A 42,717-nucleotide genomic window follows, 5' to 3' on the forward strand; every position below is an offset into this window, starting at 1 on the left:
CCAGGGTGCCGGGGGTCGCGCAGGTCCCGCACCGAGAGGTCGGAGGCCTGGCGGCGGATCTCGGCATCGGAAAGTTTCACCGCGCGGGTCTTGCTCATGCTGCAGGCCTCGTCGGTGGGAGCATCAGGTAAGCCCGCAGCTGCTCCATGGCATCGAAGTGCCCGCGGCAGACGATGGCGAGATAACCCTGCAGGTTGAGGCGACCAATGTAGGCGTGCTGACTTGCCGAGACGGGCGCGGGATCGACGGTGGCCTTGAACTCGATGTACAGACCGAAGAAACCACCGCGCGCTATGGGCAGGACTAGGTCCGGCACCCCAGCCTTCACGCCCTGCCCTTTCAGCTTGGCGGCGACAGCCTTGTGCCGGTGGCCGCCGTTAGGAACGTGGTAGATCAGCGCGAACGCATCGGGATGACGCAGCTCGATCTCGCGCATCAGGGCGGCCTGCTCCTGGCCCTCGCGGTCGCCAGGCTTGGCGCGCACCGCTTTGGGCTTGAACAGCTTCAGCTCTGCAGTCTTCACGAAGCCACCTTCCCTTCACGGATCAGAATGTCCTGGGTGCGCATGACTCCCTCAGCGTGGAGCAGGCGGGATTCCTCTCGATCGTCACGGCGACGACTTGAGCCGCGTTCGTCGACGTAGTTGTGACAGGCCGAGCACGCCCAGGCGCCTTGGAAGTCGTTCGGCTTGCAGCCCATGCCGCTGGTACCTGCCAGGCGGTAGTGCGCCAGCACGGTGGTTTCAGGGTTGCCGTTACACACGCCGGGCACACGCACCTGGCAGTCACGGCCGCGGGCGGCCTTGGTCAATTTGGTCTGGCGGATGCTCATGGGCGTGCTCCCGATACTTTCGAACGAAGGTTTGCCAGGGCAGCACGGGCCACCTCTGGGTTGCGCGGCGCGGCCGGCGCGGCGAGCTCCGCCACCGGGACAGCACCCAGTTGCTCGCCTTTCCAGATCTTCCGGCACTGCTCCAGGTAGTGCTTTTCGAACGAGGCCATGCCCAGTTCGCGCGTGAGCAGCGGCAGGCTATGGAAACCGGCGGCGGCCGTGGCGTGGTAGACGGCCGGGTGCATCCACTTGGCATCGGCGCGCACGGCTGGATGGCAGTTGAGCAGGCCTTGGGCATAGGCCTTCTCGACACTGGGCAGACCCAGACCTTCAGGCGCAAAACACCAGCTCACGTACTCGCCGGGGGTGGGCACGAACGCCCGCTTGCTTGCGCTCACGACGCGCATTCCGTGGTCGATCTGCTCCATGCGGTTGATGCCCGCGCGCATGAACTCAGCCAGCCATTCCAGTTTGGAAGCGTTCATAACAGCCTCAGTCGGCCACGACTGGCGCCAGGCGCCACAAGCGCCGCGCAGGCGCAGGAACAGGTCGTCGATCACTCGCTGGGTGGCTGGGTCCACTGCGACGGCCCCGGGCTCGGCAGGTGCTTGGTACGCTGGCTCGGTACGGCGAGTCGCGATGAGTTCGCGGACGCTAGCTGGCTTGTTCACAGGCGAACCCCCTTGGCTGCCCAGTTGGTCGATTCTTCGCCCGTGCTGGCGCTTTCGGTGGCCTGACGCTTGATCCACTTGGCCAGGCGGTGATGCCAACCGCCGTCGGTGTCGCGGATATCAGGTTTGGCGATGTGGAAGCCCATGAACGACCCGAAGTTCTCGTCGGTGAGGGCAGTGGTGATCCCCATGATCTTGAGCTGGGCAACCAGGGCGGCGTGGTTGACGGCCCAGTTAGCGTGCATCGAGAAGCGCAGGCGACCTTCGGCGGAGACATCCAACGCTGCTGCGGCGGCCAGGTCTTGCTCAGCCACCACGTCAGAAATCTCGTGCGGCTGCTGCTGTTCGGTTAATTGATGGTTAAGTGATGTATTGGGTGCAATGGCTGCACCCCGTTCTGTCGTAGGTTGCACCCCGTTCTGTTGCTGGCTGCACCCCGTTCCCTCTTCACGGGGTGCATCTGCTGCACCCCGCTTGAGCATCAAGTCATAGACCACCGGGCGGCGGTCATGGCGGTCGATGTACACGGCGGCCAAGGCCTGGTTGCCACGAACGATGAGGCCTTGGACCTCGAGCAGATCGAGCTTCGAACGCACGGTGCGCTCGGACAGGCCAGTGTCTTCGGTCAGGGTCTTGGCCGATGGGAAAGCACCACGGCCGTCGGCGGCGGCATAGTTGGCCAGGCACAGCAGCACATGGCGCGCGCTCGAGTCTTTGCCGAGGTCGCGGCGGGACAGTGCCCAGGACATTGCTTGAACGCTCACAGCTAGGCTCCAATATTCTTCTCGGCCAAGCACGCGAGGCCTTTCGGGGTGATGAGGGGTTGGTAGGCAGCACGGTCGGCACCGGTCTCAGCGTCAGGCTTGAGCTGGGTGACCTTGTGCACCATGAGGCCGGCGGTGATGCGCGGCTGATAGGCGATCCAGCGAGTTGAGCTGCCGCGATGAAAGATCCAGCGGTTGGCCTGAAGCCAGGAAAACAGCTTCGATGGGGTGATCTGCAGATGCTTGGCCGCGTCGGTGATGCAGATAGCACCGCTGGCCGCAGCCAGGCGCTTGATCGCGGCGACCTTCGGAGCTTGCAACTGGATCACGCCGAGCAGGCGTTCGTTCTCTTCAGCCTTGTCGGCGGCCAGGCGCAAGGCCTCGACGTAGGTCGCAGGTATCGCCTGAGCCTGAGTCTCAAGTTCGCGCCAGCGGCGGATCACCTTCATACGCAGTTCGGCGCTGTAACCGGTCAGCAGGCAGTCGGTATGCTCGCGGTCGAGCAGGTACTCGGTCTGGTTGCGGTTTTGTGCGTCCAGGTAGATACGCTCAAAACTGAGCGCATCTTTTTTCAGATCGGCGAGCATGGTGGCGATGTCGCGCTTGACGTTCTTGTGAAGCTTGCCAGTCAGCTCAGCGATCTCGCGCGATGACATGACATGACGCGTCATGGTTTGGTGATCCTGAGCCAATGACGAATCATCTGGGGTATTGCGGGGGGTGATCCGAGTGTGCATAATCGATCCCACGTTTTGATGTTGAAGAAGCCGCCCTGCCAGGCGGTTTTTTTTGCTTTCGATTTTTATACTGGTTAAATCTACAGCCTTACAAAGTCTCTAGTGGCAACGCGTCATCAGGCCGATAATCCATCCACACCAGGCGGGTATAGATCCGGTCTCAACTCGTGGCGTGAAATGCCTGTGGCCTTCTCGATAGGAAGTACATGGCGCGCGGGAACCCCCCTGATCTTCCAGTAGGAAACAGCCATAGGCGTGACTCCACGTAGCTTCGCGAGAGCCTTTGCGGATCCGGCGGACAGAATTGCCCGTTCAAGCGGGGTGGACGCCATAAACATTTCGCCTCAGCGAGTAAACACATCTCAACGATACGTTTATTTAATAAACATCGCAAGCCGAGTAAACTATTCGTTTATGGAAACTACACATTCAGGCGACCGCCTAAGAGAAATAGCCCGACGTAGAGGCATTCCTGCTAAAGAAATGGCAGAAATGATGTCTATCAGCGCCCAGGCTTTGAATAACTGGTTCAACCGTGGGGTGCCGGGTAGCGCCATCTCGATGGTGACGGCGTTGTTCTGGCTGAATCGTATGTGGCTTGAGCACGGAGTTGGTGAGCCCGACGTTGCAGGTTCGCCTTGGCTCCCCGAAAAATCTGCCCGAAACGCTACGATCGGTGAACATCATATCGGCGAGCCACTCAGCGTCTGGGATGACACCACGCCGCTTGATGAGGATGAGGTGTATGTACCTTTCTTGAAGGAGGTTGAGTTATCAGCTGGCCAAGGAGTCACTGCGGTGCAGCCTGAGGTAACTCAAAAGCTGCGGTTCGGTAAAAGCACTCTACGCCGCCAAAACGTGCAACCAGACGAAGCGGTTTGTGTGACTGTATCAGGCGACAGCATGGAGCCAGTTCTTCCTCATGGGTCGACTGTCGGGATCAATACTGGTTCGACCTCTATCGTAGATGGAAAAATGTACGCTATTGATCATGCTGGGCACCTTAGGGTTAAGACCCTGTATCGTCTGCCAGGCGGTGGGATACGCATCAGGAGCTTCAACCGTGAGGACCATCCTGACGAAGAATACACAGCCGATCAGATGGAGAAGAACGAGATAACCGTTCTAGGCAAGGTCTTCTGGTCCTCAGTTCTCTGGTGACATAGCTCAAATCCCAAACCGGCCTTAGGCCGGTTTTTTTTCGCCCAAAGGAAAGCAAAACACGACCGGTAAACGAATATAAACAAAAGCGTTGACCCAAAAGTAAACATGGTGTTTACTGAGCTGGCTGGAATAAACACCAGCAGCTCTTTAACAATCCGCGCAACACGAACAAAGACGGCACCGCCTCTACGGCGACCGGAGATCAGATAGCCCCGAAAGGCTACCAACGCGAGGCGCACCTCGACGGCTGACTAGAGCAAAAGGCTCGAACCGAGTGAATGACCCGCTATGCGGTGCCAGCAGAAACCAGATTTCACTGGCTGGCCTTGGCGACAGGGCCAGACGGGAAATCGAACGAGTTACCAAGTCTGAGGAATCATCATGGAAACCATCATCAGCGGCGAATGGAAAGGCCACCTCGGACGAGGCCTGGCGCCCAAAGAGCTGCAGTACTGCATGTCCGTCGCGGCTGGTATGACGGCCAAGGAAATCGCCAAAGCGTTCGGCATCTCGCCGGGCACGGTGAAGAAGCGGCTGGACGTGGCCATGTTCAAGTTAGGTGTGCACCGCCGGGCCGCGCTGGTGGCCGAGGCCATGAAGCGTCAGATCATTTCACCGGTGTGCATCCTGCTCGCCGCGCTCATCACCATGCACGCGGTGGCTGATGACCATTCAATGCGCCGCGACCGCCGCGCGCCGGAGCGTCGTACCGCCGAGGTGCGTGTGATGCGCAAGGCCGAGGCCTTCGAATACTGCGCTTGACGGGTGCCGCTGCCATACCAGCGGCGTACTGATGGAGGGTTGGGCCCATGAAGCGATAAACCAGCGCCCGCCCAGGGCAGCACGAACCGCTCTCGTAGGGTGGTACCACTTGAGCGCAAAGCCCGGCATGTCCGGGCTTTTCTTTGGCCGTCGATATGAGCCAGCACCCTGCCCAAGGGTCCTGACCAATGCCTTCAGAAAAGGAGAAAGACATGCACCCACGTATCCAGGAGCGCAACGAAGGCCTTCAGGCCCTGCGCGCTCGCATGAACCTCGCTACCCACCAGATGTACGCCCTGATCGGGCAGGAGGCGCCCGTGCAGAAAATCCGCTACCAGGTGGTCACCAAGGGAGAGAAGGCCTATCACATCGTTGAGCTGGCCACCGGCCGGGTCCGGGGTTTCCGCTTCGCCTACAAGGCCGCGGTGAACTTCGCCCAGGAACTGGAAGCACGCGCCGACGCCAAGGCGGCCATGGCGGGTGTGCAGTGATCGGGCCGCAGCAGGATCCTCGGCAGCTCAGCATCGAGCGACTGTCGAGCCAGATCGACCAGTTCTTCGCGGCCGGCAAGTCGGTTGAGGTAGTGCCCACCGGTGTATCAGGTGAACTCATCGGCGGAAAGTCCATGGCCACCCACCATGCCAAGCTGCGCACCGAGCGCGACAAGGACGCACCGACCCTGCGCTACCTGGCCGAACAGGGTTACAGCGTGAGGGAGGCAGCAGAAGCCATGGGCACCTGCGACAAACGCATCAGGCTGATGGCTCGCGAGAACGGTATCGCGATCGGGCATCGGCTTTGAAAAGAACGATCAACCGCCGCGTGCACCAGCGTCGCCGGCACGCCTGGCTCGCTCTTCCAGCATCAGGCATCAAGAAAGGGGTAACCGATGGCGAAGTCAGCCGCACAGGCTTCGAAGGAATACCGCGAGCGCCAGAAGATGAAGTCCGAGGCGCTGGGCGTGAAGCAGATCAGCATTGACGTGGCGGCCGGTGTAGAGGCTCGTCTGGCTCAGTTGATGGTAGACCACGGCTTCGAGCAGTTCGAAGAGCTGTTCCAGACCCTGGCCCTGAACCTGTCGACCGCGCCAGCTGACCTGGTCGCATCCATGCTCAAACGCCCTGACGCGTCATCGTTTCAGATCAAACCAAAACACGCGCGTCAGCTTCGCGAGTTTGCAGAATCCGGAGGCATAGATGCCCGCCAGTAGAAAGCCCAGTAAACCCCAGCTCGAAACGCTCGAGCACATCCGCCAGTACGTCGAGAAGCATGGTTACTCGCCTACCCTGGCTGACCTTGCCGAACGCGCCAGCGTTCGCCAGAACTGCATTGCCGAGCGCCTGGGCGCCTTGGTCAAGCTCAAGCTGATTACCAAGACGCCAGGAATTGCGCGAAGCATCCGCCCAGTTGAGGCTACTTGACTGCACCAATCAGATAATCAACGGCATTTCCGGCTTCAGCCTTCATTCCGTGGTCCGAAACCCAGGTGTACATAGCATTTCCAATGATACCCGTTCTGGCCTTAGCGGCGATTTCAGTGAGATCCACCCCTGCAGCTTTCGCTTCCGATAGAAGTGCGACAGCAGCTTGCTCAATGGCAGCCGCTTTTTTTTCTGCTTCAGTCATTTCCGAACGTCCTTGATTTCCGGCCACATGCCGTGCGCCATCTATACCCCAAACCAACCCCTATTTGCCACTCACCGAGATATCGGAGGGCGGCGCCTGCAATGGAGATTGCCATGAGCTACGAGCTACACCTTGGCGATTGCCTCGAAGCCATGCGCGCCATGGCCGACAATTCGGTCGATAGCGTGGTGACCGACCCGCCCTACGGTATTCGCTTTATGGGCAAGAGCTGGGACGGCGCCGACATCGAGGAGCGCGCCGCCTACCGGGCCAGCATGCCATCGCACGCCGCTGCATGTGGCGCGACCGGTGGGCACCGTAGTGTGGCGGCCGAGGCAGGTAAGTACGACCTGACCCCGGCGGGCATGCGCGCTTTCCAGGCTTTCACGCTCGAATGGGCCACCGAGTGCCTGCGCGTGCTCAAGCCTGGCGGGCATCTTCTATCGTTCGCCGCGGCCCGCACCTACCACCACATGGCGGTAGGCATCGAAATGGCGGGGTTCGAGATCCGCGATCAGATCATGTGGGTGTTCGGCAGTGGCTTTCCGAAGTCACACAACTTGAAAGGCGAGCACGAAGGGTGGGGCACTGCGCTGAAGCCTGCGCACGAACCAATCTGCATGGCGCGCAAGCCGTTCGCGGTCACCGTCGCGGCCAATGTCGCCCTGCACGGCACGGGGGCGCTGAACATCGAAGCGTGTCGCATCGGCGTGGTCGACGCGGCCTATTATCGGAATTGCTCCGGTGATCGCGGCAGTGCTGGCACTCGATCGATCGAGGGCGCTACCAACATCCGAGCCGGCGGCGGATCTGCTGCATCGGGCCGCTGGCCTGCCAACCTGATCCATGACGGCAGCGACGTGATCGTGGCCATGTTCCCCGCCGAGGCCGGCGCAGCCGCTCCGGTCATGGGTACCGAGCCCACAGCCAACGGCTTCAGCGGACCGGTGAAGTACAGCGGTATGCGCGAGCGTGTGGCCGGTGCCTTCCACAACGACAACGGCAGCGCCGCCCGGTTTTTCTATTGCGCCAAGACCAGCCGCGCCGATCGGCACGAAGGCCTGGACAACCCTGGCTCGCAATTCAAGCAGGGCAATACGCTGCGCAAGGTCGCGCTGACCGACACCAAGGGCAACAATCACCCAACGGTGAAGCCTACCGACCTGATGGCTTACCTGCTCCGCCTGGTGACCCCGGTCGGCGGCATTGCCCTAGATCCGTTCATGGGCAGCGGCAGCACAGGCAAGGCCGCCATGCGAGAAGGCTTCAAGTTCATCGGGTGTGAACAGGACCAGGCGTACATGGCGATCGCTCGCGCCCGCATTGAACACGAGCTTGCAGCCGAGGAGCTGCGCCAGAAGGAACGAACCAAGGCCGAGCAGCAGCTTACCTTGTTCGCGTAACCCCATAACCAACTCACCCATCACAACGAAAGACTCGGACGGTGCGCAACCTATCGACAATCTTAGCTAGAGCTTCATTTTTAGATAGTCAACTGCTTCGCCAAAATATCCGTGAACAAAAGAAAAGTTTTCTTTCCCAACGGATTTCACCCAAGCCATAAATTCAGGCTCATCGGTCCCCCTTCCAAAATAGGTGAGATTGGCTGGTGATTTCATTAATGGTCCCCATATATGAGCATCTTCAGGCACCACTCTCACGCCAATAATATAAATCTCTTTGACACCTAAACATGCCTGCGCGAATAACTCCTGTTGTTGAATAACGAAGTCTGGACAGGTTTTAACCTCTTTACCCTTTGCATACAGTGACATTGCAGGCGCAAAGCTATCGTCCGTTTGACATAGGGCGAGAGATTCGGCTCTAGTTCGTGGCGTAACTGGAGCGCTTAATGCAGTACCACAGTTTACGACTTTGATATTACGAAATGAATGACCAGGAAGATCGTACCAGAAATTAGAAGACCCATGCGGCTTTATCAATCTTATACGCTTATACAGCAAATCTAGATCATAGCAAGGACTATAGCCGCTAGATGTCATTGCCTCTTCCAATAAAAGATCATAATTCAACGAAGCGAAAATTGTTTCTTTTCTGTCAAAGATTTCAAGAATCCTGCAAAAAAGACTATTAGGACTGGGAGAAAACTCGGCGAGATACTGCGCCATTTCCCTCTGAAACTGTTGTATATCGCCACTATTGCTGATAGCAAAATCAGCCATGCCCTGTTCAAAATTTTTGAACAGTTTTTTTGTCTTACGAGGCAACTTCGATGCGATGCCTGGTCTGGATGCAAGTTTTTCGAACAAACCATCGCCTAACGGCGGGGTAGGATAGCCAGCTAGCTCGCTACCATAACTTGCGCCTGCTCCTAGCAATACTAGCTTGTTCATCACCGCTCCTATTGTGAATTATAACAAGGCAATAACTTTGCCGGATGATTCCACGCCGGCCACCATCTATAGCTCACCTAACCCCAATTTGCCACTCGCCGTGATATCGGAGGGCGGCGCCTGCAATGGAGATTGCCATGAGCAAGGACACGAAGATTCTGATCCCGGAGATTCCCGGTGAATGGACAGAGCGCACCCGAAGCGGCATGAAGTGCATCTGGAACGACGGTTGGCACGGCAGGCCGCATCGAAATGGCCTGCCCTATGTCGAACTGACTGCGCCGCAGAAAGGGCTGTATGCCGAGCGCATCGACGGAGCCTGGTACTGGGTATCGGGCTGTGCCAAATGCACCGGCAGCGGCGAGCGATACAGCTACAGCGTGTGCGAAAAGCATGACGTATGCATCCGCTGCAGCACCCACCGCTCACTCTTAACAGAGTCACCGTGGGGTCATCCTGACGGCTTCATCTGCAAGCCATGCCAGGACCGTGAGGATGCTGCAGCCAAAGCCGATGCACTTGCCAAGGTCGCGGAACACGACTACGACGAGTGGGACTATAGAGCCCAGGACGAATGCAAGTGCCCGCACTGCGCAACCGTAATCCACATCGAAACAGAGGACTATGGCGACAAGGACATGAACTGCGACACTTGCGGCGGTGATTTCCAACTTCAGGTCGAATACGCCGTCACCTTCACCACCACTGTTATCGGCGAACGCATCACAGCCTAACCTCCCCCTACCTACACCTATCACGCTGAACGCCTCGGCAGGCGGGCGGCTGTCTGGAGTATCCATGAACCCCTACTACATCACCGGGCCGGCGCAGATCGGCATCAGCGGTGGCCGCACATCCGGGCACATGGTCTACAAGATCCTTGAATCCCACGGCGGCCAGCTGCCGGCAGACGTGCACCTCTGCTTCCAGAACACCGGTAAAGAGCGCGAGGAAACACTGATTTTTATTGAGGAAATGGCGCACCGCTGGGGCGTGCACGTTACCTGGATGGAGTGGTGCCGGGTCTATGGCCAGGACGAGGACGCCCCGTGGTACCGCCTGGTGGACTTCGATACGGCCAGCCGAAACGGTGAGCCTTTCGTGAAGATGCTGGACTACTTCGCACAGTACCGGAAGCAAGAAAAAGGGTTGCCAATGTGGCTACCCAACTTCTCTAACAACGCCTGCACTGCCTACCTGAAGATCAAAGTCGGCGAAAAGCACATGCGATCGCTGGGATACGAGAATTGGGATTGCGTGGTCGGCATCCGCAAGGACGAACCTGGCAGATATCACCGCATGATGGCCGCCAATGCCAAGGGCGGCTCGCGGTGGGAAAGCGTCTGTCCGTCCTATACCGCCGGAATCATCAAAGAAGATGTGGCCGACTTCTGGCAATCGCAAGACTTCGACCTGGGTATCGATTCCGACCTGGGCAACTGCGACCTGTGCTGGAAGAAAGGTGAAGACAAGCTGTTCAAGGCCATCCAGGCGGAGCCAGAGCGCGTGATCTTCTGGTCCGGCCTGGAAGAGAAGTTCAACCAGGTGTTCCGCATGGATCGACCTAGGTACTCCCACTTGGCGTGGTACGCAGAGAACTACAAAGGCCAGATGGATGCATTTGGCTACTCCGAAGATATCGACTGCTTTTGCGGTGACTAGTTGTCAGCATAGCTTTACTGAGGCCTCATGGCATTTGCCAAACCGGTTATCAAAATAGGATAAATCCAGAAAAAAGCTGCTTCTGCGAATACCCAAAATGGAGGCATCAAAGCTTCTTTCTTTTCTAATGCCGCTGACATCTTTGAAGATTCGATATAAACCGTGAATACATTAAAAATCTCTGGAAGTAGAACCATCCACGCTAAAATTAGCATCGTGACTACTATCGCAGGATAGCTTATCCATTTGGCAATTATATGGAACCGGTCGGGATATTTCAAAGCTAGGCCTGGTATTCCTACTAGCCCCCCAAAAAACAACGTTATAAGTCCATTTTCCATACATAGCTCTTTCACGACTGGGAGATTGCGGAAGCTTACCCCATCCTCTCCTTTTCCGCATTGGCAACACGAACATTAGAGTATTTGACTAAACACCCACCGCTCCTGCTCCAAGAAGCGCCAGCAGCGGTATGCACAAGCGAGGAAAAAATGAGCCTACTGGCCGCTCAATGCATCATCGTGTGGCTCTGCCTGCAACTTCCTCTGGGCATGATCCTCGGCCGCTTCATCGCAAGCGCCGACGTCATCGCCAAGTAACCCCTTCCCCCCCCATCTATGCAGCCTGCCGGTGACCGGCGGGCGAGGTATTCCTATGTCAGCAGTTCAACGGTTCCACGAAGCAGCAAACGACGCGCTTGAGCAGATCGCCGCGCGCCTCCCGGCCAAGGCAGAAATCTGCCTGGCAATCTACATGCCCGATCAACATGAATCGGACATCGTCTTGAAAGGCCCTTCCACGTCGCTCGATGAGGTGGTCTCAACCCTACGGCGTCGTGTTCTGAGTATTGACGGCGACAATGCCTACAAGCGCGACCTGTGTGACGCAATTGTCGGAGCCTTGGCCATGGGTGCCCAGAACAAGAACCCGCCGCCCTCGGATCACTGGGGCCAGCGGTTCTGGGATATCGGCCGCGAGGAGCGCGCCAGTAGCGAGCAGTTGCTGAAAGCGCTGACGACGCTCGCTCAGGTAGCAGGCGAATGCGAACAGATCGCCAGCAATTACAGTGGCTGCATTGATGGAATCTTCGAACACGGCGGTGACGATCACGAAGACCCGAGCTGCGCGATCTTTCACCGCCTGTACTACGCCATGTTTGACGCGCGAGCCGCAATCCAGAAAGCCACCAAATAAGCCACGTTCTGCCGCCAAGCGCGGCACGGAGCACCATATGTCCCTGATTTCCGTAGAGCAAGCGGCAACGGTGCTTGGCGTAAGCCGCGCGACCGCGTACCGCATGGCCCGCGACCGCCTGATACCCACTGTGCGCATGCTCAAGCGCGGGGTCAGGATCCACGCCGAGAAACTGCAAGAGATGATTGACGCCGCAGCCGCTGCTAGTATCCCCAGCGCGGGCGGCGTTCAGGAGGAAACTGAATGCCCTACAAACGAGAGGATTCGCCCTTTTGGTGGATCTGCATCACCCAACCAGATGGAAAAAGAACTCGACGCTCTTCTGGCACTGCCGACTACGCGGCGGCGAAAGCCGTAGAGCAGCAAGCCCGGGCGAATGCTTGGAAGGAAAAAGAGTGGGGCGTGAATCCGCCCCGATCGTTCAACGAGGTGATGCTTCCGTATCTGCGCCACGCCAGCCAGCACCAGCGCAGCTACGAAACAACAACTCACAGGGTAAAAGCTTTGCGCGCCCATTTTACAGGCGTGGTGATGAATGACCTATCCGGTCAGCAGGTACGAGAATACACCAGCAAGCGGATGGATGCAGGTATCTCGGCGGCCACGATCAACCGGGAGCTGGCGGCTTTGTCCGCGGCGATCAACTGGTGCAATGTGGAATACGAGTGGGGCCTGCCCAACCCTGTGAAGGGTCGAACAATGCGGGAGCCAGAAGGACGCGTGCGATGGTTGACCAGGGCTGAGGTTGAGGCCCTTTGCCGCGCGGCCAGGATTCAGCGATATGGCTTGGCCCTCGAGTGCTTCATCCGCCTGGCAGTCAATACCGGATGCCGGAAAGAGGAAATGCTGGGGCTGGAGTGGCGCCGGGTCGACCTGGTGAATGGCCTGCTGTACTTGGAAGGCCAGCACACCAAGACGAAAAAGCGTCGGAGCATTCCGCTGAACGAGGGCGCGCTGGCGGCAATCAAGACGCTCATGGCGTTCCGGGCGGAAGTGGCGCCGGCGTCACCCTGGGTCTTCATTCGCGGCAACGGCGAGCGGATGGTGTCGATCAGGACCGGCTTTGCGAAGGCATGTGAAACGGCGGGGATCAAGGACTTCAATATTCACGATCTTCGACACACCTGTGCGGCGCATCTGATCAGTGCCGGCGTTGCGCTGGCGGAAGTCAGGGATCTGCTCGGCCACTCGACGGTCATGATGACCGAACGCTATGCGCATTTGGCGCCAGCGCGAGTGCGCGATGCAGTGAGGGTACTGGATGGTTTGCGTGAACAGGGTTGTTCACGTTTTGGTCACGCTGAAAATCCAGCGCATCAAGGGGGAGCAGTGTTGAAGCTCGTAACCCCTTGATTTAAAAGATGGTGCGGACGAAGAGACTCGAACTCTTACACCTTTCGGCGCTGGAACCTAAATCCAGTGTGTCTACCAATTCCACCACGTCCGCGTGTAGCTTTTAAAGCAAAGGCGCCGGATCGGTAAGAATCGGGCGCCTTTCGGAATATGGGGTGGACGATGGGGATCGAACCCACGACAACAGGAGTCACAATCCTGTGCTCTACCAACTGAGCTACGCCCACCATATTGCGTTTACTGCGTTACTTGTGCCAAAGCTGCCTAATGGCGCACCCGGCAGGACTCGAACCTGCGACCATCCGCTTAGAAGGCGGATGCTCTATCCAGCTGAGCTACGGGCGCTTTTGAGTCTGTAGTCCTTGCAGATTACAAATCCAGAGCTTCAGTCGGTGATGACAAACAAGCCTTGAAACCGCTTGCTATGCCCTACCTTCTTCACCAGTGCTAGGCCCTGCCCGACAAGTGCGACGAATGTTATAGACGAGCCTTGGGGCCGTCAACTCTTTTTTCAAAAAAATTCATTTAATTAAAGGGCTTAGGAGGTTTCGCGAAGCAAGCGCCTTTGCCCTGGGCGTGCGACATGCGAGAATGCGCGCACATTTTCATTCCTTTTCGATGGTTAATCACGCGTCATGACTGCACAACTTATCGACGGCAAGGCGATCGCCGCCAACCTGCGCCAGCAGATCGCTCATCAGGTTGCCGAGCGTCGTCAGCAGGGCCTGCGCACGCCAGGGCTCGCGGTAATTCTGGTGGGCACCGACCCCGCTTCCCAGGTCTATGTATCGCACAAGCGCAAGGACTGCGAAGAAGTCGGATTCGTTTCCCGCGCCTTTGACCTGCCGAGCACGACTTCGCAGCTGGAGTTGGAGACGCTGATCGACACCCTCAATGCCGATACCGATATCGACGGCATCCTGTTGCAGTTGCCGCTGCCCGAGCACCTGGATGCCTCGTTGCTGCTCGAGCGCATCCGCCCGGACAAGGACGTCGATGGTTTCCATCCTTATAACGTCGGTCGCCTGGCCCAGCGCATTCCGTTGCTGCGCCCCTGCACCCCCAAAGGGATCATGGCGCTGCTGGAAAGCACCGGCCAGGATCTGTACGGGATGGACGCGGTGGTGGTGGGTGCTTCCAACATCGTCGGTCGGCCCATGGCCATGGAACTGTTGCTGGCAGGCTGCACGGTGACCGTGACGCACCGTTTCACCAAAGACCTGGCGGGCCACGTAGGCCGCGCCGACCTGGTGGTGGTCGCTGCCGGCAAGCCGGGGTTGGTGAAGGGCGAATGGATCAAGGAAGGTGCGATCGTCATCGACGTGGGCATCAACCGTCAGGCCGATGGCAAGCTGGTGGGCGATGTCGTGTACGAAACCGCCCTGCCTCGCGCCGGCTGGATCACGCCGGTGCCAGGCGGCGTGGGTCCGATGACCCGCGCCTGCCTGCTGGAAAATACCCTCTATGCAGCACAGACCTTGCACAAGTGATCTGAGCCCCTTTCGCGGCCAATGACCGCTCCTACGGAATGAGTTAATTCCCCCGCAGGAGCGGTCCGTGGCCGCGAAGCAGGCACCACGGTTCGTCGAACGCACCGCAGCGCTGCTATTTCCTTGCATCCTCCCACGACTTGACCAGTTCGGCGTAGCCCACGGTCTGGCCCTGGGGTTTTTCGTTGGCCAGTTTGGGTTTGGGCGCGCCGGGTTGGTCGAACCAGTACTGGGCATCGCGCTCGGGGTTCATCTTCGGCCCACACACCGGCTGCACCTTGCTGCGTTCCAGGCGGGTCATGATCGCGTCCTGATCCTTGGCCAGGCCGTCGAGCGCCTGCTGCGGGGTCTTCTCGCCGCTGGCCGCCTCGGAAATGTGGCTCCACCACAGCTGCGCCAGACGTGGATAGTCAGGCACGTTGGTGCCGGTCGGGGTCCACTGCACGCGGGCCGGGCTGCGGTAGAACTCCACCAGACCACCCAGCTTCGGCGCCAGATCGGTCATGGCCTGGGAATTGATGTCCGATTCGCGAATCGGGGTCAGACCGACGATGGTCTTTTTCAACGACACCGTCTTCGACGTCACGAACTGCGCATACAGCCAGGCGGCCAGACGTTGCTTCTCGGGGGTGGACTTGAGGAAGGTCCAGGAACCGGTGTCCTGATAGCCCAGTTTCATCCCCTCCTCCCAGTACGGGCCCTTGGGCGATGGCGCCATGCGCCACTTGGGCGTGCCGTCGTCATTCATCACCGGCAAGCCAGGCTTGGTCATGTCGGCGGTGAACGCGGTGTACCAGAAGATCTGCTGGGCGATGTTGCCTTGGGCCGGTACCGGTCCGGATTCGGAAAAGGTCATGCCCTGGGCTTCAGGTGGTGCGTAGGCGCGCATCCAGTCGACGTACTTCTGGGTGGCATACACGGCGGCCGGGCCGTTGGTGTCGCCGCCACGGGTCACGCTGGAACCCACCGGATGGCAGTCCTCCACGCGAATGCCCCACTCGTCCACCGGCAAGCCGTTGGGAAGGCCCTTGTCGCCACCACCGGCCATGGAGAACCAGGCATCGGTGAAGCGCCAGCCCAGTGAAGGGTCTTTCTTGCCGTAGTCCATGTGCCCGTAGATGCGCTTGCCGTCGATTTCCTTGACGTCTTCGGAGAAGAACTTGGCGATGTCTTCATAGGCGGACCAGTTGACCGGAACCCCCAGCTCATAGCCGTAGATCTGCTTGAACTTGGCCTTCAACTCGGGCCGTTCGAACCAGTCGGCGCGGAACCAGTACAGGTTGGCGAACTGCTGGTCAGGCAGCTGATAGACCTTGCCATCGGGTGCGGTGGTGAAGGAGATACCGATGAAGTCTTTCAAGTCCAGGGTCGGCGAGGTGGCTTTCTTGCCCTCGGGGCTGGCCATCATGTCGGTGATCGATTCGCTCTTGCCGTAGCGAAAATGCGTACCGATCAAGTCCGAATCGTTGACCCAGCCGTCGTAGATGTTCTTGTCCGACTGCATCTGCGTTTGTAGCTTCTCGACCACGTCGCCTTCCTGCAACAGGTCGTGGGTGAGCTTGATCCCGGTGATTTCGCTGAACGCCTTGGCCAGGGTCTTGGCTTCGTATTCGTGGGTGGTCAGCGTTTCCGACACGACGTTGATGCTCATGCCGCGGAAAGGCTTGGCCGCCTCGATGAACCACTGCATCTCCGCCATCTGCTGCTCGGGCGTGAGGGTGGACGGCTTGAATTCGGCGTCGACCCATTTCTTCGCCGCGTCCTCGTAGGCATCCGCCCATGCTGCGGCGCTCAGGCCAGCGCACGCCAGTGCGGTCGCCAGGGCAATGCTATGTCGCAATTTGTTGTTGTTCTTGTACATAGTGACCTCCTGTTTGAAATTTTCGCGCTGCGCAGATCCGCATGGCTCAGCCCCAACGCATTACCGCCAGCAACCACACCAGGGACAGCGTCGAGGCGACCCAGATGTTCCAGTCGGTCACGCCGATCACCAGCAGGTGCAGGTAGGCGCTTCCGAGAAGACCGATGAACAAGCGGTCGCCACGGGTGGTGGCGATCGGCAGAAATCCGCGCCGCTCGGTGCAGGGCACGCGCAGTTCGTAGAACGTCATGCCGGCGAGCAACAGCACAATGGCGCCGAAGAACAGGGCAGTCGGTAGAGTCCAGGCCATCCACTCCATCACAGGCTCCTCATACGCGGCCCAGGGCGAAGCCCTTGGCCACATGGTTGCGAACGAACCAGATCACCAGCATGCCGGGCACGATGGTGAGCACGCCGGCTGCGGCCAGCACGCCCCAGTCGATACCCGAGGCGGAAACCGTACGGGTCATCACCGCCGCGATCGGCTTGGCGTCGACCGAGGTCAGGGTGCGCGCCAGCAGCAGCTCGACCCACGAGAACATGAAGCAGAAGAAGGCCGTCACGCCGATCCCCGAGCCGATCAGGGGCATGAAGATCTTCACGAAGAATTTCGGAAAGCTGTAGCCATCGATGTAGGCGGTTTCATCGATTTCCTTGGGCACGCCGGACATGAAGCCTTCCAGGATCCACACCGCCAGCGGCACGTTGAACAGGCAGTGTGCCAGGGCCACGGCAATGTGGGTGTCGAACAGGCCGATGGAGGAATACAGCTGGAAGAACGGCAGCAGGAACACCGCCGGCGGGGCCATGCGGTTGGTCAGCAACCAGAAGAACAGGTGCTTGTCGCCCAGAAAGCGGTAGCGCGAGAAGGCATACGCGGCCGGCAGCGCAACGCTGAGCGAAATGAGCGTGTTGAGGCTCACGTAGTACAGCGAATTGATGTAGCCGGTGTACCAGCTCGGGTCGGTGAAGATGACCCGGTAGTTGGCCAGGGTGAACTCATGGGGAAACAGCGTCAGCCCGCCGAGGATTTCGCCGTTGCTCTTGAACGACATGTTCAGCAGCCAATAGATGGGCACCAGCAGGAACAGGATGTACAGCAGCAGGGGGATCAGTTTGCGCTTGTTCATGGCCGCCTCAACCTTGCTTGTCGTTGTGGGTCATGGCCGTATAGAACAGCCAGGACACCAGCAGGATGATCAGGAAGTACACCAGCGAGAAGGCCGCGGCCGGGCCCAGGTCGAACTGCCCCACGGCCATCTGGGTCAGGGTCTGGCTGAGGAACGTGGTGGCGTTGCCCGGCCCGCCGCCGGTCAGCACGAAGGGTTCGGTGTAGATCATGAAGCTGTCCATGAAGCGCAGCATCACCGCGATCAACAGCACGCTTTTCATCTTCGGTAGCTGGATGTGACGGAATACCGCCCAGTTCGACGCACGGTCGATGCGCGCGGCCTGGTAGTACACGTCGGGAATGGCGCGCAGGCCCGAATAGCACAGCAGTGCCACCAGCGAGGTCCAGTGCCAGACGTCCATGATCAGCACCGTGACCCAGGCATCCAAGGTATTGGAGGCATAGTTGTAGCTGATCCCCATGGCATTGAGCGTGTAGCCCAGCAGACCGATGTCGGCGCGGCCGAAGATCTGCCAGATGGTGCCCACCACGTTCCACGGAATCAGCAGGGGGATGGCCATGACGATCAGGCACAGCGACGACCAGCGGCCCTTGGCCGGCATGGTCAGGGCGATGGCGATGCCCAAGGGTATTTCGATGAGCAGCACACAGGCCGAATAGATGAACTGGCGCAACAGCGAGTCGTGCAGGCGCGGGTCCTGCAGGACCTGGCGATACCAGTCGGCGCCCACGAAATAGCGGCTGGATTGATCGAAGATGTCCTGCACCGAATAGTTGACCACGGTCATCATCGGGATCACCGCGCTGAAGGCCACCAGCAGGAACACCGGCAGCACCAGCCACCAGGCCTTGTTGTTCTGGACCTTGTTCATGGGTGCACCTCCAGCAAGCGATCATCGGCGTAGACCATCAGCCACTGCGCGGGGAAGCTGATGAATACGGTGCCTTCCGGCACGGCGCGGTCCTCGGGCAGACGTACCTTGAAGGTCTGCCCGCCGAGCGCCAGGGTCAGGATCTTGTAGGTACCCAGGTCTTCCAGGTGCACCCGTTCGCCGTGCAGTGCGGCCTCGAAGCTCTCGTCCCAGACGCGGATGAACTCGGGGCGAATGCCGATCTGCAGGCGTTGCCAGCCGCCCTGGGCGATCCGCGCCTGCAAGGCTTCCGACAACGGCACGTGAATGCCGCCGAAGCCGACGCCACCACGCTCGGGCAGCACGTCGACCAGGTTCATGCCGGGGCTACCGATGAAGTAGCCGACGAAGGTGTGCGCCGGTCGTTCGAACAGCTCGCGCGGGGTGCCGAACTGGACGATCTGACCGCCGTACATCACGGCGATCTTGTCGGCGAAGGTGGAGGCCTCGAGCTGGTCGTGGGTGACGTAGACCATGGTGATGTTGAACTGCTCGTGGATCTGCTTGAGCTTGCGTCGCAGTTTCCACTTCAGGTGCGGGTCGATGACCGTCAGCGGCTCGTCGAAGAGGATCGCCGACACGTCATCGCGGACCAGGCCGCGGCCCATCGACACCTTCTGTTTCTCATCGGCGCTGAGATTGCGCGCCTTGCGCTGCAGCAGTCGCTGCAGGTCCAGGACTTCGGCGACTTCCTGCACTCGGGCCTGCACCTGTTCGGGCGACTTGCCCTGGTTGCGCAGGGGAAAGGCCAGGTTGTCGAACACCGTCATGGTGTCGTACACCACCGGGAACTGGAACACCTGGGCGATGTTGCGTTGCTCCGGTGGTAGGTCGTTGACCACCTTGCCGTCGAACAGCACCTGCCCGTGGGACGGGCTGAGCAAGCCGGAAATGATGTTGAGCAAGGTCGATTTGCCACAGCCGGACGGGCCGAGCAAGGCATAGGCGCCGCCCTGCTCCCAGATGTGATCCATCTCGCGGATCGCATAGTCTTCTGGCGCCGACGGGTGCGTGCTGTAGCTGTGCGCCAGGTGCTGCAAACGGATCTCGGCCATCAGGCAGCCCTCGCCACACGCAGGCCGGGGGCCTGGACCAATTGCCCACCGGGCTGGAACACGAACAGCTTGTGGGTCGGGATGTACACCGGTATCGCCGCGTCCACGGCGTAGTCGTGGACCCCCGGCAGGTGCAGCACCAGGGAGAAATACTCGTTGCGTACGTGCAGGAAGGTCTCCGAACCACTGATCTCCGCCAGCTCCACGGTCACCGCCAGCTCCAGGTCATCGTCGTTGCTCGGCGTCAGGCCGATGTGGCTGGGGCGCACGCCGAAGCGGTAGTCGCCATCAGGGACGGCGGACAGATCAACGTTGCGAGCGAAGTGAACGAAATTGGCGAAGCTGACTTCCTGGCCGCCGATGCGGCCATCGATCAGGTTGATCGGTGGCTCGGAGAACAGTTCGGCCGCCAGCACGCTGGCCGGCCGGTGATAGACCTCAGACGTCTTGCCACTCTGGATCACCCGCCCTTCGTGCAGGATCGTGGTGGTGCCGCCCAATGCCAGGGCTTCGTTGGGTTCGGTGGTGGCATAGACGGCGATGGTGTGGCGAGTCAGGAACAGTTCGCGCATTTCGAAGCGCAGTTCTTCGCGCAGCTTGTAGTCGAGGTTGACCAGGGGTTCGTCGAACAGGATCAGCTCGGCATCCTTGACCAGCGCCCGGGCCATGGCCGTGCGCTGTTGCTGGCCACCGGACAGTTCCAGTGGATGGCGCTTGAGGAACGGCTCGATGCGCAACATGCGTGCGGTTTGCAGTACCCGCTCTTCGATCTGCTCGCGGGCCATACCGGCCTGGCGCAGCGGTGAGGCAATGTTGTCGAAGACGGTCATGGTCGGGTAGTTGATGAACTGCTGGTAGACCATGGACACGTTGCGCTGGCGTACCGGCTTGCCGGTCACGTCCACGCCGTTCATCAACACACGACCCTGATCGGGTTTGTCGAGGCCGGCCATCAGCCGCATCAGGCTGGTCTTTCCGGACAGCGTGCGTCCCAGCAGGACATTGAACGAACCGGGTTCCAGTACCAGCGACGCGTTGTCGATGTACAACTGGTTTTCCACACGACGAGTGACCTGCTCGAGCACAAGGGACATGGCGGCGCCTTTTTTATTATTGGAAGCGGTTGCAGCTTTGCGTCGGTACGACTGCTGGCAAACCAAGAGCGATAACCGTGCCAATTGCCGTGTGCCATGCCGGCAGGCGCGAGCCAAACGGTTCGGGCACAGGTGTGGGTCGGAGGTCAGGTTCGCCCCTGAACAAAAATGAACGCCTGGCGCATTGACAATGAACAACCGTGAACAACACTGCATGAACAAAAACAACAAGGCCGCGCGCCGGGATACCTGAACCATGTCCGTATCCAACCCAACCCTCGCCCACGATCAACTCATTCAACGCTCCTGGGCGCGCTGTCGCGAGGCAGGGCTGGAGCATCACCACGTGCCGCGTTTCGAGCCATTGGCGCGCGTTGCGCTGCAACAGATGCTCGACGGTCACCAGGCCCTGCTGCACACCACCCACCGCGAAGTGTTGCCCTATTACGAACACATCCTGGGCAACTCGCGTTGCCTGATCCGCCTGGCCGACCCGCAGGCCCGTCTGCTCAGGTCCTGGGGTGCGCAACCCGGCGCGGGTGCCGGTCACCTGGGCCACGCACCCGGTGCCTGCTGGCTGGAAGCGGCCGCCGGGACCAATCCGATCGGCACCGCGCTGGCCTGCCGCCAGGCCGTGCATGTCGAGCCGGACGAACACTTCCTGCTGGCCAACCGCCTGATGAACGGTTCGGCTTCACCGATCCTCGATGCCCAGCGGCAGATGGTGGCGGTATTGGACGTCTCCAGTGACAGCCACCTGCCGCCTTCGCATACGCTGGGGCTGGTGAAGATGATGAGCCAGACGGTCGAGAACAGCCTGATCCTGGAGGCGTTCGCCGATCGGCATCACCAGCTGATTTTCAACACCGGGGTGAACAACCTCGACAGCCAGTGGGCCGGGCTGCTGGTGTTCGACGACAGCGGTCGCGTGCTGGCCGCCAATCGTCGCGCCGACAGCCTGCTGGGTGCCGAGTTGCCTGGCCTGACCCTGCAGCAGCTGTTCCGACTGACGCCCCAGGCTCTGCTCGACCATCCGCCGGAGCGCACCTTTGCCCTGCAACCGCCAGGACGTAGCCGCCTGCAATGCCTGCTCAAGAAGCCCGCCCTGCGTCCTGCGCCGCCCGCCGCGCGACGTGGTTCCGACCCGCGCCTGGACAAGGCCTTGCAACAAGGGCTGCGCCTGCTGGAGAAGGATGTGCCCTTGCTGCTGCGCGGCGACACTGGCACCGGCAAGGAGGTGCTGGTCAAGGCCTTGCACCAAGCTAGCAGCCGCGCGTCGTGCCCACTGATTGCGGTCAATTGTGCGGCGATTCCCGCCGAACTGGTCGAGTCGGAGCTGTTCGGCTACGAACGTGGCGCCTTCACCGGCGCCAGCCACAAGGGCAGCCCCGGCCTGGTGCGCAAGGCCGACAAGGGCATTCTGTTCCTCGACGAGATCGGTGACATGCCGCTGCCCACCCAGGCGCGGCTGTTGCGCGTGCTGCAGGAGCGCTGCATCCAGCCGCTGGGGGGCGGCGATCCGATACCGGTCGATATCCGCCTGGTTTCCGCGACCCATGAAGACCTGCGCCAACGGGTGCAGGCCGGGTTGTTCCGCGAGGATCTGTACTACCGCCTGGCGGGCATGACCTTGCACCTCCCGACCCTGAACGAACGCAGCGACAAGCGCGAACTGATCGAGCAGGTGTGGGAGGCGCACCGCGAAGCGCAGCAGACTGCCGGCTTCAGCGACGAGGTGTGGGCGGCCTTCATGGTCCATCCCTGGCCGGGCAACGTGCGCCAGCTGGCAGCGGTGGTCAAGGTGGCGCTGGTGCTGGCCGATCAGGACGTCATTGGCCTTGAGCATCTGCCTGAGGATTTCCTGCTCGAAGCCGGTCTGCAACCGGAGCAGGCATCCGCGCTGGCATCCGCCCCGGCACGGCCACTGCTGACCCTGGCCAAGGTCAGCGACCTGGGTGAGCTGCTGCAGGCCAGCGACGGCAACATCTCCCGGCTGGCGCGGCGCCTCGGCGTCAGCCGCAATACCCTGTACAAGCGCTTGCGCGCGCAGGGCCACGCGCTATGAGCTGTGGATTCAGCTCTTGCCGAAAGTCTGCGACGGTCGGCGCAGGGTCGGGTCGAAGGGGTTCAGACGGGGGCCGATGGCGGCGGCCTCGCGCTTGAGCAGCTCGACCACCGTGGGCAGTCGGTCGGGGCCGAGCCGGTCGCTGATGGTGGCGACGCTGAGGGCTGCGACCGCATGGCCGTCGCGGTCGAGTATCGGCACCGCCAGGCCCGCCATGCCAGGCAACACGCCGGTGTTGCGCGCGGCATAACCGAGCTGGCGCACGCTGGCGACCTCCGAACGCAGCAGCACTTCGTCGTACAGGTGCAGGTCCCTGAGCCGCGGCAGGTTGTAGTGGATCACGGTTTCGCGCTCATCCTCGGGCAGGAACGCGAGGATGGCCAGGCTGCCCTGGCCTACCCCCAGCGCAACGCGGCCACCGATGTCGCCGGTGAAGGTCCGAATCGGGTAAGGCCCTTCGCTGCGGTCCAGGCAGATCGCGTCGAAACCACTGCGCGCGAGCAGGAACAGCGAGTCACCTAAAGACGCCGACAACCGCAGCAGGCTGGGCCGTGCCAGTTCGCGCAGGTTGCTGCCGTTGCCGGCGCGCGCGGCCAGGGCGAAGAATTCCAGGCTCAGCCGATAGCGCTTGCTGCGGGCATCCTGCTCGACCATGCCCTCCTCCACCAGCCCGCGCAACAGCCGATGGGTGGTGGGTTGCGACAGGCCGATGCGCTCGGCGAGCTGAATCACCCGCTCACCCTCGGCTGGCGCAGCCGACAAGCCACGCAACACGGCGAACAGCCTGGACACACTGCCTACGCCTGGCTCGATATTCCGCTCAATGGAATCGCTATCCATAATCTTCATACCTGATTTCATTGAAAGGATTAATTCGAAAATATCTACCCGCTCAGTGAAATAAGCGCTTTCGCCATCCTAGCCTTCGTCCTACTCTTCGTCCACGGGGCGAGACCAACAATAGCCGGCAGCCGACTCAGATCGAGCGCCACCCCACTGCAGGACCCCTTTCGCCTCTGCCCTCGATCAACGCACCGCACATGCGGCCGACAATGACAGGTAGAACGCAGCCATGGCCTTTCTCGAACTTCAAGCACTGTGCAAACGCTACGGATCCGTACAGGCCGTGGTGGCGACCGACCTGAGCGTCAGCCAGGGCGAATTCGTTTCGCTGCTCGGCCCTTCGGGCTGCGGCAAGACCACCACGCTGCAGATGATTGCCGGTTTCGTCGACGTGACCAGCGGCCGGATCGTGCTCGATGGCCGCGACATCACCCACGCCAAACCCAGCAGCCGCGGCCTGGGCGTGGTGTTCCAGAGCTACGCGCTGTTTCCGCACATGAGCGTGCGCGACAACGTCGCGTTCGGTCTGAAGATGCGCAAGGTGAGCAACAGCGACATTCGCACCCGCGTCGACCAGGTGCTGGCGCTGGTGCGCCTGACCGCGCATGCCGAGCGCTATCCGCGGGAGCTTTCGGGAGGCCAGCGCCAGCGCGTGGCCCTGGCCCGTGCCCTGGTGATCCAGCCGCCAGTGCTGCTGCTCGACGAGCCGTTGTCCAACCTCGACGCCAGCCTGCGCGAGGAGATGCAGTTCGAGATTCGCCGCATCCAGTGCGAAGTCGGCATCACCACCCTGATGGTGACCCATGACCAGGCCGAAGCCCTGTCCATCAGTGACCGGGTGGTGGTGATGCAAGCGGGCCAGGTCACTCAGATCGATGAACCCTACAAACTGTACGAGCACCCGCGCACGCCGTTCATCTCCGGCTTCGTCGGCAAGGCCAACCTGCTGCCCGGCGAATACGATGCGCTGGGCCAGCCACAGGCGCTGGCTCAGGCCGGGGATGGCGAACTGATGTTGAGCCTGCGCCCAGAGAAGATCGACATCTGCAACGCCGGTGAAGGCCGTATTCAAGGACGTATCGTCACCCGCTACTTTCTGGGCAGCCAATGGTTGTACCGCCTGGACACCGCCCTGGGCGAGATCACCGTGGTACGCCGCAACGATGGCAGTGCACCGCTGGCAACCGGCATCACTGTCGGCCTCGACTGGCCGCACGAACTGCTTCGCGTCCTGGATCACGAGGTCTGCGCATGAGCCGCGGATACCTGCTGTCGGCGCCGGCGTTGGCGCTGTTCGTCGCCCTGCTGATCGTGCCGCTGGGCCTGACGCTGGTGCTGTCCTTCAACCTGTTCGACTACGAGGTGGGGGTCAAGAGCGACAGCTATACGCTGGCCAACTACGCCAGCCTGCTCAGCGACAGCTACTTCTATGAAATCTTCTGGCGGACCTTCTGGATCAGTGCGCTGGTGACCCTGCTGTGCGTGGTGATCGGTGTACCGGAGGCTTACATTCTCAGCCGCATGGGTACCCCGTGGCGCTCGATCTTCCTGATCCTGATCCTCACGCCGCTGCTGATTTCAGTGGTGGTGCGCGCCTTCGGCTGGAGCCTGCTGCTGGGTGCCGACGGGCTGATCAACCAGGCCATCGCCGCGTTGGGCGGACGCCCGCTGAAAATGCTCTACACACCGTTCGCGGTGATTCTGGCACTGGTCCACGTCATGCTGCCCTTCATGATCATCCCGGTCTGGACCTCGCTGCAGAAGCTCGATCCGGCCGCCGAGCAGGCTGCGCAGTCGCTGGGCGCAAGCCAGGCGAAGGTGATGCGCATGGTGGTTTTGCCACAGATCATGCCCGGGATGCTGTCGGGCACGCTGATCGTCTTCGGCCTGGCGGCCAGCTCGTTCGCCATCCCCGGCCTGCTGGGTGGTCGGCGCTTGAAGATGGTCGCCACGGTGGTCTACGACCAGTACCTCTCGGAACTCAACTGGCCCATGGGCGCGACCATTGCCGTGGCGCTGTTGCTGGCCAACCTGCTGATCATGCTGTCCTGGAACCGCCTGGTCGAAGGTCGCTACAAGAAAGCCCTGGGGGAATGATCGATGTCCAAGAACGGTCCGTTGGCCCTGTCGTTTCATGCCTTGGTGGTGGTGTTCATGCTGGCTCCGCTGGTGGTGGTGTGCCTGGTGGCGTTCACCCCGGAGAACACCCTCACCCTGCCCACCTCCGGCTTTTCCCTGCGCTGGTTTCGCGCGGTGTTCGAGCGCGCCGACTTCATCGACGCGTTCTATAACAGCCTGATCCTGGCGGTGGTGGCCGCGACCCTGGCGACCTTGATCGCCGTACCGGCGGCGCTGGCGATCACCCGTTATCACTTTCCGGGACGCAACTTTCTTAATGCGCTGTTTCTGTCGCCGATCATCATTCCGCACCTGGTGCTGGGTGTGGCCATGCTGCGCCTGTTCGCGCTGATGGGCGTCAATGGCAGTTTCGTCTGGCTGATGCTGGCTCACGTGGTGGTGATCACACCCTATGTGCTGCGCCTGGTGATCGCCGCCGCCATCGGTATCGATCGCAGCGCGGAACAGGCGGCGGAGTCGCTGGGCGCAAGTCGGTTCACCCTGTTTCGCCAGATCACCTTGCCGATGATACTGCCGGGGGTCGCCGGAGGCTGGTTGCTGGCGTTCATCAACAGCTTCGACGAGGTGACTCTGTCGATCTTCGTCACCTCCCCCGCGACCCAGACCTTGCCGGTGCGCATGTACGTATACGCCACGGAATCCATCGACCCGATGATGGCAGCGGTGTCGGCGCTGGTGATCGCCTTGACCGCCGCGACCATGATTCTGCTCGACCGGGTGTATGGGCTGGACCGCGTACTGGTGGGGAAAAACTGATGGCCTTGTTCAAGCGTCTGACCGAACTCGATCGGCCTTCGGTGCCGTTCACCCTCGACGGACAGGCCGTGAGCGGCCTGGCGGGGGATACCCTGCTCACCGCCGTGCTGACCTGCGCCGACCATGTGCGTGGTAGCGACTTCAGTGCCCAGGCCCGCGCCGGTTTTTGCCTGATGGGTGCCTGTCAGGACTGTTGGGTTCGATTGGGCGACGGTCGTCGCGTACGTGCCTGCGCCACGCCCTTGGAAGCGGGCATGCAGGTCGACCGCGACCTGGGGCGGCGCTCGTGAGCGCGGTGGTGATCGTGGGCGCCGGACCGGCTGGCATTCGCGCGGCGCAGACCCTGGCCGCCCATGGCCTGCGGCCGTGCTTGGTAGACGAAGCGCTGCAGGGTGGCGGCCAGGTCTACCGGCGTGCGCCGGGTAATTTCCAGCGCCCGGCCAGTCAACTTTATGGCTTCGAAGCGCGCAAGGCGGGGGCGGTGCATCAGGCGCTGGACGCGCTGCATGGGCAGATCGACTACCGGCCCGAGACGCTGGTGTGGAACGCCGAGGATGGCCACCTGCACACGCTCAGTCAGCAGCGGGTCGGCACTATCCAGTACGACCACCTATTGATTGCCACCGGCGCCACCGACCGCATCCTGCCAGTACCAGGCTGGACCTTGCCCGGCGTGTACAGCCTCGGCGCCGCGCAGATCGCGCTCAAGGCCCAGGGTTGCGCCATCGGCGAACGGGTGGTCTTCGCGGGCAGCGGGCCGTTGCTGTACCTGGTGGCCTACCAGTACGCCAAGGCCGGCGCACGGGTGCTGGCCGTGCTGGACAGCTCGCCCTTCGGTGCCCAGGTCGCTGCCCTGCCCCGTCTGTTGCTTCAGCCTGCAACCCTGGCCAAGGGCCTGTACTACCGGGCCTGGCTGACTGCCCATGGGATTGCCGTGCATCAGGGCGCGACCCTGGTCGAGGTCGTCGGCGAGCAAAAAGTCGAAGCTGTCACCTGGCAACGTGCTGGCAGCCAGCACAGCCTGGCCTGCGATGGACTGGCCTTCGCCCATGCTTTGCGCAGCGAAACGCAACTGGCCGACCTGCTCGGCTGCCAATTCACTTGGAGCCCGCTCAATCGCGCCTGGTTGCCGAGCCGCGATCGAGCCGGGCGCAGCAGCGTGCCGGGCGTGTACCTGGCCGGCGACGGTGCCGGGATCATGGGCGCCGATGCGGCGGAAATGGCCGGCGAGCGCGCAGCACTGGCCCTGCTCGAAGACATGGGCATCACCATCGACAGCGAACGTGGCCCACAGCTCGAGCGACAGCTGGCGCGCATCCAGGGGTTTCGCGTCGGCCTGGAAGCCGCATTCCCGTTCCCCGAGCAGTGGGCCAGCCTGGCCCCTGACGACTTGATGCTGTGCCGATGCGAGGAAATCAGTGTTGGCGAGATTCGCCAGGTGGTTGCCCAAGGCCACACCGATATCAACCGGGTCAAGGCCCATTGCCGGGTCGGCATGGGCCGGTGTCAGGGCCGCATGTGCGGCAGCGCAGCGGTGGAAATCATCGCCCAGGCGGCCGCGTGCTCACCACAGCAAGTCGGTCGCCTTCGCGCCCAGGCGCCGATCAAACCCCTCCCCTTCGGTGTCGAGGTGCAGCCATGAGCCGCGTCGCTGAAACCGATGTGATCATCATCGGCGGCGGGATCGTCGGTGCTTCGGCGGCCCTGATGCTGGCGTTGCGCGGTCAGCGCGTGGTGCTGCTGGAGCGTGATTTCTGTGGATCGCGCTCAAGTGGCGTGAACTACGGCGGCGTACGCCGTCAGGGCCGCTCGCTGGTGCAACTGCCCCTGTCCCAGCGTGCCCATGAACTGTGGAGCGACCTGCCCGGCTTGATCGGTATCGATGGCGAGTATGTCCGTTCGGGCCATCTGAAGCTGGCCCGCAGCGACACCGACATGGCCAAGCTGCATGCCTGGGCCGACGCTGCCGCCGATTTCGACCTAGGTGTTGAGTTGCTTGACCATGGTCAGTTGCGCCAGCGGTTTGCCTGGGTCGGCGACGTGGCGGTCGGCGCGTCGCTGTGCAGCGGTGATGGGCATGCCAACCCGCGTCTGGTGTCGCCGGCTTTCGCAGCCGCTGCCCGGCGCGCCGGCGCGCGGATCGTGGAACAGGTCCAACCGCTGGCCTTCGACCATGACGGCCAGGTGTTCGTGGTGTCCTGCAGCAATGGCGAACGGCTGCGCGCGCCCTGGCTGCTCAACTGTGCCGGGGCCTGGGCCAATCACATTGCCGAGCAATTCGGCGAGCACGTACCCATGACCAGCGGGCACCCGGCCATGCTGGTGACCGAACCGCTGCCCGTGGTGATGGACGTCAGTACCGGTGTCGAGGGCGGCGGTATCTACGCTCGCCAGGTAGCGCGGGGTAACTGCGTGCTCGGCGGTGGGCAGGGTTTTGCGCTGGACCCGTTGCGGGCACGGCCCGGCCAGCTGGCGACCTTGGATATCCTGCGCAACGCCGTCGAGTTGTATCCGTTCCTGCACGGTGCACAGGCAATCCGCACCTGGAGCGGGACCGAAGGTTATCTGCCCGATCGCGAGCCCGTGATCGGACACAGCCAGGTACAACCGGGCCTGATCCACGCCTTCGGCTTTGCCGGGGCCGGTTTCCAGATCGGCCCCGCCGTCGGTGAAGCCCTGTCGCAACTGGTCGTCGAAGGCCGCAGCCGGGCGCCGATCGACGCGTTTTCCATCCAACGCTTTTCTCCCCTTGAACTGCATAAAGGAAGGTCGCTTTCATGAAGCCAGTCAAACGTACGGTTCACGCACTCTCCCTCGCTGCCCTGCTGGCCGCCACCGGCGCTCAGGCCGGGCCCACGCTCTACCTGGGCATGAACGGCGGCACCATGGAACGCTTATACGCCGACAAGGTGCTGCCAGCGTTCGAGCAGGCCAACGATGTGAAGGTGGTCATCGTGCCGGGCACCTCTTCGGACATTCTCGCCAAGGTTCAGGCGAGCAAGGACAATCCGCAGATCCACGTGATGTTCCTCGATGACGGCATCATGTACCGCGCCATTTCCATGGGCCTGTGCGACACCTTGCAGGACAGCGATGGCCTGGCGGCGATACCGGCCAAGGCCCGGATCAAGGATCAAGCGGCCGCAGTAAGCCTGGGCGTGACCGGGCTGGCCTACAACACGCGCCTGTTCAAGAAGAATGGCTGGGCGGCGCCGACTTCGTGGATGGACATGGCCGACAGCCGCTTCAAGGAAAAACTGGTGTTCCAGTCGCTGGCGTCATCGACCTTCGGGCTGCACGGCTTCCTGATGTTCAACCGGCTGCAGGGTGGCAGCGAAACCGACGTCGAGCCGGGGTTCAAGGCGTGGCCGAAGACGGTGGGCCCCAATGTGCTGGAGTACATCGCCAGCTCCGCGAAGATTTCCGAGATGGTCCAGACCGACGAAGCGGCGCTGTTCCCGCTGACGCCGACCCAGGTGACGGCCCTGAAGCTGCGCGGTGTTCCGGTCGAATACGCGCAACCCAAGGAAGGTGCGGTGGTGCTCAACGTCGCCGAATGCGTGATCGCCAAGAACGATCAGCCCGAGCTTGCGCAGAAGCTGGCGGCCTATCTGCTGAGCCCCGAGGCGCAAGCACCGGCGCTGGAAGAAGGCGACCAGATACCGTCCAACCCCAACACGCCGACCACTGAAAAGACCCGTGGTCAGGTGCAGGCGATGGAGAAGTACCTGGAGACGGCAGTGGCCATCGACTGGGACCAGGTCAACCAGCTCCGCCCCGCCTGGAACGCCCGCTGGAGCCGCTCGATCGAGCGCTAGGTAGGTGGCCGACGTTGCGCGCTACCCGGTGACAGTGGTGCATTGATGGCTACCGTCGTGACACTCGTTCAAATTCCTGAAACAGAAAAGCCCCGCTGATACGGGGCTTTCTGCATTCAAAACTTCAACAGGATCGTCAAAGCTGCGCCTGTCGTAGCGCCAATGGCACCAATGAATCCTGCAAGGACCATCATGGGGTACAGCGTTCGCTCCCTCGCAAGCTTTCCGGCTTCGGCGTTGAGCTTGGCGGTCTCGGCCATCAGCTTGCCAATATTGGCATGGATCTGCTCGAGTTCGACGGGTTCGAATTTGGGTGGGGTTTGCATGAAATATCCCTTTCGGGTCGAGGGTCTGGCAGATGCTCGACCCTCCGGTTACCTGTGGCACTAAGGCTGAATACAAAACAGCTGGCAAGCATTTGTTGGATCAATTACACCGTGCCGTCCAAGGTTCGTCAATCCGATTGATACACCTCGAATCAACTCTCTCAGGATCGCCGAAACAGGCAAAAAGACACTTCCCAATAGTGTCCAGGACTCACCGCTGTGGATCGTATCCAGCACATCCACTGACCGCAGATAGCGCTATGGCTCAGTGGCTGGCGACAGGCCAGCCGTGAACCTGGTCAGTCCGCCAACCGCCAGGTCGTGACACCTTTGCTGTCTTCAAGCACCACCCCCATGGCCGTCAACTCGTCGCGGATGCGGTCCGATTCGGCCCAGTCCTTGTCGGCGCGGGCCGCCAGGCGTGCGGCGATGAGGGTGTCCACCTGGGCCGCATCGACGCGACCGGCTGCGCCGGCTTGCAGGAATTCGTCGGAGTCCAGCTGCAATACGCCGAGCAATCCACCCAATTCGCGCAGGCGGCCGGCCAAACCCGCGGCAGCGTCGACATCGCTGTCGCGCAACCGGTTGATCTCGCGCACCAGATCGAACAACACCGCACAGGCTTCCGGCGTGCCGAAATCATCGTTCATGGCATTGGCAAAGCGTTCGACGAATGCCTCGCCACCCGCCGCCGCCACCTTGGGCAAGCCCTTGAGCGCATGGTAGAAACGCTCCAGCGCGCCCTTGGCCTCTTTGAGGCTGTCTTCGGAGTAGTTGATCGAACTGCGGTAGTGGCTTGAGACCAGCAGGTAGCGCACCACCTCGGGCTGATACTTCTCCAGCACATCGCGGATGGTGAAGAAGTTGTTCAACGACTTGGACATCTTCTCGCCATTGATACGGATCATCCCGCAATGCAGCCAGGCGTTGGCGTAAGGCTTGCCGGTGGCCGCCTCGCTCTGGGCGATCTCGTTCTCGTGGTGCGGGAATTCCAGATCGTTGCCACCGCCGTGGATGTCGAAGGTGTCGCCCAGGCAGCAGGTCGACATCACCGAGCACTCGATGTGCCAGCCCGGACGGCCAGGACCCCAGGGTGATTCCCAGCTCGGCTCGCCAGGCTTGACGCCCTTCCACAGGACGAAATCGAGCGGATCCTGCTTGGCCTCTTCCACCTCGATGCGCGCACCGATGCGCAGGTCTTCGATCTTCTTGCGCGACAGCTTGCCGTAGCCCTGGAACTTGCCGACCCGGTAGTACACGTCGCCGTTGCCCGGTGCGTAGGCGTAGCCCTTGTCGATCAAGGTCTGGATCATCGCCAGCATGCCCGGGATGTGGTCGGTGGCACGCGGCTCCTGGTCCGGCTTGAGGATGTTCAGGCGCGCTTCGTCCTCATGCATCGCGTCGATCATGCGCGCGGTCAGGGCATCGAAGCTCTCGCCGTTGTCCCGCGCACGGTTGATGATCTTGTCGTCAATGTCGGTGATGTTGCGCACATAGGTCAGCTCATAGCCGCTGTAGCGCAGCCAGCGCGTGACCAGGTCGAAGGCGACCATGCTGCGCCCGTGGCCCAGATGGCAGTAGTCGTACACGGTCATGCCGCACACGTACATGCGCACCTTGTTGCCGTCCAGCGGCGTGAAAACCTCTTTGCTCTTGCTCAGCGTGTTGTAGATGTTCAGCACAACGATTCCTCAACTTGGCCTGGCGAGGCTCAGCCCCACGAGTCACGCAGGGTGACGGTACGGTTGAACACCGGACGACCGGGTTGCGTGTCGGCCAGGTCGGCGCAGAAATAGCCTTCGCGTTCGAACTGGAAACGATCTTCCGGCGCGGCGTTGGCCAGCGACGGCTCGGCGCGACAGCCACGCAGTACCTGCAGGGAGTCGGGGTTGATGTTGTCGAGGAACGTGGCGCCGTCTTCGGCCTTCTCCGGGTTGGCCGAACGGAACAGGCGATCGTACAGGCGCACTTCGCACTCGACGCTGGCGGCGGCCGGCACCCAGTGGATCACGCCCTTGACCTTGCGCCCTTCAGGGTTCTTGCCCAGGGTGTCCGGGTCGTACGAGCAACGCAGCTCGACGATGTTGCCGTCGGCGTCCTTGATCGCTTCGTCGGCACGGATCACGTAGCTGCCGCGCAGACGCACTTCACCGTTGGGTTCCAGGCGCTTGTAGCCCTTGGGCGGCGCTTCCATGAAGTCGTCGCGATCAATGTACAGCTCGCGCTCGAAGGGCAAGGCGCGCACGCCCATGTCTTCCTTCGGATGGCGCGGCAGTTCGAGGTGCTCGACCTGGCCTTCCGGGTAGTTGGTGATCACCACCTTGAGCGGACGCAGTACGCACATGGCGCGCGGTGCCGTGCGGTCGAGGTCGTCACGGATGCTGAATTCGAGCATCGACATGTCGACCACACCGTCGGAACGGTTGGTGCCGATCATGTCGCAGAAGTTGCGGATCGACGCCGGGGTGTAGCCGCGACGGCGGAAACCGGAAAGCGTCGACATGCGCGGATCGTCCCAGCCGTGCACGTGCTGCTCGTCGACCAGTTGCTTGAGCTTGCGCTTGGAGGTGATGGTGTAGTTGAGGTTCAGGCGGCTGAACTCGTACTGGCGCGGGTGCGCCGGCACCGACAGGTGGTCCAGGAACCACTCGTACAGCGGCCGATGGCCTTCGAACTCCAGGGTGCAGATCGAGTGCGTGATGCCTTCGATGGCATCGGACTGACCGTGGGTGAAGTCGTAGTTGGGATAAATGCACCACGCATCGCCGGTCTGGTGGTGGTGGGCGTGGCGGATGCGATAGAGGATCGGGTCGCGCAGGTTCATGTTCGGCGAGGCCATGTCGATCCGGGCGCGCAGCACCCGCTCGCCGTCCTTGAACTCACCGGCCTTCATGCGTGCGAACAGGTCCAGGTTTTCCTCGACGCTGCGCTCGCGGAACGGGCTGTTGCGGCCTGGCTCGGTGAGGTTGCCACGGTATTCGCGGGCCTGCTCCGGGGTCAGGTCGCAGACGTACGCATCGCCCTGCTTGATCAGCTCGACGGCCCAATCGTGCAACTGGTCGAAGTATTGCGAAGCGTAACGCTCTTCACCGGCCCACTCGAAGCCCAGCCACTTGATGTCGCGCTTGATGGCGTCGATGTATTCCTGGTCTTCCTTGGCCGGGTTGGTGTCGTCGAAACGCAGGTTGCAGACACCGCCGAATTCCTGGGCCAGGCCGAAGTTGACGCAGATCGACTTGGCGTGGCCGATGTGCAGATAGCCGTTGGGCTCGGGCGGGAAACGGGTGACGATCTGGCTGTGCTTGCCGGCGTCCAGGTCGGCCTGGATGATCGGGCGCAGGAAGTTGGTAGGCACGGCAGGGCCATTGCCTTTGGAGGTGGGAGCGTTGTCGGCGGTGGGCTTGCTCATTGGAATCCTTGAACGAACGATGCGGCGGCAGCCAGGGTAGGCCGACCAAATCAAAGCGCTTATCATAGCCGAAGCGGTCAACCGGCTGACAGGCCAGCCCCGACAAACTATCGGGTAAATCCTGCAGCATGGAAAAAAACAGCCTTTGAATGGCTATCGGCGCCTGTAAACTGGGCGCCGTCGTTATCGGATGCTCGACAGAGCGTTCCCACAGAACATGCTTCATAGACAGAGAGAGCCCCATGTCCAACGTCAAACTGACCACCAACCACGGCTACATCGTGCTGCAACTGAACGCCGAGAAAGCCCCGCTGACCGTGGCCAACTTCATCGAGTACGTCAAAGCCGGTCACTACGAGAACACCGTGTTCCACCGCGTGATCGGTAACTTCATGATCCAGGGCGGCGGTTTCGAGCCAGGCATGAAAGAGAAGAAGGACAAGCGTCCGAGCATCCAGAACGAAGCCGACAACGGCCTGCCGAACAAGAAGTACTCGGTGGCCATGGCGCGCACCATGGAGCCGCATTCGGCGTCGGCGCAGTTCTTCATCAACGTGGGCGACAACAGCTTCCTCAACCACACCTCGAAAACCACCCAGGGCTGGGGCTACGCCGTGTTCGGTGAAGTGATCGAAGGCCAGGACGTGGTCGACAAGATCAAAGGCGTCTCTACCACCTCCAAGGCAGGTCACCAGGACGTGCCGGCCGAAGACGTGATCATCGAGAAAGCCGAGATCGTTGAGTGATACTGCTGATCTCCGATCTGCACCTGCAGGAAGAACGCCCGGACATCACCCGGGCGTTTCTGGATTTCCTCGGCGGGCGCGCGCGCTCGGCCGAGGCGCTGTACATCCTGGGCGACTTCTTCGAAGCCTGGATCGGCGACGACGCCATGACCCCTTTTCAATCGTCCATCTGCGCAGCGCTGCGTGCGCTCAGCGACGGTGGCACGAAGATCTTCCTGATGCACGGCAACCGTGATTTCCTGATCGGTTCCACGTTCTGCAAAAAAGCCGGCTGCACCCTGCTGGCCGATCCGAGCGTGGTACGCCTCAATGGCGAACCGGTGCTGTTGATGCACGGTGACAGCCTGTGCACCCTCGACCAAGGCTACATGCGCCTGCGTCGCGTACTGCGCAACCCGCTGACGCTGTTCGTCCTGCGGAACCTGCCGTTGAGCACCCGTCACAAGCTTGCCCGCAAGCTGCGCAGTGAAAGCCGGGCACAGACGCGAATGAAGGCCAGCGACATCGTCGATGTGACGCCTGAAGAGGTGCCACGGGTGATGCGCCAGCACGGCGTATCCACCCTGATTCATGGACACACCCACCGCCCGGCGGTGCACGCGGTGCAGATCGGTGATCTACCGGCGCGGCGTATCGTGCTGGGGGACTGGGATGCACAAGGCTGGGTGCTGCAGGTGGATGAGCACGGTTTCGACCTGGCGCCGTTCGATTTCACCGCGCAGCCTGCCTAACGCACCGCGCCGCCCTGTTCGCGGCCACTGGCCGCTCCTACAGATACCGCGCCACCTGCGGGAGGCCCAATCTCAGTGCCCGCCACCGGCCGCCGGTCCCGCCTTCGCGGTGAACGGCGGCTTGGCCAGCCACACCAGCAGCACCAGCCCGGCGAAGATCCACCCCATCAGGGTGAAATAATCGACCGTGCTCAGCATGTAGGCCTGGCTGTTCACCATCTGCTCCATCCGTGCATACGCCTGGGGTGTACTGCCGCCCATCTGTTCCAGTGCATGGCGGGTAATCGGATCGTAGGTGCTGATGCTCTCGGTCAGGTAGGCATGGTGCTGATCGGCCCGGCGTATCCAGATCCAGGTCGTCAGCGAGGCGGCGAAGCTGCCGCCCAGGGTGCGCAGAAAGGTCGCCAGGCCCGACCCGTCGGCGATCTGCTGCGGTGGCAGGTCCGACAGCAGAATGCTCAAGGTGGGCATGAAGAACAGCGCCACCCCTGCCCCCATGAACATCTGCACCAGGGCCACGTGCTGGAAATCCACCTGGCTGTTGAACCCGGCGCGCATGAAGCAACTGGTGCCGATGGCCACGAACGCCAGGCCCGCGAGCAGGCGCAAGTCGAACTTGTGTGCGTACTTGCCCACGAAGGGCGACATCAACACCGGCAGGATGCCGATCGGTGCCACGGCCAGGCCCGCCCAGGTCGCGGTGTAGCCCATCTGGGTCTGCAGCCACTGCGGCAGGATCAGGTTGATGCCGAAGAATCCGGCGTAGCCGAAAACCAGCACCAGGGTACCGATGCGAAAGTTGCGGAACGCGAACAGCCGCAGGTTCACCACCGGATGCTCGTCGGTCAGCTCCCAGATGACGAACGCCGTCAGGGCCACCGCCGAGATGACCGAACCGATCACGATGAAACTCGACTCGAACCAGTCCAGGTCATTGCCCTTATCCAGCACCACCTGCAAGGCACCGACGCCGATGATCAAGGTGATCAGCCCGACGTAGTCCATGGGCTGCCGGCTCAGGTGCACAGGCCGTTTGGCCATCTGCTGGCGCACCACCGCACAGGCGAACAGGCCGATGGGGATGTTGATGAAGAAGATCCACGGCCAGCTGTAACTGTCGGTGATCCAACCGCCCAGGATCGGCCCGGCAATCGGCGCCACCACCGTGACCATGGCCAGCAGCGCCAGCGCCATGCCGCGCTTGGCCGGCGGATACACGGCAATCAACAGGGTCTGTGTCATTGGATACAATGGCCCGGCGACCAGCCCCTGAACAACCCGGAAACCGACCAGCTCGGGCATCGAGGTGGAAATACCGCACAGGAACGAGGCCAGCACGAACAGCATCGTGGCCCACAGAAACAGCTTCACTTCGCCGAAGCGCCGGCTCAGCCAGCCGGTCAGCGGCAAGGCGATGGCGTTGCTCACCGCGAACGAGGTGATGACCCAGGTACCCTGCTCGGAACTGACGCCCAAATTGCCGGAAATGGTCGGCAGGGCGACGTTGGCAATGGTGGTGTCGAGCACCTGCATGAAGGTCGCCAGCGACAGGCCGATGGTGCAGAGCAACAGGCTTGGCGGCGTGAACGAGGCTTTGGAATCCATGATCCACCCTTTGCAATGCGAGACCGCGCCGACCCGTGACGGGCCGGCCCGGGTAGATCAGCGGGTGGCCGTGGTGCCGGACGCTGCGCTGTTGTCGTGGATCAACTGGGCGATCATGGCATCCGCTTCACCCAACTGCTTGTCGTAGACGTTGGTGGTGAAGGACGCCTGCTGCGGCGGTTGCTGCGCCAATACCGGCCCGCTCTGGTCGTGCAGGTCGACATCCACCACCGTCGACAGGCCGATGCGCAGCGGATGCTCGCTCAACTGTTGCGGATTGATGTGCACCCGCACCGGCACTCGCTGGACGATCTTGATCCAGTTGCCCGTGGCGTTCTGCGCCGGCAGCAAGGCGAAGGCACTGCCGGTGCCCGCACCGAGGCTGTCGATGGTGCCGCTGTACTTCACCTCGTCGCCATACAGATCGCTGGTGATGTCCACCGGCTGGCCGATGCGCATGTGGCGCAGCTGGGTTTCCTTGAAGTTGGCGTCGATCCACAACTGGTTCAGCGGAATCACCGCCATGGTCGGCGTTCCCGGCTCGATACGCTGGCCCAGTTGCACGGTGCGCTTGGCGACATAGCCGGTCACCGGGGCGATCAGGGTAGTACGAGCATGGGCCAGGTAGGCCTGACGCAACTGCGCAGCCGCCGCCCGCACATCGGGGTGGTTGGACACCTGGGTCGCATCGACCAGCGCGGTCGAGGTCGCCAGTTGCTGCTGGGTATTGCTCAGGGCGCTCTGCGCCGAAATCAGATCGTCGTGGGCGTGGGACAGTTCTTCCTGGGAGATCGCCCCGTCGGACGCCAGGTTCTTGCGTCGGCCATAGTTGTCCTGGGCGCGCTGCACTTCCGCCTTGCGCGCAGCCACCTGGGCCTTCATGCCGTCGACGTTGCTGTACAGGCCGCGCACCTGGCGTACCGCCTTGGCCAGATTGGCCTGGGCATTCTGCAGATCGATCTGCGAATCGTTCGGGTCGAACTGCACCAGGGGCTGGCCTTCGTGGACGAGATCGCCATCGTCGGCACCGATGCTGATCACCGTGCCCGTGGTCAACGGCGTGATTTCCACCACGTTGCCGTTCACGTAGGCATCGTCGGTGCTCTCGTTCCAGCGCCCGTACAGGGTGTACCAGGCCCAGACGCCCAGACCGCCCAGCACCACCAGGGCCAGCAGGATGAACAACCAGAGTTTGCGCTTGCGTCGATTGGCCGGGGCCTTGTCGTCGGCCGCCGGCGCTGCGGGCGGTTGCTGGGAAGCATTGGAATCAGTAGCAGTGGCCATGGCAGTTCACCTGAAAGGGTTCGGTCGGTGTTGCGTCGAGCAGATCGGTCGGGGCGCTGACGTCGAAGTATTCAGCCGGCGGCAGCACCCAGCGCCAGCAGCGGATCCCCGGAAGCTTGCAACAGCTTCTTGAGAATCCGTTCCAGCTCGACGATCTCTTCACGATCGAGCATGCCCACCAGCTCGTTCATGGCGTTGGCGCCAATGACCGGCAGGCGCGCTGCCAGTGCCTGGCCTTCATCGGTCAGCACCAGCTGTACCTGGCGTCGGTCGGCGGCGCTGCGCTGGCGCCGGATCAATTGCTTGTGTTCCAGCCGGTCGAGCATGCGCGTCATCGAACCGCTGTCCAGCGACAGGTAGCGCGACATCTCCGCCGGCGTGTCGATGCCGAAACGGGCGTTGATGATCAGCACCTTGAATTGCGCTGCGGTCACGCCGTAGGGCACCAGATGCGTGTCCAGCAAACGATCCTTCAACGCCGATCCGCGGCCCAGCAGCAGGCCCAGGTTGCAGGTATGGAAGTTCTCGGGGGTGTAGTGATTCATGGGCCGGAAGCTGTCCACCTGTTAGCCGAATGCATGTCTGCGCGTGTGCATGGATACGATTTGTACATGATTCATACGTCGTCGAAACATAATGTTACTGCTTAGGCAGACAATGTCAAGGCAATGGTTAGCTTGCTAACATTAAGATCGATCGGTCGCTTTGATGGGAAAAATTCACTCCATCCCGGTGCCCGCTGGCCAAAGCGGGCAGCGCTTGGGGCATAATGCTGGCGGTTTCACCCGTAGTGGGGGTCTTCATCTACCTATATGGCCCTCGTTTTCGTCACCCCTCGCCCGCAGGGTTTTCAAGCACATGATCAAATCTCTCCGTCCACTATTGCTCGCCGGCCTAATGCTGCCCCTGGCCCTTCCCCTCTGCGCTGCCCCCTTGAACACCACACTGCCGCCCAAGGTTCAACAGGCCATCAAGGCCAGCAAGCTGCAGAATGACGCCCTGTCTCTGGTGATGCTGCCGCTCAACGGCCCCGGCAGCCCGACCGTGTTCAACGCCGACGTATCAGTGAATCCGGCCTCGACCATGAAACTGGTCACCACCTACGCAGCCCTCGAACTGCTGGGCCCGACCTATCAGTGGAAGACCGAATTCTTCACCGACGGCACCCTGAGCAACGGTGTGCTCAACGGCAACCTCTACCTCAAGGGTGGCGGCGATCCCAAGCTGAACATGGAAAAACTCTGGCTGCTCATGCGTGACCTGCGCGCCAACGGCGTGCGTCAGGTGACCGGCGACCTGGTGCTGGACCGCAGTCATTTCATCCAGCCGCAGTTGCCAGCCTTCAACGATGACGGTGGCGATGAAAACGCGCCGTTCCTGGTCCGCCCGGACTCCCTGCTGGTCAACCTCAAGGCCTTGCGCTTCGTCACCCGCAACGACACCGGCAAGGTGCTGGTGTCGGTCGAACCACCGATCGCTACCATTCGCATCGACAACCAGGTCAAAGCGCTGCCGGGAACCAAGTGCACGGGCGACGTGCGCTACAACCCGATCACCCAGGCCGACGGCATGACCGTCGTGGTCAGCGGCCAGCTGGCAGAAGGCTGCAGCTCGCAGACCTACCTGTCGCTGCTCGACCACCAGAGCTATGCCGCAGGCGCGGTCCGCGCGATCTGGAACGAACTGGGCGGCACCATCCAGGGCGGCGACCGTGTCGGCACCGTACCCAAGACCGCGCGCGTACTGGCGCGGGCCTTTTCGCCGGATCTGGTGGAAATCATTCGCGACATCAACAAGTACAGCAACAACACCATGGCCAAGCAGCTGTTCCTGAGCCTGGGCGAACGCTATCGCAACGAGGCCGACGGCGACGACGCCAAGGCCGCGCAGCGCGTGATTCGTGGTTGGCTGGCTAAAAAAGGCATCACCGCGTCGCATTTGGTGATGGAGAACGGCTCGGGGCTGTCCCGTGACGAGCGAGTCAGCGCGCGGGAGATGGCGACCTTGCTGCAGGCTGCCTGGAAAAGCCCTTACGCCGCCGAGTTCATGGCGTCGATGCCGATCGTGGGCATGGACGGCACCATGCGCAAACGCTTGAAGCGTACGGCGCTGCAAGGTGAAGGCCACATCAAGACCGGCACCCTCAACACCGTACGCGCCATCGCCGGCTACAGCCGCGACAGCAACGGCAACACCTGGGCGGTGGTCGCCATCCTCAACGATCCGCGCCCATGGGGCGCCTCATCGGTTCTGGATCAGGCGCTGCTGGACCTGTACTCGCAGCCAAAGGCCGCGTCTACCTCGCCCAACATCCAGTAATCATCCAATACGTGTGGGAGCGGGGCGGGCGGCTGAGCCCGCTGCCCGCGAAGGCAGCGCCGCATCTCCTCAGGGAGTCACCGCGCCTGGATCTTCCAGGCCCGGTGAATCTTGCCGTTGCGGGCAAAGTCCTGATCCACCGTCTGTGCGGTGATTTCTTCGACTGCATAGCGCTCCGCCAGATTTGCATCGAGCTGGAACTTGCGGAAGTTGTTGGAGAAATACACCACGCCCCCCGGGGCCAACCGGGCAACCGCCAGGTCCAGCAGCTCGACGTGGTCGCGCTGTACGTCGAACACCCCTTCCATGCGCTTGGAGTTGGAGAAGGTCGGCGGGTCGATGAAGATCAGGTCGTACTCTTCCCGATTGGCCTGTAGCCAGGCCATCACGTCGCCCTGCTCCAGGCGGTTCTTGTCCGAGAAACCGTTCAGGGACAGATTGCGCCGCGCCCAATCCAGATAGGTCTTGGACAAGTCGACGCTGGTGGTGCTGCGCGCCCCGCCCTTGGCAGCGTGGACGCTGGCCGTGGCGGTGTAGCAGAACAGGTTGAGGAAGCGCTTGCCGGCCGCTTCTTTCTGAATGCGCAGACGCATCGGCCGGTGGTCGAGAAACAGACCGGTGTCCAGGTAGTCGGTCAGGTTGACCAGCAATTGCACACCCCCTTCCTGCACCTGGGTGAACTGGCCCTGGGCACTCTGACGCTCGTACTGGCGAGTCCCGCTCTGGCGCTCGCGGCGCTTGATGATGACCCGACTCTTGTCGATGTTCAGTGCCTGCGGAATGGCCGCCAGGGCGTCGTATAGGCGCGCCGAGGCCTTCTCCGGATCGATCGACTTGGGCGCGGCGTATTCCTGCACATGCACCCAGTCGTGGTACAGATCGATGGCCATGGCGTACTCGGGCATGTCCGCGTCATACACCCGATAGCAATCGATGCCCTCGCGTCGTGCCCATTTGCCCAAGGTCTTGAGGTTCTTCTGCAGGCGGTTGGCGAACATCTGCCCGCCTTCGCTCAGCCGCGCCTGTTCGACCACCGGCGCAGGCGCCGGTGCTGGCTTGACTGGGTTGCCGTTCTTGTTCACCCGTGCATACGGATCGGCCAGCGGTGGCGTGGTGTCCACCTGTTCGGCCTGCTCGCGCGCCGCCTGGCGCTGCTCGGGGGTGCGGCGCTCACCGGTGACGAACTGGTCGGGCGTTACCTTGATCAATAGCAGCTTGCAGGGCAAGGCGCCGTTCCAGAACGAATACTGCTTGTGGCTGCGGATACCCATGCGCTTGCCCAGGTCCGGCGCACCGGTGAACACCGCCGCTTCCCAGTTCAGGCAAGCCTGACGCAGGCGCTCGCCCAGGTTCTGATACAGGTACAGCAGACTGGCTTCGTCACCCAAGCGCTCGCCGTACGGCGGGTTGCAGATGACCAGGCCTTTCTGATTCTGATCCGGACGGGGCTCGAAGGTCGCCACCTCGCCCTGATAGACCTTGATCCAATCGCTGAGGCCAGCTCGCTCGACGTTGTTGCGCGCCGGCTGGATCAACCGCGGATCGGCTTCGTAGCCACGAATCCAGGCCGGGGTCTTGGCCAAGCCAGCCTCGGCGCGAGCCAGTGCCTCGTCGTGCAGCTTGCGCCACATGGCCGGGACGTGGCCCAGCCAGGCGCTGAAACCCCAGCGGGTACGCTTGAGGTTGGGCGCGATGTCGGCAGCGATCATCGCCGCCTCCACCAGAAAGGTGCCTACACCACACATCGGGTCGGCCAGGGCGCCGCCTTCGGCAGCGATGCGTGGCCAGCCAGCGCGAATCAGAATGGCAGCGGCAAGGTTTTCCTTGAGTGGCGCGGCGCCCTGCTGCAGGCGATAGCCACGCTGGTGCAGGCTGTGCCCGGACAGGTCGAGCGAGAGAATGGCTTCACCTCGATCCAGGCGCAGGTGCACGCGCAGGTCCGGATTGAGCTTGTCGACGCTGGGACGTTCGCCACTGGGCGTGCGCAGCTTGTCGACGATGGCATCCTTGACCTT

The 42,717-nt window shown here is 61.8% G+C and carries 47 protein-coding genes and 3 tRNA genes; 24 read left to right on the top strand and 26 right to left on the bottom strand.

What is annotated here, in order from left to right; all coding sequences use genetic code 11:
• Positions 1–94: 94 nt before the first annotated feature.
• The 6 genes from B2V21_RS04210 to B2V21_RS04235 all read right to left on the bottom strand — a co-directional run bounded on the left by B2V21_RS04210 (position 95) and on the right by B2V21_RS04235 (position 3,341).
• Positions 95–523, bottom strand: coding sequence for a VRR-NUC domain-containing protein (locus B2V21_RS04210; RefSeq protein ID WP_286916106.1), 429 nt, complete (start codon positions 521–523; stop codon positions 95–97).
• Positions 520–825 (bottom strand): DUF1364 domain-containing protein, encoded by a 306-nt coding sequence (locus tag B2V21_RS04215; protein WP_286916134.1) that lies wholly within the window; start codon positions 823–825, stop codon positions 520–522. The genes B2V21_RS04210 and B2V21_RS04215 overlap by 4 nt, the downstream gene beginning before the upstream one ends.
• 2 nt (positions 826–827) lie before the next feature.
• Complete coding sequence (locus B2V21_RS04220; RefSeq protein WP_286916107.1) at positions 828–1,502, bottom strand: replication protein P; 675 nt, start codon at positions 1,500–1,502, stop codon at positions 828–830.
• Complete coding sequence (locus B2V21_RS04225; protein WP_286916108.1) at positions 1,499–2,266, bottom strand: DnaT-like ssDNA-binding domain-containing protein; 768 nt, start codon at positions 2,264–2,266, stop codon at positions 1,499–1,501. The genes B2V21_RS04220 and B2V21_RS04225 overlap by 4 nt, the downstream gene beginning before the upstream one ends.
• A gap of 2 nt (positions 2,267–2,268) precedes the next feature.
• Positions 2,269–2,922, bottom strand: a complete 654-nt coding sequence (locus B2V21_RS04230) for a phage regulatory protein/antirepressor Ant (protein ID WP_286916135.1) — start codon at positions 2,920–2,922, stop codon at positions 2,269–2,271.
• Between the two features lie 197 nt (positions 2,923–3,119).
• Entirely contained in the window at positions 3,120–3,341 is a 222-nt protein-coding gene (locus tag B2V21_RS04235; protein WP_313659195.1) for a transcriptional regulator, read from the bottom strand.
• 154 nt (positions 3,342–3,495) lie between these two features.
• Between B2V21_RS04235 and B2V21_RS04240 the strand changes: the two genes are divergently transcribed.
• The 6 genes from B2V21_RS04240 (at position 3,496) to B2V21_RS04265 (ending at position 6,350) form a co-directional block, all read left to right on the top strand.
• Entirely contained in the window at positions 3,496–4,164 is a 669-nt protein-coding gene (locus tag B2V21_RS04240; protein WP_286916110.1) for a S24 family peptidase, read from the top strand.
• A 384-nt stretch (positions 4,165–4,548) separates the two neighbouring features.
• Positions 4,549–4,929, top strand: a complete 381-nt coding sequence (locus tag B2V21_RS04245) for a response regulator transcription factor (protein WP_286916111.1) — start codon at positions 4,549–4,551, stop codon at positions 4,927–4,929.
• Positions 4,930–5,141: 212 nt separating this feature from the next.
• Positions 5,142–5,420 carry a hypothetical protein gene (locus B2V21_RS04250; RefSeq protein ID WP_185793078.1) on the top strand — a complete coding sequence of 93 codons (279 nt, stop codon included), beginning with the start codon at positions 5,142–5,144 and terminating at the stop codon, positions 5,418–5,420.
• A complete protein-coding gene (locus tag B2V21_RS04255) occupies positions 5,417–5,731 on the top strand; it encodes a hypothetical protein (RefSeq protein ID WP_286916112.1) in 315 nt (104 codons plus the stop codon). Before B2V21_RS04250 ends, B2V21_RS04255 begins: the two co-directional genes overlap by 4 nt.
• 87 nt (positions 5,732–5,818) lie before the next feature.
• Positions 5,819–6,139: a hypothetical protein gene (locus tag B2V21_RS04260; RefSeq protein ID WP_286916113.1), complete on the top strand. Its 321-nt coding sequence runs from the start codon at positions 5,819–5,821 to the stop codon at positions 6,137–6,139.
• A complete protein-coding gene (locus B2V21_RS04265; RefSeq protein WP_286916114.1) occupies positions 6,126–6,350 on the top strand; it encodes a LexA family protein in 225 nt (74 codons plus the stop codon). The genes B2V21_RS04260 and B2V21_RS04265 overlap by 14 nt, the downstream gene beginning before the upstream one ends.
• Here B2V21_RS04265 and B2V21_RS04270 read toward each other — a convergent pair.
• On the bottom strand, positions 6,343–6,555 hold the full coding sequence (locus tag B2V21_RS04270) for a hypothetical protein (RefSeq protein ID WP_286916115.1): 213 nt from the start codon (positions 6,553–6,555) through the stop codon (positions 6,343–6,345). The genes B2V21_RS04265 and B2V21_RS04270 overlap by 8 nt on opposite strands.
• A 113-nt stretch (positions 6,556–6,668) precedes the next feature.
• On the opposite strand from B2V21_RS04270, the gene B2V21_RS04275 reads away from it, so the two are divergent.
• A complete protein-coding gene (locus B2V21_RS04275; protein WP_286916116.1) occupies positions 6,669–7,958 on the top strand; it encodes a DNA-methyltransferase in 1,290 nt (429 codons plus the stop codon).
• Positions 7,959–8,024: 66 nt separating this feature from the next.
• Here B2V21_RS04275 and B2V21_RS04280 read toward each other — a convergent pair whose 3' ends face one another.
• The gene (locus B2V21_RS04280) at positions 8,025–8,909 is read right to left on the bottom strand and encodes a hypothetical protein (protein WP_286916117.1); all 885 of its coding nucleotides are present in this window, start codon (positions 8,907–8,909) and stop codon (positions 8,025–8,027) included.
• A gap of 125 nt (positions 8,910–9,034) precedes the next feature.
• Between B2V21_RS04280 and B2V21_RS04285 the strand changes: the two genes are divergently transcribed.
• Together B2V21_RS04285 and B2V21_RS04290 are read left to right on the top strand one after the other, a co-directional pair.
• The gene (locus B2V21_RS04285) at positions 9,035–9,643 is read left to right on the top strand and encodes a hypothetical protein (RefSeq protein WP_286916118.1); all 609 of its coding nucleotides are present in this window, start codon (positions 9,035–9,037) and stop codon (positions 9,641–9,643) included.
• A gap of 64 nt (positions 9,644–9,707) precedes the next feature.
• Complete coding sequence (locus B2V21_RS04290) at positions 9,708–10,571, top strand: hypothetical protein (protein ID WP_286916119.1); 864 nt, start codon at positions 9,708–9,710, stop codon at positions 10,569–10,571.
• A 14-nt stretch (positions 10,572–10,585) separates the two neighbouring features.
• Here the strand turns inward: B2V21_RS04290 and B2V21_RS04295 are convergent, their stop codons facing one another.
• Entirely contained in the window at positions 10,586–10,912 is a 327-nt protein-coding gene (locus B2V21_RS04295; RefSeq protein ID WP_286916120.1) for a hypothetical protein, read from the bottom strand.
• 313 nt (positions 10,913–11,225) lie between these two features.
• Here B2V21_RS04295 and B2V21_RS04300 point away from each other — a divergent pair, with 313 nt between their 5' ends.
• From B2V21_RS04300 to B2V21_RS04305, 3 genes are read left to right on the top strand one after another with little or no spacing between them, the layout of a single operon-like run.
• Positions 11,226–11,765, top strand: a complete 540-nt coding sequence (locus B2V21_RS04300) for a hypothetical protein (RefSeq protein ID WP_286916121.1) — start codon at positions 11,226–11,228, stop codon at positions 11,763–11,765.
• Positions 11,766–11,802: 37 nt separating this feature from the next.
• Positions 11,803–12,123: a helix-turn-helix domain-containing protein gene (locus B2V21_RS21555; RefSeq protein WP_376787035.1), complete on the top strand. Its 321-nt coding sequence runs from the start codon at positions 11,803–11,805 to the stop codon at positions 12,121–12,123.
• Complete coding sequence (locus tag B2V21_RS04305) at positions 12,009–13,118, top strand: tyrosine-type recombinase/integrase (protein WP_286916122.1); 1,110 nt, start codon at positions 12,009–12,011, stop codon at positions 13,116–13,118. The genes B2V21_RS21555 and B2V21_RS04305 overlap by 115 nt, the downstream gene beginning before the upstream one ends.
• 9 nt (positions 13,119–13,127) lie before the next feature.
• On the opposite strand, the gene B2V21_RS04310 is transcribed toward B2V21_RS04305, so the two are convergent.
• The 3 genes from B2V21_RS04310 to B2V21_RS04320 all read right to left on the bottom strand — a co-directional run bounded on the left by B2V21_RS04310 (position 13,128) and on the right by B2V21_RS04320 (position 13,463).
• A tRNA-Leu gene (locus B2V21_RS04310) sits at positions 13,128–13,212 on the bottom strand.
• Between the two features lie 57 nt (positions 13,213–13,269).
• Positions 13,270–13,345 (bottom strand) — tRNA-His (locus tag B2V21_RS04315).
• Positions 13,346–13,386: 41 nt separating this feature from the next.
• A tRNA-Arg gene (locus B2V21_RS04320) sits at positions 13,387–13,463 on the bottom strand.
• A gap of 290 nt (positions 13,464–13,753) precedes the next feature.
• On the opposite strand from B2V21_RS04320, the gene folD reads away from it, so the two are divergent.
• Positions 13,754–14,608 (top strand): bifunctional methylenetetrahydrofolate dehydrogenase/methenyltetrahydrofolate cyclohydrolase FolD, encoded by an 855-nt coding sequence (gene folD / locus B2V21_RS04325; RefSeq protein ID WP_282347608.1) that lies wholly within the window; start codon positions 13,754–13,756, stop codon positions 14,606–14,608.
• A 115-nt stretch (positions 14,609–14,723) separates the two neighbouring features.
• Here the strand turns inward: folD and B2V21_RS04330 are convergent, their stop codons facing one another.
• Genes B2V21_RS04330 through B2V21_RS04355 form a run of 6 tightly spaced genes read right to left on the bottom strand, consistent with a single transcriptional unit; the run spans position 14,724 to position 20,661 of the window.
• Positions 14,724–16,469 carry an ABC transporter substrate-binding protein gene (locus B2V21_RS04330; protein ID WP_286916123.1) on the bottom strand — a complete coding sequence of 582 codons (1,746 nt, stop codon included), beginning with the start codon at positions 16,467–16,469 and terminating at the stop codon, positions 14,724–14,726.
• Positions 16,470–16,515: 46 nt separating this feature from the next.
• On the bottom strand, positions 16,516–16,788 hold the full coding sequence (locus tag B2V21_RS04335; RefSeq protein ID WP_286916124.1) for a DUF2160 domain-containing protein: 273 nt from the start codon (positions 16,786–16,788) through the stop codon (positions 16,516–16,518).
• A 10-nt stretch (positions 16,789–16,798) separates the two neighbouring features.
• Positions 16,799–17,599, bottom strand: coding sequence for a carbohydrate ABC transporter permease (locus B2V21_RS04340; protein WP_049858856.1), 801 nt, complete (start codon positions 17,597–17,599; stop codon positions 16,799–16,801).
• Between the two features lie 7 nt (positions 17,600–17,606).
• Complete coding sequence (locus tag B2V21_RS04345; RefSeq protein WP_049858857.1) at positions 17,607–18,473, bottom strand: carbohydrate ABC transporter permease; 867 nt, start codon at positions 18,471–18,473, stop codon at positions 17,607–17,609.
• The gene (locus B2V21_RS04350) at positions 18,470–19,567 is read right to left on the bottom strand and encodes an ABC transporter ATP-binding protein (RefSeq protein WP_049858858.1); all 1,098 of its coding nucleotides are present in this window, start codon (positions 19,565–19,567) and stop codon (positions 18,470–18,472) included. Before B2V21_RS04350 ends, B2V21_RS04345 begins: the two co-directional genes overlap by 4 nt.
• The gene (locus tag B2V21_RS04355; RefSeq protein WP_049858859.1) at positions 19,567–20,661 is read right to left on the bottom strand and encodes an ABC transporter ATP-binding protein; all 1,095 of its coding nucleotides are present in this window, start codon (positions 20,659–20,661) and stop codon (positions 19,567–19,569) included. Before B2V21_RS04355 ends, B2V21_RS04350 begins: the two co-directional genes overlap by 1 nt.
• Positions 20,662–20,917: 256 nt before the next feature.
• Between B2V21_RS04355 and B2V21_RS04360 the strand changes: the two genes are divergently transcribed.
• Positions 20,918–22,726, top strand: coding sequence for a sigma-54-dependent Fis family transcriptional regulator (locus tag B2V21_RS04360; protein ID WP_286916125.1), 1,809 nt, complete (start codon positions 20,918–20,920; stop codon positions 22,724–22,726).
• 9 nt (positions 22,727–22,735) lie between these two features.
• On the opposite strand, the gene B2V21_RS04365 is transcribed toward B2V21_RS04360, so the two are convergent.
• Positions 22,736–23,566, bottom strand: a complete 831-nt coding sequence (locus B2V21_RS04365; protein WP_056843933.1) for an IclR family transcriptional regulator — start codon at positions 23,564–23,566, stop codon at positions 22,736–22,738.
• A 232-nt stretch (positions 23,567–23,798) separates the two neighbouring features.
• On the opposite strand from B2V21_RS04365, the gene B2V21_RS04370 reads away from it, so the two are divergent.
• From B2V21_RS04370 to B2V21_RS04400, 7 genes are read left to right on the top strand one after another with little or no spacing between them, the layout of a single operon-like run.
• On the top strand, positions 23,799–24,824 hold the full coding sequence (locus tag B2V21_RS04370) for an ABC transporter ATP-binding protein (protein WP_122743545.1): 1,026 nt from the start codon (positions 23,799–23,801) through the stop codon (positions 24,822–24,824).
• Complete coding sequence (locus tag B2V21_RS04375) at positions 24,821–25,666, top strand: ABC transporter permease (protein ID WP_286916126.1); 846 nt, start codon at positions 24,821–24,823, stop codon at positions 25,664–25,666. Before B2V21_RS04370 ends, B2V21_RS04375 begins: the two co-directional genes overlap by 4 nt.
• Before the next feature lie 3 nt (positions 25,667–25,669).
• Positions 25,670–26,464 (top strand): ABC transporter permease, encoded by a 795-nt coding sequence (locus B2V21_RS04380; RefSeq protein ID WP_056843590.1) that lies wholly within the window; start codon positions 25,670–25,672, stop codon positions 26,462–26,464.
• Positions 26,464–26,754 (top strand): (2Fe-2S)-binding protein, encoded by a 291-nt coding sequence (locus tag B2V21_RS04385; protein ID WP_049858865.1) that lies wholly within the window; start codon positions 26,464–26,466, stop codon positions 26,752–26,754. Before B2V21_RS04380 ends, B2V21_RS04385 begins: the two co-directional genes overlap by 1 nt.
• The gene (locus B2V21_RS04390; RefSeq protein ID WP_286916127.1) at positions 26,751–28,106 is read left to right on the top strand and encodes an NAD(P)/FAD-dependent oxidoreductase; all 1,356 of its coding nucleotides are present in this window, start codon (positions 26,751–26,753) and stop codon (positions 28,104–28,106) included. The genes B2V21_RS04385 and B2V21_RS04390 overlap by 4 nt, the downstream gene beginning before the upstream one ends.
• Complete coding sequence (locus B2V21_RS04395) at positions 28,103–29,245, top strand: NAD(P)/FAD-dependent oxidoreductase (protein WP_286916128.1); 1,143 nt, start codon at positions 28,103–28,105, stop codon at positions 29,243–29,245. Before B2V21_RS04390 ends, B2V21_RS04395 begins: the two co-directional genes overlap by 4 nt.
• Positions 29,242–30,282 (top strand): ABC transporter substrate-binding protein, encoded by a 1,041-nt coding sequence (locus tag B2V21_RS04400; RefSeq protein ID WP_090359300.1) that lies wholly within the window; start codon positions 29,242–29,244, stop codon positions 30,280–30,282. The genes B2V21_RS04395 and B2V21_RS04400 overlap by 4 nt, the downstream gene beginning before the upstream one ends.
• A gap of 116 nt (positions 30,283–30,398) precedes the next feature.
• Here the strand turns inward: B2V21_RS04400 and B2V21_RS04405 are convergent, their stop codons facing one another.
• From B2V21_RS04405 to B2V21_RS04415, 3 genes are all read right to left on the bottom strand, one after another.
• The gene (locus B2V21_RS04405; protein ID WP_043185825.1) at positions 30,399–30,608 is read right to left on the bottom strand and encodes a hypothetical protein; all 210 of its coding nucleotides are present in this window, start codon (positions 30,606–30,608) and stop codon (positions 30,399–30,401) included.
• Between the two features lie 299 nt (positions 30,609–30,907).
• On the bottom strand, positions 30,908–32,290 hold the full coding sequence (gene cysS, locus B2V21_RS04410; protein WP_286916129.1) for a cysteine--tRNA ligase: 1,383 nt from the start codon (positions 32,288–32,290) through the stop codon (positions 30,908–30,910).
• Between the two features lie 29 nt (positions 32,291–32,319).
• On the bottom strand, positions 32,320–34,017 hold the full coding sequence (locus tag B2V21_RS04415; RefSeq protein ID WP_049858871.1) for a glutamine--tRNA ligase/YqeY domain fusion protein: 1,698 nt from the start codon (positions 34,015–34,017) through the stop codon (positions 32,320–32,322).
• Positions 34,018–34,259: 242 nt separating this feature from the next.
• On the opposite strand from B2V21_RS04415, the gene B2V21_RS04420 reads away from it, so the two are divergent.
• Together B2V21_RS04420 and lpxH are read left to right on the top strand one after the other, a co-directional pair.
• Positions 34,260–34,763 carry a peptidylprolyl isomerase gene (locus tag B2V21_RS04420; RefSeq protein WP_286916130.1) on the top strand — a complete coding sequence of 168 codons (504 nt, stop codon included), beginning with the start codon at positions 34,260–34,262 and terminating at the stop codon, positions 34,761–34,763.
• Entirely contained in the window at positions 34,760–35,494 is a 735-nt protein-coding gene (gene lpxH / locus B2V21_RS04425; protein WP_134723221.1) for a UDP-2,3-diacylglucosamine diphosphatase, read from the top strand. Before B2V21_RS04420 ends, lpxH begins: the two co-directional genes overlap by 4 nt.
• Before the next feature lie 72 nt (positions 35,495–35,566).
• Here the strand turns inward: lpxH and B2V21_RS04430 are convergent, their stop codons facing one another.
• The 3 genes from B2V21_RS04430 to B2V21_RS04440 form a co-directional block, all read right to left on the bottom strand.
• Positions 35,567–37,099, bottom strand: coding sequence for a DHA2 family efflux MFS transporter permease subunit (locus tag B2V21_RS04430; protein ID WP_049858874.1), 1,533 nt, complete (start codon positions 37,097–37,099; stop codon positions 35,567–35,569).
• Positions 37,100–37,156: 57 nt separating this feature from the next.
• Positions 37,157–38,383 carry an efflux RND transporter periplasmic adaptor subunit gene (locus tag B2V21_RS04435; protein WP_049858875.1) on the bottom strand — a complete coding sequence of 409 codons (1,227 nt, stop codon included), beginning with the start codon at positions 38,381–38,383 and terminating at the stop codon, positions 37,157–37,159.
• 71 nt (positions 38,384–38,454) lie between these two features.
• The gene (locus tag B2V21_RS04440) at positions 38,455–38,928 is read right to left on the bottom strand and encodes a MarR family winged helix-turn-helix transcriptional regulator (protein ID WP_049858876.1); all 474 of its coding nucleotides are present in this window, start codon (positions 38,926–38,928) and stop codon (positions 38,455–38,457) included.
• Positions 38,929–39,241: 313 nt separating this feature from the next.
• Between B2V21_RS04440 and dacB the strand changes: the two genes are divergently transcribed.
• Entirely contained in the window at positions 39,242–40,702 is a 1,461-nt protein-coding gene (dacB, locus tag B2V21_RS04445) for a D-alanyl-D-alanine carboxypeptidase/D-alanyl-D-alanine endopeptidase (protein WP_286916132.1), read from the top strand.
• Between the two features lie 77 nt (positions 40,703–40,779).
• On the opposite strand, the gene rlmKL is transcribed toward dacB, so the two are convergent.
• The coding region (gene rlmKL, locus B2V21_RS04450; protein ID WP_286916133.1) for a bifunctional 23S rRNA (guanine(2069)-N(7))-methyltransferase RlmK/23S rRNA (guanine(2445)-N(2))-methyltransferase RlmL at positions 40,780–42,717 on the bottom strand (1,938 nt) is incomplete at its 5' end.

Source organism: Pseudomonas sp. UBA6276 (assembly GCF_002438365.1).
GTDB lineage: Bacteria > Pseudomonadota > Gammaproteobacteria > Pseudomonadales > Pseudomonadaceae > Aquipseudomonas > Aquipseudomonas coleopterorum.

Bases quoted from the DNA above. Each gene is read 5' to 3' on its own strand.
- B2V21_RS04355 (WP_049858859.1), bottom strand. From the start codon at position 20,661: ATGTCCCTTGTGCTCGAGCAGGTCACTCGTCGTGTGGAAAACCAGTTG.
- B2V21_RS04275 (WP_286916116.1), top strand. From the start codon at position 6,669: ATGAGCTACGAGCTACACCTTGGCGATTGCCTCGAAGCCATGCGCGCC.
- B2V21_RS04350 (WP_049858858.1), bottom strand. From the start codon at position 19,567: ATGGCCGAGATCCGTTTGCAGCACCTGGCGCACAGCTACAGCACGCAC.
- folD (WP_282347608.1), top strand. From the start codon at position 13,754: ATGACTGCACAACTTATCGACGGCAAGGCGATCGCCGCCAACCTGCGC.
- B2V21_RS04265 (WP_286916114.1), top strand. From the start codon at position 6,126: ATGCCCGCCAGTAGAAAGCCCAGTAAACCCCAGCTCGAAACGCTCGAG.
- B2V21_RS04435 (WP_049858875.1), bottom strand. From the start codon at position 38,383: ATGGCCACTGCTACTGATTCCAATGCTTCCCAGCAACCGCCCGCAGCG.
- B2V21_RS04345 (WP_049858857.1), bottom strand. From the start codon at position 18,473: ATGAACAAGGTCCAGAACAACAAGGCCTGGTGGCTGGTGCTGCCGGTG.
- B2V21_RS04240 (WP_286916110.1), top strand. From the start codon at position 3,496: ATGATGTCTATCAGCGCCCAGGCTTTGAATAACTGGTTCAACCGTGGG.
- B2V21_RS04360 (WP_286916125.1), top strand. From the start codon at position 20,918: ATGTCCGTATCCAACCCAACCCTCGCCCACGATCAACTCATTCAACGC.
- B2V21_RS04385 (WP_049858865.1), top strand. From the start codon at position 26,464: ATGGCCTTGTTCAAGCGTCTGACCGAACTCGATCGGCCTTCGGTGCCG.
- B2V21_RS04290 (WP_286916119.1), top strand. From the start codon at position 9,708: ATGAACCCCTACTACATCACCGGGCCGGCGCAGATCGGCATCAGCGGT.
- B2V21_RS04420 (WP_286916130.1), top strand. From the start codon at position 34,260: ATGTCCAACGTCAAACTGACCACCAACCACGGCTACATCGTGCTGCAA.
- B2V21_RS04270 (WP_286916115.1), bottom strand. From the start codon at position 6,555: ATGACTGAAGCAGAAAAAAAAGCGGCTGCCATTGAGCAAGCTGCTGTC.
- B2V21_RS04230 (WP_286916135.1), bottom strand. From the start codon at position 2,922: ATGTCATCGCGCGAGATCGCTGAGCTGACTGGCAAGCTTCACAAGAAC.
- B2V21_RS04440 (WP_049858876.1), bottom strand. From the start codon at position 38,928: ATGAATCACTACACCCCCGAGAACTTCCATACCTGCAACCTGGGCCTG.
- B2V21_RS04380 (WP_056843590.1), top strand. From the start codon at position 25,670: ATGTCCAAGAACGGTCCGTTGGCCCTGTCGTTTCATGCCTTGGTGGTG.
- B2V21_RS04395 (WP_286916128.1), top strand. From the start codon at position 28,103: ATGAGCCGCGTCGCTGAAACCGATGTGATCATCATCGGCGGCGGGATC.
- B2V21_RS04280 (WP_286916117.1), bottom strand. From the start codon at position 8,909: ATGAACAAGCTAGTATTGCTAGGAGCAGGCGCAAGTTATGGTAGCGAG.
- B2V21_RS04260 (WP_286916113.1), top strand. From the start codon at position 5,819: ATGGCGAAGTCAGCCGCACAGGCTTCGAAGGAATACCGCGAGCGCCAG.
- B2V21_RS21555 (WP_376787035.1), top strand. From the start codon at position 11,803: ATGTCCCTGATTTCCGTAGAGCAAGCGGCAACGGTGCTTGGCGTAAGC.
- B2V21_RS04250 (WP_185793078.1), top strand. From the start codon at position 5,142: ATGCACCCACGTATCCAGGAGCGCAACGAAGGCCTTCAGGCCCTGCGC.
- B2V21_RS04330 (WP_286916123.1), bottom strand. From the start codon at position 16,469: ATGTACAAGAACAACAACAAATTGCGACATAGCATTGCCCTGGCGACC.
- B2V21_RS04405 (WP_043185825.1), bottom strand. From the start codon at position 30,608: ATGCAAACCCCACCCAAATTCGAACCCGTCGAACTCGAGCAGATCCAT.
- B2V21_RS04375 (WP_286916126.1), top strand. From the start codon at position 24,821: ATGAGCCGCGGATACCTGCTGTCGGCGCCGGCGTTGGCGCTGTTCGTC.
- B2V21_RS04300 (WP_286916121.1), top strand. From the start codon at position 11,226: ATGTCAGCAGTTCAACGGTTCCACGAAGCAGCAAACGACGCGCTTGAG.
- B2V21_RS04235 (WP_313659195.1), bottom strand. From the start codon at position 3,341: ATGTTTATGGCGTCCACCCCGCTTGAACGGGCAATTCTGTCCGCCGGA.
- B2V21_RS04340 (WP_049858856.1), bottom strand. From the start codon at position 17,599: ATGAACAAGCGCAAACTGATCCCCCTGCTGCTGTACATCCTGTTCCTG.
- dacB (WP_286916132.1), top strand. From the start codon at position 39,242: ATGATCAAATCTCTCCGTCCACTATTGCTCGCCGGCCTAATGCTGCCC.
- B2V21_RS04370 (WP_122743545.1), top strand. From the start codon at position 23,799: ATGGCCTTTCTCGAACTTCAAGCACTGTGCAAACGCTACGGATCCGTA.
- B2V21_RS04400 (WP_090359300.1), top strand. From the start codon at position 29,242: ATGAAGCCAGTCAAACGTACGGTTCACGCACTCTCCCTCGCTGCCCTG.
- B2V21_RS04295 (WP_286916120.1), bottom strand. From the start codon at position 10,912: ATGGAAAATGGACTTATAACGTTGTTTTTTGGGGGGCTAGTAGGAATA.
- B2V21_RS04305 (WP_286916122.1), top strand. From the start codon at position 12,009: ATGCCCTACAAACGAGAGGATTCGCCCTTTTGGTGGATCTGCATCACC.
- B2V21_RS04365 (WP_056843933.1), bottom strand. From the start codon at position 23,566: ATGGATAGCGATTCCATTGAGCGGAATATCGAGCCAGGCGTAGGCAGT.
- B2V21_RS04430 (WP_049858874.1), bottom strand. From the start codon at position 37,099: ATGGATTCCAAAGCCTCGTTCACGCCGCCAAGCCTGTTGCTCTGCACC.
- B2V21_RS04415 (WP_049858871.1), bottom strand. From the start codon at position 34,017: ATGAGCAAGCCCACCGCCGACAACGCTCCCACCTCCAAAGGCAATGGC.
- B2V21_RS04245 (WP_286916111.1), top strand. From the start codon at position 4,549: ATGGAAACCATCATCAGCGGCGAATGGAAAGGCCACCTCGGACGAGGC.
- B2V21_RS04335 (WP_286916124.1), bottom strand. From the start codon at position 16,788: ATGGAGTGGATGGCCTGGACTCTACCGACTGCCCTGTTCTTCGGCGCC.
- B2V21_RS04285 (WP_286916118.1), top strand. From the start codon at position 9,035: ATGGAGATTGCCATGAGCAAGGACACGAAGATTCTGATCCCGGAGATT.